We start from the raw sequence: 55,818 nt of genomic DNA, 5'->3' as shown, positions 1-55,818 counted from the left end.
CTCACGCAGGCGGACAATTTCTTCCTGTGCTTGAGCCAAAATGGTTTCCTTGGCTCTTTGAGCGCTTTCTTCAGCAGCAGCTCGAATCCGCTTGGCCTCATCCTGAGCTTGGGCCAGGTTAGCCTGCTGGTCTGCCAATTGCTCGGCAGCTTCGCGCTTGCGTCGTTCAGCTTCTTCGATTGCAGTCTTGATCGTTTCGCGCCGGGTCCCCAGAATATTTCCCAAGAAGCCTCGACCCGCGTAGATCAACAAACCAAAGATGATCAAAAGGTTGATCAAATTGGTGCTGAGAATATCCGTATTGAGGGCAAAGCCTCCCTCTTCCGCTCCTTCCACTGCTGCTTCTGTTGCCAGCAGCAAAAAACTTTCCATACTCCCTCTACCCTAACTGCATCCCAACCAAGGCTAAGTCTGTTCCTGCAACCCAAATCTATGACCGGAAATAGCTACTGGCGGCAGACCCAAGCAGTTTTTCTAGGATCTGACGGCTGAGAACCTCAACCTGTCCCTCCAGCGACTGTAGGGCAGTCACTTTCTGCGCATCGATTTCAGACCGAGCCGCTGCCAGTTGAGCCTGTGCTTCGGCTTGAGCATCTGCGATCTGCTGAGTACGGATCCGTTGAGCCTCAGTCTGGGCATTAGTAATCGCTGCCTGAGCCGCTCGGCGGGTTTCCGCTAGCTCTTGCTCATACTTCAGCGCCAGTTGCTGAGCCTTCTCCAGCCGCTCACGGGCTTCCGTTTGATTCGTGCGAATGTACTCGTTGCGCTCATCAATGACTCGGGTCAGCGGCTTGAAGAAAACCGCATTGAGGATCACCATCAAGAGCAAAAACTGAGCCGCCATGATAGGCAAAGTGGCGTCGAAGTCGAATAGACCACCGCTCTTTTCTGCGGCTTCAGCAGCCAAAAAAATTGTCCAATGTGTCATGGTGCGTGTCCCGCAAAAAGTAAAGCGCTCAGCCAGCGTGACAGGTTCCCTATCTAGAGGCAATCAACGGAATCGCCTCCTCTAGAGAACCTGTATCGCTTGAGGCTTTAGCCTGCGAAAGGGTTAGCGAACAGCAATACCAGAGCAACCACCAGACCGTAGATGGTCAGCGCTTCCATGAACGCCAAGCTCAGCAGCAAGGTGCCCCGGATCTTACCTTCCGCCTCAGGCTGACGGGCAATACCTTCTACTGCGCGGCCTGCTGCGTTACCTTGACCGATGCCAGGGCCAACCGCGCCCAAGCCAACCGCCAGACCAGCAGCCAGAACAGAAGCAGCAGAAATAATTGGATCCATGATGTTCTTCCTTTGAATGAAACAGGCTTAGGTTTACGTTGCTTGAAGCGGACGTTGCGCGACAATTCGCACTCGACTGGGCAGTGAACCTAGATGGGCTCACTACTCATGCTCTTCCTCACCGTGGTGTTCTTCCATGGCTTCTCCGATGTAAACCGCTGCCAAGGTTGCAAAGATCAGCGCTTGGATTGCACTGGTAAACAGGCCCAAGAGCATCACCGGTAGCGGTACAAACAGAGGCACTAGAAGAACCAGCACACCCACCACCAATTCATCCGCCAAAATATTGCCGAACAGACGGAAGCTTAGGGAAAGGGGCTTGGTGAAATCTTCAATAACTTTGAAGGGAATCATAATTGGGGTGGGCTCTGCGTAACCCTTGAAGTAGCCCAGACCCTTACGGCTAAGCCCGGCGTAGAAGTAAGCCAAGCTGGTCAACAGTGCCAACGCAACTGTGGTGTTGATATCACTTGTTGGTGCTGCCAACTCACCCGAGGGTAGTTCGAGTAACTTCCAGGGCACTAAGGCACCCAGCCAGTTGGAGACGAAAATAAAGAGAAACAGTGTCCCAACAAAGGGTGTCCAGGTACGGTACTCCTTCTCGCCGATTTGATCTTTGGCAATTCCCTGAACGAATTCCAGACCATACTCCATAAAGTTCTGGAAACCAGCAGGTACGCGTTGCACACTGCGAGTTGCCAGCAGTGAGGCGATGACCAAAACCCCGATCACGATCCAGCTAACGACCAAAACTTGGCCGTGGAGTGTCAGCCCCCCAATTTGCCAGTAGAAGTGCTTGCCGACCTCCAGACTAGCCAGATGGTTTGGGATAAACAGATTTGCAAGCATTGAGAATCGCCCTACCTCGTTACGGTTTCCTAGTCGTTAAAACTCGCTGGAGTAGCCTTTCTTTAGAACCCTTACGAATCCTCTAGGCGCTTGACGCCAGAGCAAGGATCAGGAATATAATCCTAGGACTTAAGCCCTACGAGAATTCTGAATCAGGGAGACCAACAGGTAGACCAATAGCGCCCCTTTGTAGGTCAGAAAGCCAAGAAAAATCGGCAAAATCTGAAGCTGCTGCCATTGAGTTGCAGCCACCATCAACCCGACGAACAGCGCAAGACGCGAAGAACCAAGGGACTTGAGACTGCTGCTCTGTACCCCTAGGCGGTCCACATCCCTAGACAACATCCTCAAGTAAACCACACTCACGCATGCCCCAAGCAAGTAGTTCAGGGCGATGTTGAGTGAGTAGGTAAACCAAACACAGACGAAGATCACAGCCCCTAGGATCAGGGTTGTCGTCAGCAGTTGAAATTTGAGTTGCTCGTACTCAGACATGGAAGCAGCAGCCGATTCTGACTCAAAGCTAGAGTCAGGAGTTGCTTCAAGACTGAGGTCGGAACTAGAGAGTTCGGTCACGGCTGAATACTGGCCTTATGGTCTTTGACTTCCGGTACAGCACCGCTTTCTGAAATCACCGATTAGCATATCACGAGTGAGTAACAATACTTAATCAGAGAAATTTCAGTTGGCGGTGATTGGGTCTAGGGGGAGGTTGGGGTCAGCAAAATCAGCTTTTGAGCCATCAACCAGCGTACATCCTCAGGTGTCATCTCCGGTACTGCAGACAAGGCTTCAGCAACGGGTTGCCCCCCTTCAATTGCTTTTAGCCACTCATATCGCGGCTCACTGAGATCGACGACCTGGTAGTCCGGATTGAACAGGCATTTCCCAGGCCATCCATCAACACAAGGATGACGCTCAGCAATCGCTTGCAGTAAGTCGCTGTCCTCTTTCCAATCGTAACGAAGTAGAGGCGGACGGCCTAAGAAGAACTCATAGTGAGTAACCTCTGGATCTAGCAGCTCGATCAAGCGGTAGCGTTGGCGGCTACTCAAGTACCTAGCTCGGTCAATCAAGGTCGGTTCTTGACCAAGCAAGCGGCTCAAATCCCAATAGGCGGGGTTGGAAAAGCCTACAAACTCCAAACCGGAGGCATCAATCAGGTTAAACAGAGTATCGACGTTGTAGTCAATCTCCTGGGGATGCAAATACATATCAGCGAAGCATTCATCTCGCTGATTTTCTAGGGACCAGCGCTCCTGTTCGCGGCGACGCAGGCGATTATTTTCGGGTAGAGCTGCAAACACCTGGCGGCCAAGGCTGACTCCATCTTCGAAGTCGCCCCGTTGCTCGCCTTGTAGCAGCGCCAGTGCCTGCTGCATCAGAGTGATTTCCCAACGGCCCAGTTCGGCGTAGACAAAGATGTGCAGAATGCCACCGGGATTAAGCTGAGCTGCTATAGCTTGAAGCCCCGCTACCGGATTCGGTAAATGGTGCAAAACACCGACGCAGTTGATCAGGTCGTAGGTTTCACCGAGACTGGCGACATCGTAGAGACTGAGGGTGTGAAAGTGAGCATTTTGAGCACCAGAACGACGGCAGCGTTCGCGAGCAATGGCTACCGCTTCTGGGCTCAGATCAATGCCCGTCACGCTGGCTTGAGGATTTAAATGGGCTAGGTACTCGGTGCTGACGCCCGTGCCGCAGCCTGCATCCAAAATCTTGACTGTCCGTTGCTCAGGGGCACGGCCTGTGCAGAAGGCATAAGCGGCAGGCCAGCTCCAGCGCCAGTTGTAACCCGGAGGTGCTTCGTCAAGCAAGGGTTCAGGCGGGAACGGATAGGTGTTGTAGAGTCTTTGCACCGCTGTTGTGATTTCCTGAGCGGTAGCAGCATCCTGAGGCGTTGTCATCCCAAACCTGAGTTCCTGGGCAATTACCCAGCATACTGAAGAAGCGGCCTTTCCTAGGCGCTTTAGGCCAGACCATTGCTAGCTTTTAGATTGCTAAACATTGCCGAATGTTAAGGTCCTCAAACGACTGGTTTAGGCCCTGGCGTAACAAAAGTTATCTTTGTTCTCAGTTGCTCTGCTCTAGGCCGTATGGTTACCTGATAGGTGAAGGGCTGAAAACTCTTTTGAAAAGCTGGTTCAGAGACCCACACCATTCGTGTCGTGATTGGGGCTAACGGTCCTGAGGGCAGTGCAAGGAGTACAACGTTTTAATGAGTCTGGGGACCGGTACCCGGTCTATTCAGCGTCAGTGGTGCTCTTCTTCAGCCCAGAGCACCCTGCCGGGTTTTCCGGATTTTATGCAGCGCGGAGTAATCGAAGGGAGCCTTTAAATCAATGAGTGTTAAGGCAAGTGGTGGCAGCGTTGTCGCACGCCCGCAACTTTATCAAACCGTACCCGTTGCCAAGCTTTCTTTGGCGGAACAGCAGGACCGCTTCCTGAGCCGGGGAGAACTTGATGAGCTGTCAACCTACCTAGCTTCCGGCAGCAAGCGTCTGGAAATCGCCTCTGTTCTTACCCAAAACGCTGAGATCATCGTGTCTCGGGCGGCGAACCGCATTTTCACAGGCGGCTCACCCATGGCTTATCTGGAGAAGCCTAAGGAGGAACAGCTAGTAACTGGCGCTTCAGGTAGCTCCGTTGATATGAGACGGGCTATGGAGCTGGGCACAGTCACCTATGTAGAGACGCGAGGCGGTTTTCTCGAAAACCTGCGCTCTCTATTCAACTCTGCGACTACCACTGCCCCTGCTGGTTTCCGCCCAATCAATGTGTCGCGCTACGGTCCCACCCGTATGCAGAAGTCGCTGCGGGACCTTGACTGGTTCCTGCGCTACACCACCTACGCCATCGTCGCAGGTGACCCCAATATCCTGTCCGTAAACGTGCGTGGATTGCGGGAAATTATTGAAAACGCTTGCTCCTCCGATGCCACAATCGTGGCGCTGGATGAAATGAAGCGGGCAGCCGTTAGCTACTTTGCCAAGCAGGATCAGGAAGCGGCTGACATTGTTGCTCAGTACATGGATGTGGTGATCAACGAGTTCAAAGCTCCCACCCCCTCCGACAAAGTACGGCAGCGTAGCTCTACCGATCAGCAGGGTTTACAACTGCCCCAGATCTACTTCAACTCGTCAGAGCGTCGCCCCAAGTACGTGATGAAGCCGGGGCTATCGGCTACCGAGAAGAACGACATTGTGAAGGCGGCCTATCGGCAAGTCTTTGAGCGCGATATTACCCGTGCTTATAGCTTAGGCATCTCAGATCTGGAATCTAAGGTCAAGAACAACCAGATTTCGATGAAGGAGTTCATCCGTCGTCTGGGCAAATCGCCTCTGTACCGCAAGAACTTCTTTGAGCCCTTCATCAATTCCCGTGCGCTGGAGCTGGCCTTCCGTCACTTCCTCGGTCGGGCTCCCAGCTCGCGAGAAGAGGTGCAGAAATACTTCTCCATCGTCTCCACTAAAGGCTTAGCCGGCCTAGTAGATGCTTTAGTTGATTCAACCGAGTACAGCGATTACTTCGGTGAAGAAACCGTGCCTTATCTGCGCGGTTTGGGTCAAGAAGCTCAAGAGTGCCGCAACTGGGGTCCTCAGTTTGACCTGTTTAACTACTCGGCTCCCTTCCGCAAGGTGCCGCAGTTCATCACGCTGTTTGCGGATTACACCCAACCACTCCCAGACCAGCATCCCTACGGCGCAGGCAACGACCCCCTGGAGATTCAGTTCGGCGCGATCTTCCCCAAAGAAACCAAGAATCCCAGCGCTCGTCCTGCACCCTTTGGCAAAGATACCCGCCGCATCCTGATCCGCAATGGCGCAGGTATTGACAACCAGCTCAGCAAGCCAGCGGCTCGGGCTGAAAATCCTGGTTCTCTGGGACCAAAGGTGTTCAAGCTCACCCAAACGCCTCGCATAGGTAACAGGAAGGGTGGCACCAGCCAGAGCGTTCGCTTCAGTGAAAGCTCGACTCAGGCTGTAATTCGCGCTGCCTACTTCCAAGTGTTTGGGCGTGATGTTTATGAGGGGCAACGCCTCAAGGTTGCAGAAATCAAGCTGGAGAACGGCGAGATTTCAGTGCGGGAATTCATCAAGCAACTCGCCAAATCCAACCTGTTCCGTTCGCTCTACTGGACTAACTTGTACGTCACCAAGTCGGTGGAGTATATCCATCGTCGCCTCCTAGGACGTCCTACTTACGGTCGCCAAGAAATCAACAGCTACTTCGATGTCTGCGCTAAGAAGGGCTTCTACGCCTTGATTGATGCCATCATCGATAGCCCTGAGTACAACGAAGCCTTTGGCGAAGATACAGTCCCCTACGAGCGTTACGTGACTCCGGCAGGTCTGGCTCTACGGTCTAACCGTGTGGGCAGCATCGCCGAGAAAGGCACCAGGGTTGATGTAGAGGAAACCCCTCGCTTCGTCGAGCTGGGTAAAGTCAGTGAAGCGCGGACAGAGCCGGACATCCAGTTCCGCACTGGTCAAGGGGTCAGTAAAGAGCGGGAACAAACCAAGGTCTTTAAGCTCACGACTCTGGAACCCACTCAGGTTAATACCCTGGTTCGGGCTGCCTACCGGCAGATCTTCGAGCGGGATATGGATGCCTATGTGGCTCGCACCCAATTCAGCGCTTACGAAAGCAAGCTGAAGAACGGCGAAATCACGGTTAAGGAGTTCATCGAAGGTGTTGGTACCTCGGACCTCTACACCAAAGAGTTCTACGCGCCCTTCCCGAACACTAAGGTGATCGAGCTAGGAACTAAGCACTTCTTGGGTCGTGCACCGAAAGACCAGCCAGAAATCCGCAAGTACAACCAGATTCTGGCAACTCAAGGCATTAAGGCTTTCGTCGGTGCCCTAGTCAATAGTGCTGAGTACGCTGAGGTCTTCGGTGAGGATGTTGTGCCCTATCGGCGCTTCCCAACCCTGCCAGCAGCGAACTTCCCCAACAGCGAAACCCTCAACAACCGTCTGACCAAGCAGGATAACTCTCTGGTCGTGCCGAGCTTCAAACCGGTGAAGCCACGCATGGATGCCACCAAGATGCCACTCATGGGCAAGGCAATGGCAGACCTAGCGACTGCAGCTACACAGCCTGACCCAACTCAACCCAAGTTCATCGAACTGGGACGCTCTTTCCTCAATGGCAAGGGCCAATCTGTGGAGATTGGTGTCGGTACATCGCGACGTAAGCCCGCCCGCATCTACCGCTTCACCATTGGGCAAGGTCGCTCCGAAACTGAGCAGGTCATTAATGCTCTGTACTGCCAGGTACTGGATGTGTTCAGCGGCAAGGTGCCCTCGGAGTTCCGTATCTCTGATGTGGAAAGCAAGCTGAAGAATGGCGAGATTACGGTCCGTGAATTCGTCAAACGTTTGGCTAGTTCGGACCAGTATCGCCGTCGTTTCTACACGCCCTATCCCAACACCAAGGTAATTGAGCTTCTGTTTAAGCACCTGTTGGGCCGAGCCCCTGCAACTCAAGGTGAAATTCGCCAGTACAACAAATTGCTGGCCGATCAAGGGCTCCAGGCAGCGGTAGAATCTCTGGTTGACAGTGCTGAATACGCTCGTTACTTCGGCGAGGATGTAGTGCCTTACAAGCGCTTCCCCTCACTTCCCGCAGGCAACTATCTGGGCAGTGTTCAAGTCGATCGAGACTTGATTAAACAGCCTTGGTCTGACCTTTCTCCGTCTTTCTTAGGGGGCCGTTATAGCCGCTAAACCTAGCTGCTAAACTCGGCTGTCAAAGCTAGCTTTAAAAGGCGATATTGGTGAGGATATCCACCTCACCAAGTCGCCTTTTTGTAGTGCAATTCTAAATCTGAGGCGTTTTATTAAAAACTATGAAGAACATCAAGAGATGTTCTTCAAATGCCTCAAAATACTTTCGGAAGGCCGGTGTGCTCTTTGACTTTGACAAGCTCAGGGTTTTGGGGCAAGGAACCGACTTCCGGAACTAATAGCCGGTTTTAAATAGCACGGTTATTCCTTTCACAGATCGGAGGATCATCCATGAGTGTTGTCACGAAATCCATCGTGAATGCAGACGCCGAGGCCCGTTACCTGAGCCCTGGTGAGCTGGATCGGATTAAGAGCTTTGTTCTGTCTGGTGAGCGCCGCGTTCGCATTGCCCAGACCCTCACCGAGTCTCGTGAGCGCATCGTTAAGCAAGCCGGCGACCAACTCTTCCAGAGCCGTCCCGACATCGTCTCTCCCGGTGGCAATGCCTACGGCGAAGAGATGACTGCTACCTGCCTGCGTGACCTCGACTACTACCTCCGCCTGATCACCTACGGTGTGGTCTCTGGTGATGTCACCCCCATCGAAGAGATTGGCATCGTTGGCGTTCGGGAAATGTACAACTCCCTAGGCACCCCCATCCCGGCGGTTGCTCGGGGCATCGGCGCTATGAAGAGCGTTGCTCAGTCTCTGCTGTCTGGTGAAGACGCTTCTGAAGCAGGCTACTACTTCGACTACGTAATTGGCGCAATGCAGTAAGCCTGAGCTTGCTGTCTGACATTCAAGAATCATTACGGGGAAACAACTCATGCAAGACGCAATCACTGCGGTTATTAACTCCTCCGACGTACAGGGCAAATATCTGGATGTCGGCGCACTAGAGAAACTGAAGGGCTACTTCAACACTGGCTCTCTGCGCGTTCAAGCTGCTGGCACGATCAGCGCTAATGCTGCTGCCATCGTCAAGGAAGCTGTTGCTAAGTCTCTGCTGTACTCTGACATCACCCGTCCCGGTGGCAACATGTACACCACCCGTCGCTATGCTGCTTGCATCCGCGACCTCGACTACTACCTGCGCTACGCTACCTACGCCATGCTGGCTGGCGACCCCTCCATCCTGGATGAGCGTGTGCTCAACGGCTTGAAGGAAACCTACAACTCCCTGGGCGTGCCCATTGCGGCTACTGTGCAAGCTATCCAAGCCATGAAGGAAGTCACCGCTTCTTTGGTTGGCTCTGATGCTGGCAAAGAAATGGGCGTCTACTTCGACTACATCAGCTCTGGCTTGAGCTAAGCCTGCGCGATGTGAGGTTGGGAAGTCAATGGGTTGATGTTAGCCCCTTGCAGACTGGAGACTTCTTAGAAAACTTGGTTTTCGAACTCTGGTTTTGATGGTCTAACATTCGTCCTTTGACTTCCAACCTTCACACCTTCCTTTATAAAGCAGCCGTTTATGATCAACGGTTCTTGAAGGTAAAAATACTTAAGCTCTCTATCTATTGCACCCAGGAGCAGCCGACCCATGAGAATGTTCAAAGTCACCGCCTGTGTTCCCAGCCAAACTCGCATCCGGACACAACGCGAACTGCAAAATACTTATTTCACCAAACTAGTTCCCTACGAAAACTGGTTCCGTGAACAGCAACGCATCATGAAAATGGGTGGCAAAATCGTCAAGGTTGAATTAGCCACTGGCAAACCTGGTACTAACACGGGACTGCTGTAAGTTTGGCCCAGAAAGTCACTCTTTGAATGTGCAGTTGGGAGGTCGTAAAGGCCTCTTTTTTATTGGCTTTTATTGGTTTTTGAAGCTGAGTTGAGTGTGCCGTAAACGCAAGCGCAAAGTAAAGCTAGCGTCGAGGTCCTCCAATCCAGCCCTTACGCCAGAAATAAAAGGTCATTCCGCCGCCGATAGCTGCCATCACCGCGAGTACCGCTGGATAGCCCCAGTACCAGTTCAATTCGGGCATATTGAGGGGCGAACGCTCTGTGTTGAAGTTCATGCCGTAGATGCCAGCAATGAAGGTTAGGGGAATGAAGATCACAGAAATGATTGTCAGAACCTTCATCACCTCATTGGTCTGGTTGCTGAGTGAGGACAAATAGACATCCATCAGGCTAGAGGCTACCTCTCGGTAGGTCTCAATGATGTCAATGATTTGCACCGTGTGGTCGTAGCACTCGCGTAAGTAAACGCGCACCGAGTCGCCAATCAACGGGCAGTCTTCCCGCAAAATCTCGTTGATGGCGTCTCGCATCGGCCATGCTGCTCGGCGTAGAGTCAACAATTCACGCTTGACGCGGTTAATTCGTTGCAAAGAAGGCTGCTTAGGCCGCTCGACAATCTCAATTTCCAGGTCTTCCAGGCGTTCGCCGTAGTCCTCAATTACCGGAAAAAAACCCTCAATGGTGGCATCTAGCAGGGCATAGGCCAAGAAGTCTGCCCCATGAGCATGCAGCAAGCTGTTGCGGCGGCGAATGCGCTCGCGGACTGGTTCAAAGCAGTCGTGTTCAGGTTCTTCCTGAAAGGTCACGACATAGCCAGGGCCGATCACCAAGCTAATCTGCTCTAGGTCAAAGCCAGCATCAGCGGCGGAAGCCATTTTGGGCGTGACGTTGCGAGTAATGATCAACTGATGCGTGTTGAAGTTCTCCGCCCGAGGTCGTTGGGGCACATTCACAACCTGGGCCAGTAGGAGCGGATGCAAGTTCAGCACCTGGGCGATGGACTGGAGCACCTCGGCTTTCCCTAGCCCCTGCACATCAATCCAGGTGACTGTCTCAGGTTTGCTGAGGTAAGCCTTAAGGTCTTCCGGATCCTCCACAATGAACTTGCGAGCGTTGTCCTTGGAATACTGGATGACCTGAATCCGGGTAGGCACTGCATCAGGCTGGATGACCAGAGCATCAGGCGAGCGGCTTGAGAAAGGGTGGTGGTTGGAGGCGGACTGAGAGGATGGGGGCCAGGCTTCCACAAGTCTTTCCTAATTGGCTGTTCTTTATCATGATCATGCCCTAGCGCTAGTGCTACCAAGCCCTAAGAAGCCCTGCAGCAGCAAGCAAAACAGGCGAAAGCCCTCGGTAGGGCTTCTAAGAACTCTCCCAGCTTTAGGGATGCTTACAAGGAATGCAGTCCTGCTACTCCTGCGCCTTGTCTGAATAGCTAACCTCAATAATTAACCTTAATAGTTAACCTCAATGGCTGGTCTTATGACCAACCGGAACTGCTTCAGACAGCCAACCCTTGCGCTTGAAGAACCACAACATACCGCCTGCGATGCCTAGCATAACCAGCCAGATTAGAGGATAACCCCAGGGCGATTTCAACTCAGGCATGTATTCAAAGTTCATGCCATAGACCCCAGCAATAAAAGTGAGGGGTAGAAAGATTGTCGAAAAAACGGTGAGAACCCGCATGTTTTCATTCATGCGATTGCTCACCGAGGAGAGGTAAACGTCCATCATGCTAGAGGCAAGTTCTCGGTAGGTTTCAACCATGTCAATCACCTGCACCGTGTGGTCATAGCAGTCGCGCAGATAAACCCGTACCTCATCTCGAATAAGGGGAGAGTCTTCGCGAATGAGCATATTAATAGCGTCCCGTTGCGGCCAGATCGACCGACGCAGCATCAACAATTCGCGCTTAATATCGTGAATCTTTTCCAATGTCTGACGGCTGGGGCTGCGGACGACTTCCTCCTCTAGTTCTTCTAACCGCTCGCCGTACTCCTCCAAAACTGGAAAAAAGCCATCAATCACCGAGTCAATCAGGCAGTAGGCCAGGTAGTCTGCTCCCTGCCGACGAATAGCTCCCTTGTTACGGCGGATGCGCTCGCGCAGAGGTTCAAAACAGTCATATTCCGGTTCCTCCTGCACCGTCAGCACGTAGTTTGGACCTAAAACAATGCTGACCTGCTCACTGAAGAAACCTTCACTTTCCTCTTCAGAAGTGACCATGCGGCAAATAATGATCTGTTGGTCATCGTAGTCTTCGACCTTGGGCCGTTGGGGGACATTCACCACGTCCTCCAGCACTAGAGGATGCAACTCAAATACCTGGCCTAAACGCTGCAAAATGTCTTCGCTGCCCAAGCCCTGCACATCGACCCAACTCACTGACTCTGTTTCTAGATAGGGCGTACATTCTTCAGGTGTACTGAGCTGGAGACGGGTAGCTCGCTGCTCGTTGTAGTCAATGAGCACAATGGTTGGCGGCGATGCATCTTCGTCAATATCTAGCGTGCCTGGCGGGCTGCCCGGTTCACTGTAGGCATAGGCGTCAACATATTCCTCTTCGTCTTCGTCCTCGTCTTCTTGCTTGCCAAGCTCAGCGGCGTTGGGTGCTAATTTGGAGCGATTATCCAGCATGACAGTAAACCGGAAGAGAGCCATAACGCCATCAGGCTATCGTGTTCCACTCGGATACGCCTAACCTCCGATTGAGACCCTGTATGAGACTTTTCAGATGGACTGGTATGCTCCGAGAAGAACTGCAACCAATCTCAGGCTCATGCTGAAATTCCTGAAAGACATCGCAGCGATTGCAGCCAGTGTTGTTACGGTCTTGGCCTTTGTCCTAACCTTTGCCTCCACTAGACCTAACACCTCGAATCCTGACCAGAATCAGTCGTCTGACCGGGTGTCAAACCCAGATGCCAGCCCGGGTGTACCAGTGGCTGAGGCCTCAGCCTCACCTGAAGCGCCAGCGGAAACTCAGTCCTGGAATCCGCTCGAAGTTCTGCAGCAGCCGAGTGAGGAATTCTCTGACATCGGTATCCGCTTCAAGGCCAATGAGGGCAGCCATTATCCTAAGGTCCGAGAGATTAGCGCTGGCTCACCGGCAGAGCAGGCTGGTTTGCAGGTAGGGGATGTCATTCTCTCAATCGACGATGAGCCAACCGTCGCTCTCAATAACAAAGATATTGTGGAGCGCCTAAAGGCAAATCAGGTGAGGCTACGCGTGGCAAGGGAGGGCAATGGCTCACAGGAGATCACGGTGGCACGCTAGCTGCTGCGCCGGGTGCAAGCATCACTCAGGCCCAGGTCTATCTTGAGATAGAAGCCTGGTAGAGGTGAACCTATCCCCTGGGAGGGGATGTTAACCTAGTCAGGGTTCAGACTCACAGAGTGCAAGGATAGTCCCGTGGTTGCTACGCCCGAACGATTGCAACAGGAAAGCCCTCAGGGTGCATCAAACTCGGCTGCTGATCGGGTAGCCGTCCTGCTGATGGGCTATGGCGAGGTCGAGAGTTATGACGACTTTGCCAACTACAACGAGCAGGCTTTAAATTTACTAACTGCCAAGTTTGCGCCGGTGCCAACCTGGGTCTATCCGCCGCTGGCTAAGCTATTGGCAATGTTTGATCTGCACGAGTGGAGCCACCAGCACGGCCAATTTATCTCGCCCCACAATGCCATCTTCGAGCAGCAACGGGCTGGAATTGAGGCTAGCCTGCAAGAACGCTGGGGCGAACGGGTCAAAGTTTTCAAGGCGTTTAACTTCTGCGCACCCTTTTTGCCAGAGCAGGTTCTCGCTGAAATCAAAGCTCAAGGTTTTGATCGCCTGCTGATCTATCCCCTGTTGGTGGTGGACTCGATCTTCACCAGCGGCATTGCAGTGGAGCAGGTCAACAAAGGCTTGGCCCAACTTAGCGATGGTGGTGAGCATTGGGTCAAGGGCACCCGCTATATCCCCTCCTTCTACAACGAGCCTGATTACATTGATCTGCTTGCTCGCTTGGTCGAAGACAAAATCAAGAAAGATCTGGCCGTCGCCCACTTGCCCTCTCAAACCGGCATTGTGCTGATGAACCACGGCTGCCCGCATAAGGCCAAGGGTTTCGTCTCGGGTATTGAAGAGAGTCAAGCGCTCTATGACCGGGTCCGCGAAAGGCTGATGCACAAATATCCGCTGATTTCGGTGGGCTGGCTCAACCACGACACGCCCCTGATTGAGTGGACCCAACCTAATGCTGACTTGGCAGGTCGTAACCTGATCGAGTTGGGGGCAACTGCCTTAGTGTTCATGCCCATCGGCTTTGCGACCGAGAACCATGAGACCCTGCTGGATGTTGACCACATCATCGAGCGTCTGCGCGGCAAGCACCCTGAAGTGACTTATGTGCGCATGGAATGCGTCAATGATCATCCGGAGTTTCTGAAGATGGCAGCCGCTTGGGCTGACCCTCAGATTGAGGCGTTGCTGTCTGAACAAGCCTTGGCAGTCAACCCTACTCTGGCTCATAGTCACACTCATAGTGCTCACGGCAGTACTCATGACCATGCTCATCACGAGCACCACGGTCACAATCATGGTCACAGCGATGCTCATGGGCATAGTCATGGCCATAACCATGACCACGGTCATCATCATTAATTCGTAGTCCGGAAAAAACATCTGCCCTAGCCCTTAACCCTACCCTGGGGTGAAGGGCGTTTTTCATTTGCCCGTACCTTAGGTAGACGGCAAGTTTTTGGAGCCAACTAAAATGAGAAATAGAGTAATTAATCTCCAGCCAGAAATGCATTCGTGGCGTGACCGATTGAACAAAGTAACAGGGCAAACTCGCTTCGCAGTTTGTCGCATATTTGTACACTTGGCTGGCGACGAAATTGCGCCACTTTTGGGTGTGTTGAATCAAGCTGCTCGGGAAGCAGTTGATGCAGATGGTGATCTAGATGTGTTAGAAGACGGGCTTGCAGATATTTGCCAGAGCCTGCTGCGGTACGACCCTTATTGGCGCTCAGCAGCTAATGAAGGCAACGTTTTTTGGGATGAAGGTGAGGCAGGGGACTACGTTGAAGAGTTATTTACTGACTCTGCACAACGCTATTTGACCGAGCCGGACTTAGAGGAGCCAATTCCCGATGCTGACGAGTTGTTGTCCCTACCAGTGACGCGAAATCTGGTAGTGATGTTGACGGTTGCTTATGAGGGTGAAGCACCTGAATTAGAGACTGATCTAGCGAGTGCTAGTGCGCTGCATTCTGCCCTAAAAGCCATTATCAGTTTTCGTGGGCGAGAAGCCCTAAGAGCCATTCAGGTCCATTTTTCACCTGCACAAATTGGTGAGGACCTGAGCTCCGATCAGCTGTTGTACAACTTTCCAGAATTGGTGCCGCTTTAAGCCGCATTGCTTGAATTCGTATTTAGTTTGAGTGTTACTCAGATGTCTCCTATGTCTCGCCAGTCTCGCCAATTGATCATTCTCCTGATGGCGCTCAGCCTAGGCTGGACAACGCTAGCCTGCGGAGCGCCGTCAGTTGGAAACCAAAACCAGGACCGCACCGTTAGTGCTCGGCCCGCTCAGAATTCAGGCCAAGGCCAAGCTGCGCAAGCTGCGCCGGAACTTAGTCAGCTGCCTAACGGCAAATACGGTGTCCAGCAGGTGACCTACAACGACGTCGATGGTCAATACAGCCTGGTTCTGCTCGACACGCCCGCAGGCACGCCGCCAATCGTTCGAACCAATGCCCTCCAGATGGCACGTCTGACCGATGCTGAGGTGTCGAGCGGTCAAAAGGGCTATCTGAACATCGAGAACGGTCAGCCCTCGCTGCACATTCCTGAAGATTTCCGCATCGAGTATATCCACAACGTTACTGAAACCCAGACGGATCCTCAGTCCGGCCAAGCTCAAACTGTGGTTGTGCGTCAGGAACCTAGCTTTTGGACTCCATTCGCAGGGGCTATAGCGGGTCAACTAGTTGGTAATTTGCTCTTCTCCCCTCGCTACTATGTGCCACCGGTCTATCAGCCGGGCGGCGCACTAATAGGCATTGGTGGTTACGGCAACACATACGGCCAAGCGGTTCAGCGCTACCAAAGTCGCTATCAGGCTCCCCCTCTAGCGACCCGAGCCCGTCGAACTAATTTCCGCGCCTCGCAACCCAGTATCCGCAACTCAGGCGGCCTAAGAACTAGAACCGCGCGTGAGCGGGAGCGAGCCACTGGCTCAGGGTTTGGCTCTAGTGACTTGCGTCGTTCTAATAACCGTACTCGGGTAAGGTCGTCTGACCGTACTGGCTTCGGTAGCGGACGGGCCCGCTCGTCGGGCGGTTTTGGCAGCAGAAGCCGGGGCTTCAGCCGACGCCGCTAGACTTCTCGCCATTAAACCTCTCGTTAAACCCTCTACACCGCATCCGGTCTAATGCCCAATGCCTGGAGCTGTTCTGCCAGGCGCTGGGCACGCTGCCGTTCTTGGGCCAGGAGCGCTTCGGCTTGTTCGGCCCGTTGCCGCTCGCGTTCCATTTGATGTTGGGTCAATTCTTGCTTTTGGCGCTCTTGCTCGGCGCGTTCCTCACGGGTTGGCAAAAGAATGCCGTCCTGGTCCCACCAGCGCAACCAAGGCAGGTCCACATAACGCAGCCAGGGCAACTCTGCCTGTTGGTACCAGCCATGCCAGAGACCCAACTCCACACCGAGCTGGGTAATTGGATAATGGCCGCGATTGTTGATTGGCAAAGGTTCGTAGCAACCTTCGATCAGGTGGTACATCTCTAGGTCTGAGTGGGTCGGGTCGTAAATCCCATAGAAAGGAACGCGAATCGCCTGCTCGTAGATCCAGTATTTACCAACGAATGGAGTTGGGTCTCGCTCTGCCCGTCCGTCACCTACCACAAACTCCAGCACCAACCAGGGGGCGACCAGTTCTTGCCAGAGCACATAGGTCTGCCGTTGCAGCCCGTTTAAGTTGGGTAAAACATTAGGAACATAGAACCAACCTGGGCTGATGACTGCTTCGGGAGGTTCACTCCAACGCCAATGGATGCCGCAGTTTTGACCAATGTAGTAGGTACTGTCTCGATGATGTCGATTCAGAACAGGTTCGATGGTCTCGGTCAGGAGAATGCACTGAGAAGAGTCCTGGAGGTTATTCACGAAGCTGCTATCGGGTTCCGGTAGCGGAGGGTCGTGGTCAGCTACAGTCAAGGATCGGTCGAGACATGACGATGCCCACTATTCTGAGCAGTCAGGTCTGAGCAGTCAGGTCTGAGCGTTTAGATGTGAGTGGTCAGGCGTGAGCGGTTCTGTTCAATCGCTGCTCTCTGAGAGCAAGACACTCTAAATCCTAAGCTAACTTTTTATGACATCGCCTTCTGCAACGGAAGTTCAAGCACTGTTTAACCGCATTGCGCCAGTCTACGACCAGCTCAACACCATCCTCAGTCTGGGACAGCACCGCATCTGGAAGAAAATGGCGGTCAAGTGGAGCCAGGTTGAGCCAGGAAACATCGCCCTCGATCTCTGCTGTGGCAGTGGCGATCTGGCTGAGATGCTAGCGCAGCGGGTAGGCCCAATGGGTCGAGTGTACGGTGTGGACTTCTCGTGCAATCTGCTGGAGGTTGCCCGTGAGCGGCTGGCGGGCTCACCTGTCGGTCAGCGCATCCAGTGGCAACAGGGAGACGCTTTGGCTTTGGAGTTTCCAGATCAGTATTTTGATGCGGCGACTTTGGGCTACGGCCTGCGCAATGTCGGGAATATTCCTCGCTGTCTCAGTGAACTGCATCGGGTTTTGAAACCTCAGGCCTACGCTGCTATTCTCGATTTGCACCGTCCCAGCAGCGAGGTTGTGCGCGGTTTCCAACAGTGGTATTTGGACACGGTAGTTGTACCGGCGGCGGCTCGGCTAGGCTTCACGGAGGAATATGCCTATCTAGCGCCCAGTCTGGAACGCTTCCCCACGGGACCCGAGCAAGAGGCGCTAGCAAAAGAGGCAGGCTTCAGGCGGGCGACTCACTACACGCTGGCCGTGGGCATGATGGGCTGCCTGGTGGTGCAGGCGTAAGCTGGCGTTTTGAGTGTTGTGCAGGGGGGCAGGTCTCAGATTGATTGCTTAGTGCTTAGGTGCTCAGGTGCTTGGGTGTTTAGTGCTCAGGTTGATTGGCACTCAGATTCGCTTGGGCGTTGCGCCGCAGCATCTCAGGCTTGATCCGGCGTAGAGCAGAGCCTTGGAAGCGCTCGTCCCACTGCTCAGGGGTAATCTGAGCCAGTTCGCTCAAACTGGGGGCCAGATTCTGAGCGTAAGGCTGAAAGTCAGGAACATCTGTGGGCTTAGCGAAGCGTTGGTTCCAGGGACAGACATCCTGGCAGATATCGCAGCCTGCCACCCAGTTGTGCATTTTGTCTGCAATCTCGCTGGGCAGTTCAGGCGCTCGGTTCTCGATCGTGTGGTAGGCAATGCAGCGGCGCGCATCCACCGTGAAGGGCTGCACAATCGCGTTGGTGGGGCAGGCGTCGAGACAACGAGTGCAGCTGCCGCAGTGCTCAGTGTGGGGCTGATCCGATTCCAGTTCCAGGGTCGTCAGAACTTCACCCAGAAACAGCCAGGAGCCATAGTCGCGGCTAATCACATTGCCGTGCTTCCCAACCCAACCAATACCCGCTCGTTGGGCCCAGGCTTTGTCCTGAACCGGGCCAGTGTCAGCATAGAAGCGGGTTTTGATGTCTTCGGCTTGCGCTTCTAACCAGGTTGATAGAGCTTTGAGCCGTTTGGAGAGCACGCGGTGGTAGTCGCGGCCCCAGCCGTAGCGCGAGATTTTGGCATGGTTGGGATCCTGCGAGTGCTCATGCGGTGTGTAGTAATTCAGCGCTACACAAATCAGAGATTTGACGCCCGGTAATACCTGGATAATCTCTTGGCGGCGTGGGTCACTCATCCAGGCCATGTCTGCCTGCTGGCCAGCAGCCAGCCAAGCTTGCAATTGCGCAAGGCCCGGTTGCTCGCTGTTAACTGTGGCGATGCCCACGCGGTGAAAGCCTAGCTCTTGGGCTTTCTGCTTGATCTGAAGGGCCGAGGGCCGGTTCATAGCCAATTCAAAAAGCTATTCAAAAAGCCAATCTAAAAAGCTAATCCAAAAAGCCAGGCCACAAACTCTGGGCAGCTAGCTTGAAGTTCTTAGAGATAAGCAGTTGCAAGCTGAGCAGCATGCCTTCTTCAATCATGTCTCAGAATTATGTCTCAGGTTTTGTAAATGGCCACTGCTGCTTGGTAACCCATTAGCAGCCAGTTAGTTGAGAGAGCACACGAAGGACTGCCCCTACAAGTTTGAGGTTTCTAATTGCAACCCCCCTGCTTTAGCCGCCGTGATGGTGAATCAGATACCAGCGGCCTGCTAGTTGCTCAAAAATATTGGTGGCGCTGGTGCGGAAGCGGCCCGACCGACCCTCGACCGACTGCTGGATATTTTCGACTAGGGTGACGAGCGCAATATTCTCGTAGACCTCCAGCATCACGTCTTCCAGGTCAATCTTGATGTCGTCTGTGTTGCGGAAAATCTGCTCCCAAGACTGTCGCACTGCAGGCCAACCGCGCAGCGTCGAAGTCCGGCCTGGATGAATACAACGCACCGAGCTGCCTTTGGACCAAATCTCGGTCATGGCTTCGATATCTTTCTCAGCAAAAGCCCGGTAGAACGATTGGTTGGCCTGTAATACGGCAGCTTCGGTGCTTAGATCCATCACAGAGCGCTAAAAGAGGGTGAGAAACGGTTAGGGAATCTGGCGCACGACGGGCTGGCCATCCTTGATTTCGCCTACTAGGACGATAGTAGCTAAACCAATGAACAAGCCATTTTCGAGCACGCCAGGAATGTTGTTGATTGTCTTCTCCAACTCAGCAGGGTCGGAAAGGTTCTCAAATGTTACATCTAACACCATGTTGCCTTGGTCAGTAATCACTGGCCCGTCTTTTCTAATGCCCATGCGCAAGTCCGGCTTACCGCCCAGGGCTATAAGGGCACGAGTCACTGGTGCGACTGCCATTGGTAAAACTTCGACTGGCAAGGCAAAAGTAGAGCCCAGCCGGTCCACCAATTTTGATTGGTCCACAACGACGATGAACTCTTTGGCAAGGGCATCGACAACTTTTTCACGAGTGTGAGCAGCGCCGCCGCCTTTGATCAAATTCAGTTGCGGATCGACTTCGTCAGCGCCGTCAATGGCCAGGTCAATCGAGTCAACATCATCCAGCGTAATCAGCGGAATGCCATGCTGTTTTGCCAACACCGATGCTTGAAACGAAGTGGGAATCCCTCGGACGTTGGTGAGGCTACCGGAGCGCAGCCGTTCACCGATGGTGGCAATGGCAAAGGCGGTGGTGGAGCCGGTTCCTAGCCCAAGCACAGTATTTGATTGCACCCGCTCAGCAGCAGCTTGGCCCACTAATTGTTTGAGCAGCTTAGTTTGGTCGGCAGCTTCGGTCATAAAGGTTCTCGCATTCCCACTCGCGGATTCCAGAGCCAGTTTATGACGAATTTCCGGCGTTATCGTCACAAATACTCACGGACAGGCTTTATAGGCTTTATAGGAGATGCGCATAAAGCTGGGTACACCGTGCGCGACCTGTTAACTGCAATCGATGACAAGCTAGAGCTGTGCGGGGTTAGGGTTGCGAATCAAAAGACTACGGTGCATTTTGCCCCTCAGTACGGTGTGAGCGGTGAGATTAAACGTGAGGTCAATGAACCTGAAGACCTGTACTCGCTATTTGAGTGCTGCCCTGAATCGTGGCGAAGAACCTGATGTTCTATTCCAGACCCTAACTGAGGAGTTATATCAGGCGCTAAAGGTTGACCGCTGCACGTTGTGGTGTTTGGAAGCAGAGCAATGGCTGTTGCGTTGGGAGGCCCACAACCCAGAATGCTCGCCTCCCTGGCGAGGTTTTAGCTGTCACTTGCACCAACTAAAGCCTTGGCCGGGCTATGCCCGGTTGCTTCAGGGTCAGGTGCTCCATGTGAGCGACCAGATGGGCGACCGGCATTTGCTGAAAGGAGACCAACTCCAGGGCCATCGGCAGCAGGCTCAAAAGTTGAAGTTGCCGCTTGATCTGGAGTATCGGGGCTATCTGCTAGTTCCCATTTTTGCAAAAGGGCAACTTGTTGGGTTGCTGGGGTTGTTTCAAGTTGCCCAACCGCTCCACTGCACGCGGGCGCAAATTAGCAACTTTAAACAGTTAGCTGAATTAGCGGGTATTGCCTTTATTCAAGCTGAGAGCCAACGGGTTTTGAGCCAGGCGCAGGCAGAAGTTGAACAGGAGCAGAGCCAACAGCTGCAACTCCAGACAGCACTGCGGCAGGAGCAAACAGAGCGTCAGAGGCTGGAAGATACGCTGCGAGAAAGTGAGGCGCGCCTACTTACTCTGGTTGAGAACTTGCCATTTGATTGCTGGGTTTGCGATGTCAAGGGTCGGTATCTTCTGCAAAATGCGTCTGACTTGGAGCACTGGGGCGATTTGACTGGAGGCTCTGAAAAGGAAGGCAAACCGTCAGAAACTCCCGTCCAATGGCAAAACAATCACCGTCGAGCGATGGCCGGAGAAGTGGTGTGGGATGAAGCAGTTTATCCAGTTCGTGGTGAACTGCGGACCTTCTTCAGCATCCTCGCTCCAGTTCGCCAAGGCGATGAGATTCGAGGAATTTTGGGAGTCAGTATCGATATCACTGAGCGCAAGCAAGCGGAGGAAGCTCTGCTGCAAGCGAAGCTGACCCAAGCGATTAATCAGCAATTAAAGCAAGAGATTGTTGACCGTGAACAAGCCGAGGAAGCCCTACGCCAGAGTGAAGCTCGCTATCGGGCCATTGTGGAAGATCAGAGTGAGCTGATCTGCCGTTACTTGCCTAACACCACGCTGACGTTTGTCAACGGATCTTACTGCCGTTACTTTGGTCAGCCTCGTGAGAGTTTGCTGGGACAGAGTTTCCTGCAATTTGTACCTGAGCAGGGGCGTGCGGGACTTTTGGCCTACATTGCCAGCTTCAATCCCCAACGGCCTGTATCAACCTATGAGCACGAGGTTCTGGGAGCAGATGGCAAGCTTTACTGCCAGCAGTGGATTGACCGGGCAATTTTTGACGAACAGGGGCACCTACTCGAAATTCAAAGTGTGGGGCGCGATATTAGTGCAGCAAAGCAGCTCGAAGCAGAGCGGCGGCAGGCGGCAGAGGCTCTGCGCCAGAGTGAAGCTCGCTATCGGGCCATTGTTGAAGAGCAGACTGAAATGATCTGTCGCTACTTGCCTGATACCACGCTGACCTTTGTCAATGAAGTCTACTGCCGTTACTTTGATCGGTCTTCTGAGAGTTTGCTCGGACAGAGTTTCTTGCAATTCATTCCCGAGCAGGAGCATGCTGCCGTCCGGGCTTATGTTGCAACGCTCAGTTCGGGGCAGCCTGCCTCAACCTACGAGCATTATGTTCTAGGAGCGGATGGCGAATTCCACTGGCAGCACTGGACGGACCGAGCAATTTTTGACGAACAGGGGCACCTGATCGAAGTTCAATGTGTGGGGCGTGATATCACTGCCGCCAAGCAGCTTGAAGCAGAACGCAAACGGACTGAGGAGCAGATGCGCTTGCTTCAAAGAGCGGTCGAGCAAAGCCTTGATGCGGTGCTGATTACTGAGGCTGAACCGCTCGATCCACCGGGTCCCCGCATTCTCTTCGTCAACTCAGCTTTTACCAAGATAACTGGCTACACGGCGGCGGAGGCATTGGGTCAGTCGCCCCGCTTCCTCCAAGGTTTGAGGACTGACCGGCGCGAACTGGACCGGCTGCGAGTGGCACTTGAAGCCTGGCAACCAGCAACGGTCGAGCTGCTCAACTATCGCAAAGATGGCAGTGAGTTCTGGGTCGAGTTGAACCTTGTTCCTATTGCTGATGCTGAGGGCTGGTATACCCACTGGTTGTCGATTCAGCGGGACATTACCGAGCGCAAGCGGACCGAAGCGCTGGAGCAAACCAACCGGGAGTTGCAGGTTACCAACGCTAATCTCAGCCGCTTGGAGAAGCTCAAGTCTCAATTGGTGGCGACGGTTAGTCACGAGATTCGCATGCCGATTACGACATTGCATACCGCTTTTGATGCGCTCAATCTGATGCTGCCGGAGCTGCCTGCCAAGGCTGAAACGGTAGTCAAACTGGCTCACGGGGAATCGCTGCGCCTGGTTCGTTTGGTCAATGACCTGCTTGATTTCTCGCAGCTCGATGCAGGCACTTATCGCTGGCAGGATGAACTGGTTGATTTGAATACGGTGTTGACCCGTTCGGTCTTGGCTACTCAAGCGCTTTATGAGCGGTTTGGTCTCAGCTTAGTCTGTTCGCTGCCGGAGCCTGGGTTGCAGATTTGGGGGGATGGCGAGCGCTTGGTCCAGGTGGTTGTGAACCTGCTAGACAATGCTGCCAAGTTCAGTCCACCTGCGGGACGAGTAGAGCTGACCCTTAGCAGTCAAGGTGCTTATGCGCTGGTAGCGGTGCGAGACCAGGGACCTGGGATTGCGCCTGAGCACCGAGAGGCTATTTTTGAGCTGTTTAACCAGTTGGGTCCCTCTAAGCAACGGCCTAAAGGGATTGGCTTGGGCCTGCACTTGTGCCGTCAAATTGTGCACCATCACGGCGGCAAGATTACGGTTGAGACTCAGCCGAATCAGGGCAGCACTTTTAAGGTTCTGCTGCCGTTGCAGAAGTATGCCAAGGGGACGGGACGGGCGTTTGATTAGCCCCCGAAATGATCTAAGGTGTATGGTACTGCTCATTTTCAGCCAATCTTTATGTCTTTCAGACCCCTTGTGAGCCTGGCTGTGGCCTTGGTGCTGGTGTTGGTGACTTGGAGCAAACCAGCGTTTGCAACGGTGCAGGTGCCTTTATCGGATATTTCTTACCATGAGTGCCCTGCGGAGGTTGCGGCGGGCACGGTGAGCAGTGGTACCTCGGTGGCTGCGAGTTGCTTCATCGTCACAGGTAAGACGACTAATAAAACTGGTAAGCCAATTACCAATGCCGATATCTTTGGCCGGATCTACGATGCCAATGGTGATTCGGTGATGCAGAACCGCACTCGCCTGGGTTCGATTGATGAGGTGCCTCCGGGCGAAGGTACGTTTGAGCTACGCATTACGGTTCCCAAGAACCAACCGACGCCTCTGCAATTGAAGCAGTTTAAGGCGGCTGGTTTTGTGGGTGCGGTGCGACGCTTGGATTACATGCAAGATGAATGAGCCATCATTAATTCACCCTAATTGACGCTGCAAATACAGCAAATCCCGGTAGGGGCGAGGTTTCCTCGCCCTTAGTTTTTTGAGGTTACGTCAATTCGCTTAATGGGTGGGATAGATGGCTCAAAGGGCGAGGAAATCTCGCCCCTACTGCGTTCGGCAGGCTGAATTAGGTAAGCGGAAGCTTGAATTGGAGGAGTGTTTTCTGATTTCGGATGAGCGTTCTTTGATTTCGCTGGTCCGTTTCAAGATTCCGGAGAAGTGTTTCAAGATTCCGGAGGAGTGTTTCAAGATTCCAGGACAGCGTTCTTTGATTTCGGAGGAGTCTTGTAAGATTTCGTTTAAAGATTTTGGGTGACTGAATCTGTAAATTCACGCACGATTTTAGGCTTGCTTGCAACTTGCTGGATCCACAATAGTAAGTAGTACCCGCAAGAGCCCGCCAGAGAAAGAGCAAGTGCCCCGACAGCCTAAATTTAGCTACACAAGCTAAGCTTTGTAATCTAGCTTAATAAGCTGCGAAAGCAAGTTTTGTTTGTATAGCCCTAACCTGTAGCTTGAAGGCGCTCTGGCTTGAGAATACTAAGGAACAACACTGATAGAACTAAATTGGCGAAAGTGTTGGTCAAAGGCAAAGGCTTCAGTCATATTGAGCTTCGTCATGACTACTTTGCTCGTGCAGTCTGTAAAACTCCATTCCTTATTTGAGAATTGACTGAAGACTTGCCAGGTTTGTTGTATGTCAGCCTCGCTCAGATAATAAATCTGAGCAAGCGTGCTTGCAAAAAACTCTTCTCCTAGAGCAAGTGCTCGTGGAGTTTGTCTTCGCGTCCTCAGCAACGTCAGTGTCTCATTCACAACGTAATCAGTAGTCAGGAGAGGTTGAGAGTTTTGACTGAGCCAGAGAGATGCGGCCTTATGGTTAGCGTCCGACTGCATGACACTGGCAAACCAGGCACTAGTGTCTACAAAAATCATGGTTCGCCATATTCACCATAGAGAACCTGGTCATGGTCTTGCCCTGAAAACTCAGTATCGTCGTTCTCAGAGGGTAGGGCTGCAATTGCTGCCAGAATTTGCGCAGGGCTCCTATCGTTTTCCTCTAGTTCTTTGACGATGACAATGACTTCAACTCTGGTTCCTTCCGCCAACTTAATTGGCTGAGTGGGACGAAGGACACCTTGTTCGTAGACTGCTTGAATCGTTGTCGTCATCGCTCGTCTCCCTGGGGTCTCAGTTTGAATATAAGGCAGCTCGGCAGGGAGTGGTATCTATGCTCCTTTGCCCTGAGCTGCCCTCTACTCATGCAATTGGATTAGTAGCCCAGGGGGTGGGCTAACTTTTCTCGCTTCTGGGTTTACTTCTGGCCTTACTTCTAGAGCAGTGTTTCAAGACTGTGTGTTTGGGGTCTTGTCTGCCTTCAGGATTCACTCAAGGTTCACTTTTTTTGTGCCATTCGCCGTCATCACCTTTTTCGTAGTCGCGCTTGACCGCACTCCAGGCCACGCGAAAGGCGCGTTCTTCTTCGGCGTATTCCTCCTCCGCGTGGTTGAACGTAGCTAGAAAGATTTCCTGCGCATGTTTGGGCAGGTGATCTTTCACAGCATCCGGCAAATCATCGAGTTCTTGATAAGGCATGGTGAATTCTCCAAGCAACGTTTGTTAATGGGTTTTCATTAGTCTTCATCGCGCTTCGACCTCTTATTCGGCCCCCTTAGAGGTCTGAGGTAATCAGCTTCTCAATCAGCTCCACAACCCCTGCACCACGAGCTGCCTCAGTCACCCAATCGCAGTGTTCTCTGAGCATGGGTAGGGCATTGGCAACTGCCACCGAGTAGCCACACAGATCTAGAAACGCCTGATCATTCTCGGCATCGCCCACGCCCACCACAGCATCAGCGGACAGCGCTAAATCCTTCAGGGCAACTTGCAAACCAGCGGCCTTGTCGAGCCCAGCAGGCAAAACCATCACTGCGTCTTTATTGAGAATTACCTGCCAGTCCAGACTCAACTCATTGAGGACTGCTTGCACAGTCGTTTCATGGGGATGCCAGGTAGCCACAATGACCCGCCCCAGCGACAGCGGCTCAACGCCTCGCTCTTGCAACTTCTGCACAAACACCTTGGGTGATGGCTCACTCAGCAGCTTCTCCTGGCGAGTCACTGGCGAGTAGAGCAGTGCCCCATTTTCAGCAATTACATAATCAAATAGATCGACTTGAGCAAAGACCCGCAACAGATCATCTAGTTGTCGCCCCGTCACCAGAATCAATTGACGTCCAGAATCACGCAGACGTCTTAGTGCTGCCAGGGTTGACTCCTCCACTTGGCCGTCAGTCGCAAGGGTGCCATCGTAATCAGAAGCCAGGGCAAGATAACGCATCAGAATTGATTTTTATCTGCCATAAGTTTGGCGTTTTTTCTGAAAATTCTGCAAAGCGCTCACGAATCTAAGGCTAAAGAAGCGCTTTAACCTCTGCCGCCTATCTTTAGAAGGATCACCTTAGCAATTGACGCCTTTTTTAAAATCAAAAAACGTAGTTGGCACGACATTCCGTAGTTGTACCCATAGGCAGACAAAGCAGGTGGGTCCCGTTAATAGGATAGGGACATAACAAGCCGTCACACTATTTGCGAGTTACTAACATGGCTACTAAATCTCCAACTCAACCTAAAACTTCTCCCGCAATCAGCAACGCTGATCAACTGACAACCACCTACGACCGCAATGCCGTTCGCTTTGGTTGGACCCCCCAAGCCGAGATCTGGAACAGCCGTTTTGCCATGCTGGGCTTCACGGCCTACCTGCTGTGGGACTTCGCAGGCTACAGCGTCGCCCGTGACATCCTGCAACTGACCGGCAATGCCCAAGCTATTCCTAGCTCCTTGGTGCTGGCTGTTGTCGTATTGTTGGGTGCGCTTGGCTTCATCATCCCCAGCATGACCCCTAATGCTGAAACCGCTGTTGACCCCTTGGATCCTGCCCACAGCCGTAACGCCTGGATTTTGGGTTGGAACTGTCAGCAAGAGCTTTGGAATGGCCGTTTCGCAATGATCGGTTTCGTTGCTTACCTCCTGTGGGATTTGGCTGGTTACAGCGTGGTCCGCGACCTGCTGCACTTGGCATAAGTCACTGCGCTTAACTTACGCAGTAAGTTAAGCGTTTAAGCCCTGCAAACCCTGTTTTGTCAGTCGCTATTTGGTAGCTAAATATACGATTGAGCTGGTAGCTCTGGGACATCCCGGAACTGCCAGCTCACCGAGTTTTAGGTGGTAAAAGTTTAGGTAGCAAAAAACGCTTCGAGAGAGACCCTCAATGCGTGACCTCGTTGAAGATCTCAAAACCAATATCGCTTCGTTTTTATTCGAGGACTCCCAGTCGCTGATCGATTCGACGGAATGGGCTTTAGATGCAGTCAAGTTCACCGCCTGGAGCCCAGAGCCAGAGGCCACGCTCACTGACCCAGCCGACATTCTGCAACTGCGGGCAGAGCTAAAACTGATTGCGGCTTTGGAAGAGATTTATGTCTATGTCTACTTCAGCCAACCGGAAAAAGGTTGCTTTGTCTGGCACTACTTAGAACTGCGACCCAGGCCTGACAGCAAGAAGATTATGGTGTTCCGGGGACAAGAGACTCAAATCTTTTGGGACGCCTCGATCCCAAAGAGCTACCGAGACCTGACTGAGTACCTGTGCAATCGGTTGGCTGGCCAGGAATTTGACTATTAGGGTTTGGCTTGAAGGTTTGGCTCGAAGGTTCGACTTGATTTGACTTGAAGTTTAGCTATGTCAAATCCGCTTCAAATTCGACCTTCATTCACTCCTGCATTCACTGAGCCAAGGCTGACGACTATGCTGGTCTGAGAGCTGTTTGAGAAAGGCTAGTAGAAAAGGCCAGTGTAGGGACGCAGGGAGCAGTGTGTGGCTGAGCGGCAGCAGGGCAAGAGACAGGGCGAGAGACAGGGCGGTTACAGGGGCCTAGCTCTGGGGTTGGTTTGGGTCGTCGCCAATGCTGTTGCAGGGGCGGTGGTTGGTGCCTTGGAAGGCGGAGGGCTCCAGTTTTTTGCAACGCTGGTCCTAACCGGCTTCGTGCTGGGTACTGCTCAGTGGTTGGTTCTGCAATTGCTTCTGCCCCGCTTGCTCCGACCGGCGATCTGGTGGATTGTGGCCACTGGCTTGGGCTGGTTTGTGGGCATTACCCTGTCGATTATGGTCAATGGTGTGCTCGACCCGCTAATCGACCGACTCACGGCGCTGGGGGGCTCGGGCGTGTTCTGGCTCAACGTGTTGACACGGCCCATCCCCACGGCATTACTAGGGGTTGGCCAATGGCTGATTCTGCGTCGTCACCTGCAACCGTCGGGCGAGTGGATCCTGGCCAGTGCGCTGGGCGGTGCAGTCCAGGGCGGCGTGGGGGCAACCGTTTGTGCTGTGGCCTGTCAACCGCTAGCGAGAGCGGCAGGCAGCAACCTAGCTGACGAACTGGCAACGGCTGTGGCTTATGGCTCAGGTTGGGCAGGCTACGGCCTAGTGACTGGGCTCTTTCTGGTCTGGCTGTGGCGCAATCACCGCTTCATTGGCTCTTAAGTACTTCTCTTACTGCTGAGTCTCACTGCTATCTCACGGCTAAGAGAAGGGCTTAGAGAAATTAGAAATCCGGGTCTAAGCAGGACGGGTTGCCTGCTTGACTGGGCGACCTTGCCAGACATTGAGGCCAAGCCCAGCCAGCACCAGAAGTGCGGCAATGCCTTTGATCGGGCTCAATTGCTCGTTGAGAACCAGTGCGGCGGAGAGTAAACCGAAGATGGGCACGAGCAGCGAGAACGGAGCCACGAGGTTGGCTTTGTAGCGCCTGAGCAACCGGCCCCAAATTGCAAAGCCGACCACAGTGGACAGGAAGGAAATATAAACTAGAGCACTGATGCCGCGCCAGCTGATGTGGGTGAGGGCACTAGAGATCTGGGCTGGCCCTTCAAAAAGCCAGGAAAGGGCAAACAGCGGCAGCGGCGGCACAATGCTGACCCAAACAATCAACCGGAAGACATCGGGTGGGTTGGCGCGTTTCATCAAAATATTCGAGACTCCCCAGAAGGCCGCGGCCAGCACAGTGAGACCGATGGCCTGGATGGGGCCACTCTGTCCAGCTTCCACTGCCAGCAACCCAATGCCAGTGAAGGCAACACCCATGCCAATCAGTTGCAACAGGCGGGGCCTCTCGCCCAACGTGACCGAAGCGAACAGAATCGTGAAAAAAGCTTGGGCCTGAAGCACCAGGGAGGCCAGACCTGCGGGCATGCCACCCCAAACCGGCAGAGCTGACATGCCAATGAACAGCAGCCCAAACTTGGCAACCCCCAAGGCGAGGCCAATGCCGATGATGTAGCGCCAAGCCACCCGTGGCGGACCGACAAAGAAAACCAGCGGTACAGCCGCCAGGGCAAAACGCAAGGCGGAAAACAGCAGTGGTGGAAAGCTGTCGAGACCGACCTTGATCACGACAAAGTTGAAGCCCCAAATGGCCATTGTCATGACCGCGAGGGCGACGTCTCTAGGCGACATAAGCAAGCGGGGAGAGAGAATTTGGGAGCAGGGGTTTACCCGTACAGAGGTTTCAGCCAGGAGGGTGCATGCAGCGATTTTGGGGTGCTTTGCTAGTGGCTGGGTCGGGGGTGGCCTTTGGCACAATGCCGATTCTGGCGCGTATAGCCTATGACGCAGGCGCCAACCCAACCACAGTCCTGTTCTTGCGCTTTGCCATTGCTGCGGTCTGCATGGTGCTGGTGATGGGGAGCCGCAATTTGGCTTGGCCGCGTGGTCGAGTGCTGCTGGGTTTAGTGCTGATGGGTGGGCTGGGCTTTGTCTTGCAATCTCTGGCTTACTTTACCGCATTGACTTTGGCATCAGCTGGCTTAGTAGCCCTGCTGCTCTACCTGTATCCAGCCATCGTGACCTTGCTCTCAGCGCTGCTGCTGAAGGAGCGCATGACCAAAACTAAAATCAGCGCCCTCACTCTGGCGTTGGTGGGTACGGCGCTGACCATTGGCCCCAATCAGGGCGGCAGCCCCTTGGGAATTGCTTTGGGAATTGCCTCTGCCCTAATCTATTCGGTCTACCTGCTAGCGGGAGACCGGCTGCTGAAACAGGTGGCTGCGGTGCCTGCTTCCAGCGTGATCATGGCCTCGGCTGCGGTCGTCTTTGGTGGCTTGGTGGCGGTGCAAGGCGCACAGTTTCCCGCTACGGCTGTGGGTTGGGCTGCAATCTTGGGAATTGCTCTGGTTTCAACTGTCCTGGCAATTGTGGCGCTTTTGGCTGGTCTGGAGCGGGTCGGGCCAACCAATGCCTCAATGCTCTCGACCTTAGAACCAGTGGTCACGGTGATGCTGGCAGCTTTGGTGCTGGCCGAGGCAATTACACCCTTGAGGTTGCTAGGTGGACTGCTGATTCTTCTGGCCGTTATGGTCCTAGCCCGAGGTGAACTTGGTGTTGAAACGGCTTAGAAGTTGCCTGCTTTGAGGATGATGTGACGCTTGGCGTCGAGACTGACCTTGCCCTGCTTCTGGAGTTTGGCCAGCACTCGGGTAATCGTGACTCGCGTGGTGCAGCAAGCGCTCGCTAGGTCCTCGTGGGTGAGGCGAACACTGAGCCGCGTGCCTTCAGCCACGGGTACACCGACTTCCCGCTTTAGCCAGATCAAAAGATGCTGCAAGCGCTCGGAGACGCGGATCTGCCCAGAGATTGCGAGCAGAGCTTCGGCTTGCTGTAGCCGCTGCTTCATCTGAGAGGCGAACCGACGCGATGCCTCGGGTGAGGCGTCGATTTCGGACTGGGACATGCTGACCAACTGCACAGAATCTGAAAGGGCAATCGCCTGATAGATCGGCAGGTAGGTCAAATCAGAGCCAAAGGGCATGCCGGGTCCGGCAAAGCCAACCAAGATTTCTTCGCCCTTGCTGGCCAGGGTGGTTAGCTTGACTAAACCTTGCTTGACCTGCCAAACCATCTGCGGCTTGATCGGGATCGCCTCGCCTTTGTGATAGGTCTGCGCCAGTTGCTCTTCGGCTTCCGGCTCCTGGATCGCTGGCGCTTGCCTGTCGTGCCAACTGGTGACATCGCGGACCAACCAGCGCAGGTCACCTGGCTGGCCCAAGGGGTTGCAGATCGCGGTTGCCGTGAGTGAGGCATTAAAGACGCGCCCATTGCCAGCGCGCAAACGGATCTGCCACACGCGTACCGGCTCGGTCCAGTCAGTGTGGAGCACTTGAGAGCGGAAGGTCCAGCTTTCGGTCTCCTGCACCAGGCTGAACAAGCGCTTGCCGACCAAGGACTGCTGCGGGATTGCTAGGATCGCGGCTGCGGCTCGGTTGGCGCTCTGGATCACGCCTTCGCTAGTTGTCTCTAAGTATCCATCCGAGGCAAATTCAAGCAGTTCTCGGTATTGCCGACGCTCGGCGTTTGCGGCTTGCCGAGCTGTTGCCAGTTCTTCGTTTTCCTTTAGCAGCTTCTCGTTCTGCTGGCACAGACCCTCGGCAACAACTTGCAATTTTTCTGAGGCAATCCCCAAGTTTCTAAAGACAAGGGGCAATCGACTGGGTTGCTGTATAGAGGTTTGGCTAGCCTGTTCGCACAGCTCAGCTAACTGTCCATGCATCAACTGAATTTGTCGATCAAAAGTTTCTAATCTCGTTCTAGCTGTCATTTGCTGATTTCCCTGACGCTTAAAAACTTTGACGCACAAAAAGGACACACAAATATGTGCCTGCCATTCTTTACCGGCAGGCTACGGACAACCTCGCACCTCAGGCCATGTTTGTTTTCGTTGACCTGTATTTCTGTATGCAGGGCGCTAAAACCCACTTTTCATCTTGGTCATGATTAAACCGTTTTTGTATGGTTAGCTTAAGGGATAGCACCCTACGCACTTAGCTGTAACTTTTTAGCTCTGTCTTTTGGCTAGTTACTGTGAACTGGGGTAGAGTTCACGCTCTCAAAACTGGCAGCTAAGTCTACAGCTAGATCGTTACTCTTCTAATTGTGTCTATAAACTCAAATTAAATCGGTACGTTAATGCACCTATGAAGCTTTTTATTAAAAAAGCTGGTTGTTTGTGTACGGTAACGTACGAATAGCAGAGCTTTTGATACCTTGTAGAGAACGTTAGCGTACATATGAGACGCTTCTAATCATGTATGGTTAGTATGTGATAATAGGGAAATGATGCCCTATTGATTGGCTGAAGTAGCTTGCTCTTTATAAGGCTTGCCTGTTGGTATTAGAATCGAATTTCCAAAACTCTCTTCGAAACAGTCAGGCCTCTTCTAAAGCCTAACTAATCGGGCAGAAATGTCTTTGTATTTTTTTAAGGTTTGTGTCCCAAACGTCTCTTTCTACTCAAAATCGCCTGCTCGCTGCTCTACCGGATGAAGACTATCAGCGACTTGCTGCTCACCTTGAGCCTACCTTGCTTCCCAGTGGTCGAATTCTCTACGAAATTGGCCAACCGATTGAGCAGGTCTACTTCTTAAATAAGGGGATGATCTCCCTGGTTCTAACCGCAGAAGATGGCTCCATGGTTGAAGCTGGGGTGGTTGGACGGGAAGGGATGGCAGGGACGCCGGTGATTTGGGAGAGTTCTACCAGTAACCATCGGGCTATCGTCCAACTTCCGGGCAACGCCTTGAGTTTGCCAACTGCCCTGCTCAAGAAGGAGTTTGAACGGGGCGAAGTTCTGCAAAACCTGCTGCTGCGCTATACGCAGGGGCTATTTACTCAAGCTTCGCAGTCGGCGGTTTGCAACGCTAAACACACGATCGAGAGACGGCTGGCCCGCTGGCTGTTGATGACCCAAGACCATGCCCAAGCGGATGTCTTTCCGCTCACGCAGGAATTCATCTCTCATATGCTTGGGGTGCGTCGCGCTGGGGTGACGGTAGCGGCAGGGGGCCTGCAACGGGCCGGGCTGATTCGCTACAGTCGGGGCAAAATCACAGTGCTAAACCGGGACAGCTTGCAAGACGCTTCTTGCGAATGTTATCGAGTTGTGAAAACTGAGTTTGAGCGCCTGTTCGGCCTTGAAGGGATTGGAGACTAAGCCGAACCCCACCGCCTACAGTTCTTCCCCTTAGCAAGGGGAGGTTAGGAGGGGTCAATGTTGAGAGCTACAAAACAGAACCCCACCGCCTGCGGCACCTCCCTTAGCAAGGGGAGGTTGGAAGGGTCGTGTAGCGATTAAAGAGTGGGTTGGGATTAGGCAGTGACCAGGACAGGAAGGAAGTGTTGAATCAATGCTTCTAGTGCCTCAAGCTGGTAGGGCTTACTGAGGTAGCCATCGAAGCCTGCCTCCAAAAGCTCTCTCCAACCGCCCATCAACTCGGTTGCAGTGACGGCAATGGTTGGGATGCTTGCTGTATAAGGGTTTTTCTTAAGCAGGGAAACCAGCTCAAAACCGCTGAGGTCGGGCAGGACAATCTCTGTAAGAATCAGCGCTGGCTGGTAAAGCCGACTCAGTTCGAAAGCGCTCCTGCCATCAGCAGCAGTGATATAAGAACAGCCCAATTGGCTCAGAACGAAGTTACAAAGAAAGCGGCTGTCTTCCTGAGAATCGACTGACAGGATCAGAGGTTGATCGCCGATGATGCACTGCTCACAGGTGGAGGTACGTTGTAGGTCCATGATCTTCTGACTAACCTCCTTGGCAATCAACGTTTTCTACAGGTTTGGAGAACGCTAACAATTCGATCAATCCGACAGTAGGGCTTTAAACTTTTGACCGGAATCTTTGAATGGGACCTCTAGTCAGAGCCTTTGACCAGTGGGTCGGGTTGAGCCTTGGAATCAAAGGCATATAAGAGCAATACTAATCAATGCAGACTATCATTTCAGTACGGCAGTGTACTCAGAAGCGCATCTTACACCTTGTCGGTTGATTCTGTACGTTCTCGCGAGAAAAGATTGGTCTGAATCACTTAGCACTACAGCAGCATAACGCAGACAAATTAGTTAAATCTGAATTGCGGGATACAGTACGGCTGCCTTGCCTATATTTTTTCTCTTACGGTTGGCTACACGACAAGTCAACTTAACAATCAAAATTGCTCTAGACATCTGTAGAAAATAATCTGCAAAAGACATTGTAAAAGCAGCTTGTGTTTAAGCGCACAGCTCAGCTTTATAGTCTGGGGATTGGGGTTTGCCTATTCACCGATTTAGCCTAGGTTCAGCGCTCCATACTGAGGCACTAACGTACCAATATCGAACTTTCTTGGTTGTTTCGCTCCGGTGCGTTAGCGTACCTTTTCATCGGTCTGCTGGGCTGTATTAAGTTGTTCAAACTTTGCTTCTCATTGAGCTTGCAACTGTTCTAGAAGCTCCCTTTTAGTTAACATTAAAATTCAGGCTTTGAAACCTCTTGCTGATTTTGTAAGTAGTCTCTTCTGACTCCGACGGACTTTCAAGAGATATCTCCTGATATCCGCTTAATCATGAGGGAGCCTTGTTATTAATACTCAAACTGGCCTTCAGAACCGTCTACTTGCTGCCTTGCCTGAGGAAGACTACCAACGTCTTGCCTCCCACTTTGAACGGGTCTCGCTCTCGCGGGGTGACGTCCTTCATGAAATTGGTAAGCCAATTGAGTATGTCTATTTTTTGCATCAGGGAGCCGTTTCTCTAGTCCTGATGCTAGAAGACGGTTCAATGGCCGAAGTCGGTTTGACTGGGCGGGAAGGGATGGTGGGTCTCTCGGTCACTTGGGGTGACCTACCCCCAAACAATCTCGCTCAAGTACAGTTGCCTGGGGACGCCTTTAGACTGAAGGCCGCGCTGCTCAAGGGGGAGTTCAATCGGGGCGGGGCTTTGCAAAGTTTGCTGCTGCGCTACACCAAAGGCCTGTTCATTCAAGTTTCGCAGTCGGCAATCTGCAACAGCAGGCACATGATCGAAGAGCGGTTAGCCCGTTGGTTGCTTATGGCTCAAGACCATGCCCAATCGTCTGAGTTTCAACTCACGCAGGAATTCATTTCACAAATGCTGGCGGTTCGTCGTGCTGGGGTGACAGTCGCGGCAGGTAACCTCCAGCAGGCCGGATTGATTCGCTACAGCCGAGGCAAAATCAACGTTCTGGATTGCGAGGGTTTAGCAGCAGCTTCTTGTGAGTGCTACCGGGTTGTCAAAACAGAATTTCAGCGCTTGTTTGCTGGGGGGGAAGCAGACTAATCGTAGTCAAGAAAGGGAGGACCGGTTGAAGCAAAGCGAATCAAAGTTTTTAGACCTTCAAAATTTAGCGCCTCAACTCTCAGCTCTCAAAATCTATAGGGTTGATTGAGGAGACAGCGAAGCTATTGACAAGATCTATCGCTAGGCTTGGATCAACCTGTAGTTGGCCTGGAGTCAGCAATTCAGCCTGGGAAATTAGTACACAAACAGCACACTTGAGCGATTGTTTCTAACTTAGTACGTTATCGTACTGTGTGCGCCGACGTACCTCACTACAATTGGAGTTATTAAACCTGCACATTTGACTCAAGTTCGCAATTTATTTCTCAGAAAATTCACCTTTTAACATCGAAGCCAGGCTCCACAACCTTCTCTTGATGTTGCCAGTTGTCTTTTTCAGCTCAACTGCATTTGGAAGGAAGGTTTTTCCTCATGTTTAGAACCGCGGAGCCTTACAAAATTAGCACCCAAAATGGTCTTCAAAACCAGATTCTCGCTGCTCTGCCAAGAGAGGAGTACGAGCGGCTTACGACCCACTTGCAACTCGTCTCGCTCATCCAAGGTCAGTCCCTCTATTCACTTAGCGAGCCAATCGAATATGTCTATTTTCCGAACCACGGCGTTATTTCGCTGGTTCTGACCCTAGCAGACGGCTCAATGGGTGAGGTTGGTTTGGTTGGACGAGAGGGAATGGTCGGTCTACCCGTCATCTGGGGGAACTTGCCTCCTACCAGCCAAGCTCAGGTCCAGCTGCCTGGGGATGCCTTCAGACTAAAGGCGTCGGTACTCAGGGCAGAGTTCGGTCGTGGCACTGCTTTGCAAGGCCTGCTGCTGCGCTACACCAAAGCGCTGTTCACCCAGATTTCTCAGTCAGTCGTCTGCAACGCTAAACACACGATTGAAGAGCGGCTGGCTCGTTGGTTGCTGATGAGCCGAGACCGGGTTCAATCGGATGAGTTTCCGCTCACGCAAGAATTCATCTCCTACATGCTGGGAGTGCGTCGCGCTGGGGTGACGGTGGCGGCGGGTAGCTTGCAACGGGCAGGGATAATTCGCTACAGCCGAGGCAAAATCGCAATCCAGGATCGTGAGAGCTTAGAGGCCGTTTCCTGCGAGTGTTACCGAACTATCAAAACAGAGTTTGAGCAGTTGTTTGAGGCTATGGAAGCGGATAGCCCGCTCTAGGTGCAAGGCGTCGTCTAGAAGACCATTGAGATCTAAACAGGTCTTTTATACTGTCTTGATCAAGATTGCTTGATCAAATTTGCCTTGACCGAATTGCCTTAAGCGATCAAAGGGTGTTCCATGCCTGATCTCGCTACGCTGATCGTGTTTTGCTTGGCTGTTCTGGCTCTGCTCGCCACTCCAGGCCCGGATATGCTCTATGTCATTGCTCGCAGTGCTGGACAGGGACGCATGGCGGGTATGGTTTCGGTGTTAGGGCTTTGTGCCGGTGACTTAGTGCATATTTTTGCGGCTGCCGTGGGTCTATCGACCTTGCTCATGACCTCCGCCCTGGCCTACAAAATCATCAAATATGTGGGAGCTGCTTATCTGGTTTACCTGGGCCTGCGCATGTTGATCAGCCGCGAAGAACGAGCTGAATTTCAGGCCTCAAGTGGCGACAACTTCCTCAAAATCTTTGCCCAAGGCGCCCTTTCCAGTATGCTCAATCCCAAAGTGGCGCTGTTCTTTTTGTCTTTTTTGCCCCAGTTTATTGACCCTGCCAAAGGCCAGGTGCTGGGGCAAATTATCGCCCTGAGTTTTGCCTGGTTGCTGATCAGTCTTCTAGCCTACACCTCGTTGGCAATGGTCGCCGGAACCTTCAGCCATTGGCTACGCGGTCGCTCTAGTTTTGCCCGCTTCCAAAAGTGGTTGACCGGCAGCATTTTGGTTGGCTTAGGCTTTCGTCTAGCCCTACCCGAACAACGTTAGACCCCTGCGAGTTAATTCCTGGCAAAAGCTTGACGTAATCCCTTCACTACCTGTAACCTTTTTGACCAAGTAGCTAAACACGGACGCCACCTAGAACCTTATCCAAGCTCTAGGTGACTGACCCCCGTAGTTGCTGTTCGCAACTCGGTGGCTAGTGGGCAGTTTATCACTGCTGCTGTCAACCCTTAGTCCGATGGGGTGGGTGGTTTGGTTACGGGACGGGGCAATTCCATGCACGTTGATGGGTTGCCCTGCTACTTCACCCAATTCCAAGTTTTCTGGAGACACTGGCCATGCGTTTAACGCAGGTACTTCAGCCGCAGCTTTGCATTTCTCTCGCGCAAATTGCCAAGTTTCTAGGCATTGCCGAAAACCTAATTTGCCGGTACGAACATTGGCCTCACCAACTGTTTGTGCATCGCAGCGACCGAGGCGGACAATTCGTGAGTTATCGTGCCTTTGGCGAATGGGTCGAAGCCTGCGCCCAAAGCATCCAAGCCTGCGCCAATTTGCACGTGCTCGATTGCTTAGGCGAAATCATTCGTCGAGAGTGTCAGCGCTTTACCTATCCCCAATCCGTCATCGAATATTGGCGTCAATTGTGGCGACAACAGCACTACCAATTGCGAATTGCCGCAGCTTCTTCACTACCCCATCGCCTACCGCATCTCCCCCTGCCAAGGGGAAGTTGAGATGGGTGAAATCTGTAGCGATAAATAAGCGAGTGGGTACAACGCCTCCAGCTAGACTGCTTGCAATTACAGATTGCGACTTGGGCAGAGATGCAAACGGTAGGATAGAGCAGCAATTGTTAAACTGCGCTTGAGACTCTCATGAGCCGCCGCCCGCTGGATATCGGTATGACCTTGCTGTACGTGGGCGTGTTTTGTCTCGCCCTGATGCTGGTGCTCTGGTTCCTGAGGGGCGTCGGTCTACTAACTATCCTGCCTGGAGGCATCTTGCTGTTGCTGCTGGTCCTGGGCTTGGGCACCGGCGTGACCGGAGCTGTCAAAGTTCTCAAGCGGTATTAGGTCGTGGCTCCTCTGACGCTGCAACGCCTGGTAATTGCGCCAGAGCAAATCCAGGGCAATTGCATTCGGCTCACCGCGCCCCAACAGCACTATTTGGGCAATGTGCTGCGCTTGGCAACCGGGGCTCAATTCATTGCTATGGATGGCCAGGGGCATTGGTGGCGGGCTCAGCTAGAGGCCAACGCCGCAATGGCTCAGTTGCTCGAAGCTCTGGCACAGCAGGCCGAGTTACCCGTGAAGGTCAGCGTCGCAGTTGCCTTGCCCAAGGGCAGTGGCTTCGATGAAGTCGTGCGGCAACTCACCGAGTTGGGTGCCAGCCAAATCTGGCCGCTGCGCTCAGAACGCACCTTGATGCAACCCGGCAGTGGACGTTTGGAGCGGTGGCGGCGCATTGCCCAGGAAGCCGCAGAGCAGGCCGAGCGCACCGTTGTCCCGGAGCTAGCGGAGCCGCTGTCGTTCTCAGAACTGCTCCAAGCCACCCAGCCCCTGGAGCAAAAATACATCTGCGTCACTCGCAGCCAGCCCCCGAGCCTCTGGAGCCAGCTCCAGTGGGGTGAAACTCTGCTGCTGACCGGCCCTGAAGGCGGCTGGACCGAATCCGAGCAGCAACAGGCTCTAGCCGCTGGTTTTCAACCCGTTTCGCTGGGTTCCCGCATTTTGCGAGCAGTGACGGCTCCCGTGGTGGCTCTGGGCCTGGTGGCTGCTTTCTTAGAGGAAGGCAGTCTTACAAGTTAAGAAGTATAAACTTAGGAAAGCCCACCCCCTCGCCCCACCGCGCGCTTCCGATGGCTGAACAAACCCAGACCCGCTACGCGCTGACTTGGACGAATCACGTCGCTGAAGTCCCCCGCGACCGCTGGAATGCCCTGGCTGAACCCCTCAAAACACCGTTTTTGGAGTGGGAATGGCTGTGGAACGCTGAGCAGTCCGGCAGTGCCACTGCTCGCAAAGGTTGGTTGCCCAATCACCTGTTGGTTTGGCGAGATGGCGCTCTAGTCGCTGCTGCTCCGCTGTATATCAAAGGCCACAGCTATGGCGAGTTCGTCTTTGACCACCAGTGGGCAGATCTAGCCCATCGTCTTGGCGTTCACTACTACCCCAAACTGCTGGGGATGTCTCCCTTTACGCCAGCTACCGGTTACCGTTTTCTGATCGATCCAGATGAAGACGAAACCGCACTCACTCACTTAATGCTGCGCGAAATCGACCGTTTTTGCGAACGCAATAGTCTATCGGGCTGCAACTTTTTGTTTGTAGATCCGGACTGGCGACCGATTGTTGAAGACTATGGCTATCTCGCCTGGCAACACCACAGCTATCAATGGCAAAACCGCGATTATCAAACCTTTGATGATTATTTAGGCGAGTTCAATGCCAACCAACGACGCAATATCAAGCGCGAACGTAAGGCAGTGACTCAGGCCGAACTGAATGTGAAAGTGTACGCCGGAGAGGAAATTCCTCACCGTCTGTTTCCCCTGATGTACAACTTTTACAGCAGCACCTGTGACAAGTTCATGTGGGGCAGCAAATATTTAACCAAGCGTTTCTTTGAACTGCTGCACGATAACTACCGCCATCGAGTAGTTTTCATTGCCGCAGAATCAGCAGGACGCGAAGACCATCCAATCGGTATGTCCTTCTGCATTCGCAAAGGCGATCAGCTTTATGGGCGCTATTGGGGTGCCGACCAGGATATCGATTGTTTACACTTCGAAGCCTGTTATTACTCGCCTATTGAATATGCTATTCAGCAAGGCATTCGTGATTTTGACCCCGGTGCAGGCGGACAACATAAAAAGCGTCGCGGTTTCCCCGCTGTCGGCAACACCAGTTTGCACCGCATCTACCATCCTCGCCTGGTGCAGATCTTGAAGCCCTACATCAAGGACGTCAATCAGATGGAAGCTCAGGAAATGGAAGCCATCAACGCAGAACTTCCTTTCAAGCAAAAGTGAGAGTTCTATAATAGCCTCAACAACATTTCTAGCCTGCGGGGAAACTGCTAGATGGCCGTTAAAGTGGGTCAAAAAGCGCCAGACTTTACTCTGCCCAGTGATCGGGGCGAGATTACCCTCAGCCGCTACGAAGGCAAAACCAACGTGCTGCTGGCCTTTTATCCCGGTGACTTCACACCCGTTTGCACCAGTGAGATGCAATGCTTTGGCACGGACTGGCGGCAGTTCCGCGAACTGGGCACTGAAATACTCGGTATCAGCAGTGACCCAATCGAAAAACACCAAGAATTTACCAAGCAACTCAAGCTGGAATTTCCTCTCTTAAGTGATCGCGATCAAAAAGTGAGCAAGCTCTACGGTGTGGCTGGTTTCCTTGGAACTAGTCGAGCCTATTTCATTCTCGATCGAGAAGGTATTGTGCAGTACGCCCATGCTGAAATTCTGCCAATCTTCAAGCGTGAAAATAGCGAGTTGTTGAGTATTTTGCGCCGCTTAAAGTAGAAGTGGATATTGCCTACTATCCCTGCCTACTATTTCTATCGCAAGCTATTTACAGCAGGCTATTCACAACGGGCTTAACCCCTGATCCAAAAGCCCCTACCTCAAATTAGAAGGTAGGGGCTTTTGGTAGAAGCTTAATCGCTATAGGCCAAACAAGCACTAAACAAGCAGACGCTACGGTCTGGGAGCTGCCGGTTGAGCTGGTTGGGCTGGTTGGGCTGGTTGAGCCGCCGGTTGAGCTGGCTGGGCTGGTCTAGCGGGCTGAGCTGGCTGCTGTTGAGCCGGTTGCTGCTGTTGTTGACGTTGCCGGAGTTGCTGCTCTAGCTGACGTTGCGAAGGTAGCCCCTGAATCGGTTGTTGTGGCTGACGTGCCTGTGGTGCCCGGAAGGGAGACTCCACAAACCCTAGTTCCAAAAGCTGTTGGTAAGCCTGCTGACCCAATTCGCGGGTCGGCTGTTGGCTGCGAATAATCTGAATCAGCAGCGGTACCGATAGCTCAGGACGGTTCTGGGCGCGGTGGACCAAAGCCAGTTGATAGGTCGCTTGGTCACGCTGTTGGGCTGTTTGCAGCGCTTTCTGGCGTAGGCCTTCGCTGATGCGATTGTCAATGCCAGCAAAGCTAGTGCCCAACTCTTGATAAAAGTTGGAGAGCTGATTGAAAACCTGACGAGCGTCTTGGAGCTTAGTCGCTGCCACTCCATAATTCTGAGAATTGATGGCAGAATCAGCGTCAGTCATCAAGCGCTCTGCACCTTGCAAGCTCAGAATGCTGTTTTGCTGAGTCAGCGTTCGCAGATCGCTCGGATCATCAAGTTGGTCAGGAGATTGTTGATTGGCCGGTCGGGAAGGGGGAGGCTGCTGAGCCCAAGCTGCGACAGGCAGCATGACACAGGCAGTAGCCGCAAGTGCGGGCAACAGAGTCAGTCGCAGGTGGCGCAGCATCCAAAAAGTTACCACAAGTGTAAAGGTCAGGGAGCAAACAGGCCATAGGCCTTAGGTATATTATCATTGCCTGACTGCTAGCCCTTTGCCCAGGTTCCCGTCCACAAGCCCTTAACTTAAGACATTGTTTTAAGACACCAGCCATCAACCAGACATCCATCAGAGACGCCAAACCTATGCCTTTTCGCTACCCAATCGGGCGCTCACCGGTCTACGCACGGCGAGGAATGGTCTGCTCTAGCCAGGTTCTAGCCTCAACTGCGGGGTTACAGATTTTGTGGCAGGGGGGCAATGCGGTTGATGCTGCGATTGCAACCGCTGCCGTGCAGACTGTGATTGAACCAGGGTCTACAGGGTTGGGCGGCGATGGTTTCGCTCTGGTCTGGTGGGCCAAGGACCAGCAGCTCTACGGGCTCAATGGCAGTGGTCGCGCCCCCGCCGGCCTAAGCATTGACCAGATCGGTGCAGACCAAATGCCAGAGCGAGGTCCACTCAGCGTCACTGTCCCAGGTGTGGTGGACTGCTGGTGGCAATTGCATCAGCGTTTTGGGCGGCTGAGCTGGGACCAAATTTTGCAACCTGCCATCGACTTTGCCGCCACAGGCTTTCCAGTTCAGCCCATCGCAGCGGCGGCTTGGAGAGCAGAAGCGCCACTGTTAGCCAAGGATCCAGATGCCGCAGCCTGCTACCTGCCCGCTCCCCAAGCCAGTGAAATTGCCGAACTGCCCCGGCTAGCTCAAACCTTGAGAGTCGTAGCGGCTCAAGGCCGGGATGGCTTTTATCAAGGGGCGGTGGCAGCAGAAATTGCCCGAGCCTGTGCTGTCGTCGGTTGTCCTTTAAATGAGTCCGATCTGGCAGCCCACACTAGCGACTGGATCGAGCCACTCTCAACCACCTACCGCGATGTCACCCTCTATGAGTTGCCGCCCAACGGTCATGGTTTGGTGGCCTTGCAAATGCTCAACTTCCTAGAAGGCGAGAACCTGAGCCGCTTCGAGCACAACAGTGCTGACTACCTGCACCGCTTAATCGAAGCGAAAAAGCTAGCCTATGCCGACCGTGACGCGTTCTATGGCGACTTGGACTTCAGCCAGGTTCCTTTGACCCAACTGGTCTCAAAAGCCTACGCTCAAGAGCGCTGGCGATTGTTTAAACCGGAACGCGCCCTCCCCGAACCGGTGCCACCGGGAACCCCCTCGCGCGGCGATACAGTTTACCTCTGTGCTGTTGATTCAGAAGGCAATGCAGTTTCCCTCATCAACAGCCTGTTCGATGATTTTGGCTCTGGATTAGTAGCAGGCGAAACAGGTGTCGTCCTGCAAAATCGCGGCTCCATGTTCTCGTTGGAGCCAGGGCATCCCAATAGTTTGGCGCCTCGCAAACGGCCTTTGCACACGATTATTCCAGCCATGGCGTTCCGAGATGGCAAACCCTGGCTAGTGTTTGGGGTGATGGGTGGCCATTTGCAACCCCACGGCCAAGTGCAAGTCTTGCTTAACCAATTGGAATTCGGCATGGACGCGCAGCAAGCTGGCGAAGCTCCACGCTTCTTCCATGAGATTCTGCCTGGGGGCAACCGAGTTTCCCTAGAACCCGGCATCGGTGCAACGGTTGCCGAGCAACTGGCAGCTTTGGGCCATGCAATCGGCAGCCGTGACCGCACCTTTGGCGGCTACCAAGCCATTGCCATCGACTCAGAAACCGGCGTGCTGACCGGAGGTTCTGATCCACGCAAAGACGGCTCTGCAGTTGGCTTCTAGAGGCTGGAGCTAGCGCCAACTACTATTCTCAACTGGCTTCAAACTAGTAGCTTGAAACTATTGACGCAAGCTCTCGTAATCTGCCGTTCCCAAGGGCAGAGGGTCAGTCTTCTTAAGACTGGCAAGTGACTTGCAAATGCGCTGCTCCAAACTGTCAAGGGACGAAACTTGGGCCATGGCAATCGCCATCGTCACTCTTTGCTCAAGGCGAAGCTCAGGGAACCTGGTTTTCAGCCATTGCTCGTGCCGCTCCACGTACAGGTGGGTGTTCTTAATCTCACTGAAATTCTCTTGGCTCACGAAGGAACTGCTCCTAGGGGCTGAAGGACTTCCGCGTCTAGTATGCCTGCTCAATTCAGCCGTGACCAGTTAACAATCAGGATAGCGATCATGAGCGGGTAGAAGTCTTGTGAAGAACCTGCTTCAAGAACTGATTGAAGTCAATTGGGGGGCGGGTTGCTACCGGGGCTGGGTAGGGCTCGCTCATACAAGTTGCGATCCTCGCCGCTTTCATAAACGCATTCAATGCGCGGGCTCTTATCTAAATCGCCGGTATAAGCAAACGTGTTCATGTTGGCTTTGCAGCGGCGCACGTCATCGTTATTGATTAGGTTGCGCTGCTGAATGATGTTCCAGTTTTCAGAACGGATTACACAACCGGGCTCCATCACAGCCTGAGCTACATAAACTGAGAACGGGTTCCAAGTGACATAAATGCGATTATTCATTACCATCGCACTACGCCCATACTGAATGCAAAACTCTTTATTGGGCGCGTTGTTATCGATGTAGTTACCATCGGCAACGTTCTTGTTGGGGCTAACCGTATTGAAGGCAATACCAATGCCAATCCCCAGAATTAGGATCGCGCCACCAGCTGCCAGGGTGGTGTAAGGGTTTTTGCCGCCACCGCCACCGCCGCCACTGCTGGGGCTACTGGTGCGGCTACGACGGTCGGCTGGCTCTCGAGCGGGGGATCTGCGCGTCATGGGAAGAAATCTGGGGAGCAAACTCTTCTCCAGTATGCCGTGAGACAGCTGGACTCGTAGTTCCTAGACAACCAAAGGCTTGACCAAGCGCTGTAATCCACCTGCCCCAGTTTGCCGCTCAAAGCGAGGCGTCGTGCTGCTTTGCACTACGCGATAGCCTAGCCCTTGGCAAAAGCGCAAGGCCTGTTGATTGTTCAAAGTGAGATCTAGGGCCACAGCACCACAACCCTCTAGTGCGGCCATAGTTTCTGCTTGGCTTAACAGGCAAGTGCCAATCCCCTGCCCCTGCAGCTCTGGTTTCACTGCTACGCACAGAACATAGTAATCCTGGACTGGCACTGGCTGCTTCACCCGGTTGAGGTCGGTGAGATTGAGCAGCATACCTGGCACCTTCCAGACCGGCACAATACCAGGCATCACCTGATGGACCCGGTTCTCTGCTTCGGTTTTGAGTGCGCCGCTGTAGCTCACCAGCAAGCCCACTACCTCACCCTCAACCTCTGCAACTTGAGCATGGCTGTAACTAAAGGCATGATCGGGCTTCGCAAAAGCTTTGGTCAAAATCTCCAGAGTTTTTTCTGCAGACGAAGCGAAGGTGTAGGTAAATAACTCAGGTCCCGCTGCAAATAAAAGTTGCGTTGCTGCGACAGCATCCGCAGCCGTACAGGGACGAACCTGAAGACTGGAACGGACGGATGAGGAAATCATAGTGAGACTAAACCTACTAAGGGCGCACAGAAGAACGCCATCAGTAGTCTAACGGATTTATTAGGCCAGACAGACAAAACCCTGCTTAAACCCCCATTATAAGGTGTAGAGGTTAAGAGGAAATTGGGTCAGAAATCAGCTTGGGCGGCAGAGTAGCTAGTCCCGTAAAAGTAGGCAGAACAGCGGTCGGCGCAGGCCCAGGAACACAGCCATTGGGGCAGGGCGGCGACAGCCAACCCAGCAAGAACGAGAGCAATTGCAGCAGATATTCGTTCCAGGCTCGGGTTGAGAGCGCTAGCGCATCAGCATCTGGCAAAAAGTCTCTAGGACTAAAGCGACGCTGGACCTCAGTTGTGTTGGGCTGGCTGACAAAGAAATCAACCGGAGCAGGATAGACCTGGAAGCCCACATTGCGGAAAGTCCCCGCCGCTCGGGGCATTTGCAGGGCCGTCGTTACCAGCAGAATGCGACTGCCTAAGCCTCGGTCCGTCAATAAACCTCGAATGCGCTCAGCCGTGCGCCGCAGGGTTGAGCTTTCGGCATCCTGGACAATGCGGTCAGCCGGAACGCCGAAGGTGCTCAAAAAGGTGGCCATATCTGTCGCCTCGGGGTCAACGCCCGGTGCCACCTGTCCCGTAATCTGAGCACAGCCTGGTGGGCAGCCCAAGCGCCCTTGCAAGCCAACGCGGGGGCCACTGCTAACCACTACGGCACCATCGCCTCGAACTTGCCCACCCTGGTAGAGCTGACTAGCGTAAATGAGCAGGTCGCCCGACTCTGTAACCTCAGGAATGCGCATGGGACGAGGCGGCAAGGGTGGTCGGGTCGGGTTGCCAACCACCACAATGGCATCGGCTGCCGCTCCACCGTTGAGAGGACTGGTGGGTTCTTGCAATAGTTGCCGCGCAGCTTCCTGCTCCAAGCTGCCCGCCATCCGCTCCGCCAGAATCGGATTACTAAATAGGTACAACAGCACCAGAGCAATTGGCAGCAGTGAGCCTAACTTGCCCTGACGCAGTGACGAGAGCAGCAACAGAAAAATCAGACCAATGGGCGTAAAGGGAAAGGCCAGAATTTCCCAAATGGCTCGTGCTGCTGGCGTCTCCACAAAGAAGAGACTCAAACCGGTCGCTGCTGCTGCAACCAGTAAGAGCGCCCCCAAAACCGTTAGAAAGAAGGGCGAGATAATCCCCGATAAGAATCGATAGGCTAGCCACAGCAGCAGAATCCATAACAAGATAAACAGCAGGAAATTTAAGAACATATCAATCCCTCACACTGCTGGCTGGCCCATGTCTCAGAGCAATTGTGTCACAGCCCCCCACAAGTGGCGGAAATTTTGCTAGTTTCCTGAGATCTCTGCACTAGTAACAGAGAAAAATAGGGCAATTGCAGGTCGGCGTGCTGACTTAGATCTGAGTACAAGACCTGCTCCTGACCGGTGGCCCACAGGACAATATGACTTTGGCGCAATAGGTCATGCTGCCGCAAGATCTGCCAAACCTGTGGGTAAACCGAACTCACTTTTAACAACACCACAACCTCAGCCCATCTCAAGGCTTGCTCAAGTTCGCTTAAGCTGTGCAGGGTTGGCAGAACCGCTAGTTTTTGCGTGCCAATAGTTAAGGGAAGTCCCAGTTCCGCTGCTGCTCCTAAGGGGGAACAAACTCCCGGCACTGCTTGAGCCAGCAAACCAGGACAACGTTCCCGCAAGGCGGCAACGAGATAGGTAAAGGTGCTGTAGAAGCTGACATCGCCTTCGGAAACGAACGCGACATCCTGACCCTGTTGCAGGTAAGGCTCTATCGTCGCCGCTGCCGCTGCCCAAGCGGCCTGCAACTTGGCTTCATCCTGGACCAGCGCAAAGAAGAGGGGCACCTGCTGCTGTTCCGGTCGCAGCCAGGGAGTCACAATGCGCTGGGCAATACCCGGTTGTCCCTGTCGCCCAGCCGGAAATGCAACCACCGGCACTTGCTGCAAGAGCTTGAGAGCTTTGACGGTAATTAAATCAGGATCGCCAGGACCAGCACTAATGCCATAGAGCTTTCCTGGCTTCCCAACCGCCATCGAAGGCGGAGAGTCAGACAATAAATTCATGAACTGTAACGTTGCGCGCCAATGCCCATACCGACTGTAATTCTTCCTGGCTATTTAGCAGGAGCAGAAGAATATCAAGCACTGGAGCAGGCAATCCGCGAACAGCACGGTCCTGCCGCTATCGTGCCCCTACGCTGGTGGGATTGGCTGGTCACCGTCGGGGGCAGACCGGTCACTCCAGTCTTAGAACTCCTAGAGCAGACCGTTGACCAAGCATTGGCGGTCAACCAGGCCCAGCAGGTGAACCTGGTGGCCCACTCGGCAGGCGGCTGGATCGCACGGATGTACTTGGGGGAGCAAGCCTATTGCGGTCGAGTTTGGGGACGACATCCCAAAGTGGCGACCTTGATCACGCTGGGCACGCCGCATCGTAGCCTGGAGCGCTGGACACGCACCAACCTAGATTTTGTCAATGACAACTATCCAGGTGCCTTTCACCCTCAGGTCCGCTATGTCTGCATTGCTGGCAAGGCAGTCGAAGGCAAACCTGGCTGGCACGATAATTGGCTGGCCTACCAGAGTTATAAACTCACAGCAGGCAAGGGCGAAACTTGGGGAGATGCAATTACTCCCATCGCAGCTGCCCACCTAGAAGGTGCGGAGAACATTACTTTGCCGGATGTTCTGCATTCTCCCCGAGGTGGACGCTACTGGTATGGCTCTCCTGATGCCCTCCAGCAGTGGTTGCCTTATTTGCAATAGCTGTCCACCCAAATTCGCTGGTTACTTCTAAGTTTGACTAGTCAGTTTGACTGGACCCGTTTGACTGGGCTTGCAAAGCTCAAAAGCTCAGTGAAGAACCTACAAAAAAACCAGTAACAAAAGTTACTGGTTTTTTACTGATGAGCAATGGCTTGAAGCCGCTCAAGTTCTACCGCTGCCCGCGTTAGGTGATGCATGATCGTGGCGACCCGAGGGCGATGCGCCGTATTGATCATGACTGCTAAATGCTCACGGATGGCTTGAATGCTCTGACGGTCTTCCTGAAGATGCTCGAAGCTCGGTGGTAACTGACGCTCGTTGTTAGACATGGTGCAGGTGTCTTCCTGATGCAGAGGTTGAAGCGGTCAAGAATACTACTCGTTCTTTCAAAGGCAGGACAGCTATTTCCGCACGCCTTGCGAACAAATCGTAGTTTTCTTCAAAACATTTGCCAAGGCGAAACAACCCTTTGTCCATAACGGGTAATGCCCCTTGCACCTTAATCATTTTTTAGGATTAGACGACCAACCTGCCCAAAGGTTGAACACTCAGCAGGGCCGTGCATGATAAGAAGAAAATCCCCCCGTCAATCCAGTCCTGCCTAAAGGTTATTCCCTTGCAAACTCAAACCCGTTCCCGCAACCAACCTCTTTGGTCTAAAGCGCTCGCTCAGCCAGCCATTGAGTTTGGTCCTACACAGTTAGCGCCACTAGCAGGTCAGATTCCGCCTGGCTTGCGGGGCAGCCTCTACCGTAATGGACCTGGTCGCTTAGAGCGGGGCGGTCAACGCGTGGCTCATTGGTTTGATGGCGACGGTGGTATTCTTGCGGTTCACTTTGGCGATACAGCAGCCACTGGTCTCTATCGCTATGTGCAAACCCAAGGTTATCGGGAGGAAGACCAAGCCGGGCATTACCTTTACGGTGGTTATGGACAACTGGCCTCTGGCCCCTTGTGGAACCGTTGGCTACGCCCACTGAAAAACGCGGCTAACACTTCAGTGCTGGCCCTGCCGGACCGGTTGCTAGCGTTATGGGAGGGCGGCAATCCCCACAGGCTTGATCTAGAAGACCTCAGCACGAAGGGTCTAGATGATCTAGAAGCCTCGCTTGAAGGTAACCAGGCCTACTCCGCTCACCCCAAACGTGATCCTCAGACTGGTGAATTCTGGAACTTCGGAGTTGCTTATCAGGGAGCTACTTCTACCCTCAATCTCTATCACAGCGATGCAACGGGCCGAGTCATTCACAAAGGCAAAGTTTCGATAGAAGGAGCACCTCTGATTCATGACTTCGCTCTATGTGGACGCTTTTTAGTGTTCTGCGTACCGCCAGTCATGATGCAATGGGCAGGGCTGCCTCTACTACTCGGCTTACAGAGTTACAGTCAGACCTTGCAGTGGCAAGCTGACCAACCAACGCGCATTCTGATCATTGACCGTGACACTCTGCAACTGGTGGCTCAGGCTGAGTCTGAACCCTGGTATCAATGGCACTTCAGCAATGGTTATGAGGCTGAAAATGGCACGCTAGTCGTCGATTTGTTGCGCTACCCCGATTTCAAAACTAACGAGCACTTGCGAGAAGTGGCTGAGGGCGAAACGCATACCGAAGCTACAGCTCAGCTTTGGCGACTGCATCTCGATCTACAAACAGGCAAAGTTTTGGACCGCTATGCGTTACTAGATCGTCCCTGCGAGTTTGCGGTTGTGCCTCCAGCTCAAGTGGGTCAGCAGGCAGAGTACACCTATCTCAATCTCCATCCAGCGGGTGCAAATCCTGCTCAAGAATTGTTTGGTGCCGTTGGCCGAGTTGACCTGAAAACTGGAGACTTACAGACTGCTGTTTGTGGGGCAGGTTTGTACCCAATGGAGCCAATTTATGCGCCCGATGCTCTCAATCCCAATCAAGGCTGGATCATCACCGTCGTCTTTGATGGCAATCAGAGCCAAAGTGAGGTTTGGATTTATGCAGCTGATGCCCTAGCTCAGGGGCCTGCCTGTCGCTTAGCCCTGCCGCAGATCATTCCTTTAGGTTTTCACGGCACTTGGCGACCTCGCTGAAAAACGGTTGAGACTTTATTAAGTCTCAGCCAGACATCGCCGAGAGTCTTGCCTAGGCGCTTGGCGATGTTTGCTTCTCGACAATATAGGAAAAGGGCAAGTTTTCATCATCGACTTTGCTATGAAGGCACAGCTAGATGGTAAAGCTGCAAAGCAATATTTAGATGTACAAAGCTAAGGAGTTCACGGCAACTTTTGACGTTAGCAAGCAAGGTGGTAATGTTGGTCAGTTCAAGGGCTAGTGAGGGTTAATCGTTGGCGAGGAAACAGCTTATACCTGTCAGCAAAGCTAGTAAAAGCCCTGGCTCAGTGCTTATTGCTGTTGCCAGGAGGACTGCTAAGGTGTTGCTGGGCCGAGCACCCATAATCCTTGCTTTCGCCTGTTAGTTACAGATTGGGGTCGGGCACTCTGGGGAGAAGAGCCTAGGCCGTTATAGGAGATTCTAATTCCCTAAGCCGAGGCTGTGAGCATTTAACGACTACTTATTATTGGGTTGCCCCATGAACGATTCCAAACCAGCTGCCAAACTTGCGCCTGTTGCCAAAGATGCTGTGGTCAAGCTCGCACAGGATGTGCCACTCGCTCATGGTACGACCCTTGCTTCAGGTCAATACCTGTTGATTGAGGAGTTTGTTAATTCAGTGACAGTGCGCCTTCGCGAATCTGTTTATCCTAAAGAGCTAATTCATCAAGGAATTCCAGTAACCGTTCTAGAACCGGGTAAGCTCTGGAAGCAGGGTTCCATTCGTCTTCGCCTTAGTTTGGCAGTTGAGTTTGTACCTGAGCAGTCAGAGAACTTGGCAGCCGCAGTTCCTGCCAGCCCTCCTAAAGCAGCTCCGAGTGCTAACGCTGCCAAAGCAGTTGCAAACCCCAAAACAACGAAACAAGAAAACGGCTCTTTTCTGGATGAAATTCAGAGCTTTGAGATGGAATTGGGAGGCTCAAAAAATAGCAGCCAAAGTCATAGTGCTCACCCTTAGAGCCCAATCTCTTAGTCAGCTTTGTTCTAGCCAATTTTGTTTGCAGAACTGAGCTTGGATAATCAAACTCGAATATTTTTGCACTAGCCGCAAGCACTATTGCCAATTTAGATGAAGCAGATAGCGAAGCCTACGGGCGCAAGTCTGTCAGATTCTGGCGCAATAGTGCTTGCTTCAGTAGGTGAAATTGCGTTCCCTCAATTCTGAAGAAGGACGGAACTTTCCTGCGATACACTGGAGACCCCTTTGAGAATAGGGAAACCCAGTGCAGCGCCCGGAGCTTAGGCATGATTGAGCATGACGTGGTAATCGTCGGTGGAGGCTTAGCGGGTTCGCGAGCGGCCCTGGAAATTGCCCGCTCCAACCCGAACTTGAGTATTGCCCTAGTTGCGAAAACTCATCCCATTCGCTCCCATTCGGTGGCTGCTCAAGGGGGGATTGCAGCCAGTCTAAAAAATGTGGATCCCGAAGATTCCTGGGAAGCCCACGCCTTTGACACGGTGAAAGGGTCCGATTATTTGGCGGACCAGGATGCTGTAGAGATTCTGGCGCAGCAGGCTCCAGAAGTGATTATCGATCTGGAGCATATGGGCGTGTTGTTCTCACGCCTGCCGGATGGACGGATTGCGCAGCGGGCATTTGGTGGACATTCCCACAATCGCACCTGTTATGCAGCTGACAAGACAGGGCATGCCATCTTGCATGAGCTGATCTGCAATCTCAGGCATTATGGCGTGAAGATCTACGACGAATGGTACGTCCTGCGCTTGATTGTGGAAGACAACGAAGCCAAGGGCGTGGTCATGTACCACTTCGAGGATGGACGCTTAGAGGTAGTGCGCACCAAAGCCGTGCTGTTTGCCACTGGTGGCTATGGACGTGTCTACAACACCACCTCAAACGATTACGCCTGCACAGGGGATGGCCTATCAATGACCGCATTGGCCGGTTTGCCATTGCAGGATATGGAATTTGTGCAGTTCCACCCGACTGGTCTCTATCCGGTTGGTGTCCTAATTTCGGAGGCGGTACGTGGAGAGGGCGCCTATCTTCTCAATGCCGAGGGCGAGCGTTTCATGGCGAAGTATGCGCCTAGCCGCATGGAACTGGCTCCTCGTGACATTACCTCGCGGGCGATTGTGACTGAGGTGCGTGAGGGCAGAGGCATTCATAGCGACGGCAGTGCTGGCGGACCTTTCGTGCATTTAGATGTGCGCCACCTGGGTCGCGAGAAGATTATGAACCGCATTCCCTTTGCTTGGGAGGAAGCGCATCGGTTGTGTGGCATTGATGCCGTAGAGCAGCCGATTCCGGTACGGCCCACGGTTCACTACTGCATGGGTGGCATTCCAGTCAACACTAACTGCCAGGTGCGGAATGGTCCTGACGGTTTGGTTGGTGGCTTTTATGCGGCTGGAGAAACCTCTTGCGTCTCGGTGCATGGAGCCAATCGGTTGGGGAGCAATGCTTTACTCGAATGCGTCGTCTACGGACGGCGAGCGGGAGCCACCATTGCCCGTGATATTCAAGAACGCAAACTCCCAGAGGTCGATGAGCGACGATATCTTGAGGAGGCTAGAAGCCAGATCCAGGCTCTCCTAGACCAGAAGGGCGAGTACCGCATCAACGAGATCCGCACTGAGTTTCAAGATTGCATGACTCAGTATTGTGGCGTATTCCGCAACGAAGCAGTAATGAGCGAGGGCTTAAGCAAGCTACGGGTCATCCAGGAGAAATACAAACAGATCCGCCTAGATGATCAAGGCACGCTCTGGAACACTGAGATTACGGAGGCTCTGGAGCTGCGCAACATCATGGTCGTCGGTGAGATTATTCTGGCAGGCGCACTGGCGCGTCGGGAAAGCCGGGGTGCTCACTCGCGGCAGGATTGTGCGGAGCGCGATGATAGTAATTTCCTGCAACACACCCTGGCTTATTTCTCACCCGCTGGAGTTGATATTCGCTATCGGCCTGTAACTATCACTCGCTTTCAACCCCAGGAGCGCAAATACTAGGCTCAGGCAGCTAGCCCTGGACGAGTGGTGCCAGGGCCTGGGCTAAGTCTTCAATCAGATCGTCGGCATGTTCGAGGCCGACCGACACTCGCAGCAGGTTCTGTGGTGTTTGGCTGGTTGGCCCTTCGATTGAGGCGCGGTGCTCAAGCAGGCTCTCAACGGCTCCTAGGCTGGTGGCGCGGGTGAATAGCTTCACTCGGGCTGCAACTGCGAAGGCTGGCTCCCGCCCACCTTGTACTTGAAAAGACAGCATGCCCCCAAACAGGCTCATCTGCTGACTGGCAACTTCATAGCCTGGATGAGACTGAAGTCCTGGGTAGTGAACGGCGGCTACGATTGGGTGCTGGCTCAAGAAAGTGGCGAGCTTGAGTGCATTTTCAGTATGGGCGCGCAGGCGTAAGGGCAGGGTCCGAACGCCTCGTAACACCAACCAGCAATCGAAAGGAGAGGGAACAGCTCCGCCGGTTTGCTGTACTTGCCGAATGCGCTGGAAAAACTCGTTGTCCTGTCGGGTGACCACAACGCCGCCCAAGACGTCACTGTGACCGCCCAAGTATTTGGTTGTGGAATGGACGATGAGGTCAGCCCCTAAATCGAAGGGCCGTTGGGCAATGGGGGCCCAGGTATTGTCGCAGGCGCACAAGGCACCAACTTGGTGAGCAAGCTCAGCCAACCTGGCAATGTCTGAAATCTTAAGCAACGGGTTGGAGGGAGTTTCGAGCCAAAGCAGTTTGGTGTTGGCCTGCACAGCTTGTTGCACAGCTTGCAAGTCGCTCATATCAACGAAAGTGATTTGCAAACCCCAACGCGCAAACGTGTTTTTCAAAAGATGAGCGGTGCCGTAATAGGCATCATTGGGCGCGAGCACATGGTCGCCAGGGGCAAGACTTTGAAAAATACTCATAGTGGCTGCCGAGCCTGAAGCAAAGGCTGCTGCTGCGCTACCCCCTTCGAGCGCGCTCAAGCAATCTTCTAGGGCCTGACGGTTGGGGTTATCACTGCGAGTGTAGTTGTAACCGTGGGGATAGCTGCCGTCAGCCTCCCGTTCGAAGGTGGTTGATAGGTAGATCGGTGAGGCCACAGCTCCAGTTGCTGGGTCGATCTGATGACCGGCATGTACAGCCAGGGTTTCGATTCTCATCAGGCTTGTTGCTCCACGGTTAGGGGTTCAGAACCTCCTGATTCTGCATCAATCCGTTTTCTGCTTCCAGGTTGAAGTTCTAGCGAGTGAAAGCTGTGTCGTTTTTATCGAGAAATTTTACCAGGTAAGATGCCGAATTCTCACTGCTTTAGCCTGAGCCTTTGAGCCTTAAATTCTTTGAAGTAGCCTCCGGATTGATGCTTGGTTTTTAGAATTTTGCAGTAGCTTCTGCTAACAACTCGATAGGCTATTTCTCCGTGCTCAGCAAAACACTCGCCCTAACCCAGCAATTTGAGGGTCGTTATTTACGCGATTCCGAGTTGGATAGTTTGGCTCGCTATGCGAGGGAGCTAGAGATTCGAACTCAGACTTATCAAAGACTCCAAGTAGTCGAGGCTGAGGTGATAGCTGTCCTGGAGTCAACGATACAAAAACGAGATCCGAGCTTGTTTCTATATGGTCGGGAAGATGCGACCCAGAAATGGAGACGAGATACACGTTTGACCTACCGGTTGATTGCTAAAGCAGTGCTACTCGACGATGCCGAAGGCCTTGAGAGTTTTCTCCTCTGGATGCAAACGGTGATGCGGGCCTTTCGAGCTCAGCGGTGCTGTGATGCAACCTATGCTCTGCTGGAGGCTGTTTTGCTCCAGCAGTTGCGTGAAACGGAGTTGGCATTGGTGGCACCCTTCGTCCGTTCGGTACGGCAGACCTTGGGGGCTGGTAGCTACGGCTTGGCCGTCTCAAACCAGGGCTTAGCTCAGATAGACGGGTCTGACACCCCTCAAAAGCAACTCATTCACAGCTAGCCTGCAAGCTGACCGTCACCTTCAGACTCATTCTGTATCCGAGCAACCGCAATTTGCCTACGCTAATTTGTTTAGGATGAGTTCAGATTTGACTGTGCAGTTGCAGAGTAGATCTGACGAAACTTGGCGATTAACGGCGGATTGATCCGGAGAGCTTCCCCGCTGCTTGTATTTGAGCCATCAGCCTCTGAAAAGGGCACACTGCTCTGAAGAATGTAATGAGCTCGGCTCTGTGCTCAGGCCAAAAGCCAAAACTTTAGTTAGGTGCGACCCTAAGCAAGAGATTGAGCCAATCGCCACCTGACGGAGGGAGTAGGTTCTGTCTGATGCTCAGTGATCTCCTGCTAGCTGCCAATTCATTTATTGCAATCTGCTACTTCACGATTGCATTGCTGATTTTCCGCGCCCTCCTGCATGGGCAACGGCATCTCCGCACCAACCCCCTGGTTTTGGCAACTGCGGCCATCTTTTTCACCTGTGCTCTGGGCCATGCGGGCCATGTTTTGATGATAGCGAGCAGTAGGCACTCGGGTTCTTCAACCCTGTTGGGTTTTCAGGCAGGGGTTGACCTACTGACGGCTATCGTGGCTGGAACCTATCTTGCTTTGCGCCGCAGCTACACGCTTCTCGTGGACGGGCCTCTGTTACTGGCTCAAACCCAGACTCAGCTGGGCAGAGCCAATACCCAACTCGCTCAATTAAATCTAGGCTTGGAGGCCTTGGTCGCAGAGCGGACCATCGCACTGTCGCAGACCAATCAGAAGTTAGAGCGTGAGGTTAGGGAGCACCAACTCACTGAGAAAAATCTGCGCTTGCTAGAGTCAGCAGTTGTCAACATCAACGACGCGATTCTGATTACAGAAGCTGAGCCTGTTGAGTTGCCTGGTCCTCGTATCCTCTACGCTAACCAGGCTTTCACTCGGATGACTGGCTATAGCCTTGAGGAGGTGATTGGCAAAACGCCACGTATCCTACAAGGCGTCAAGACAAATCGGGCTCAGCTCGATAGGGTTCGAACAGCCCTGGCAAATCAGGAACCGGTTCGGGTTGAGGTCATTAACTATTGCAAAGACGGCTCTGAATTCTGGGTAGAGCTTAAC

Annotated in this window: 59 protein-coding genes (2 of these 59 only partly in view); 32 read left to right on the top strand and 27 right to left on the bottom strand. The window is 53.2% G+C overall.

Translation table 11 applies throughout. From position 1 onward, the window contains the following. From H6F94_RS06990 to H6F94_RS06965, 6 genes are all read right to left on the bottom strand, one after another. Window positions 1-372: the 5' portion of a F0F1 ATP synthase subunit B gene (locus H6F94_RS06990; protein ID WP_190801497.1), read on the bottom strand. The gene continues 174 nt to the left of window position 1, outside the view; only the first 372 of its 546 coding nucleotides appear in the window; it begins with the start codon at window positions 370-372; the stop codon falls past the left edge of the window. 58 nt (window positions 373-430) lie between these two features. Next, window positions 431-928 carry a F0F1 ATP synthase subunit B' gene (locus H6F94_RS06985; RefSeq protein WP_190801496.1) on the bottom strand — a complete coding sequence of 166 codons (498 nt, stop codon included), beginning with the start codon at window positions 926-928 and terminating at the stop codon, window positions 431-433. 107 nt (window positions 929-1,035) lie between these two features. Then, the gene (gene atpE / locus H6F94_RS06980) at window positions 1,036-1,284 is read right to left on the bottom strand and encodes an ATP synthase F0 subunit C (protein ID WP_190801495.1); all 249 of its coding nucleotides are present in this window, start codon (window positions 1,282-1,284) and stop codon (window positions 1,036-1,038) included. 102 nt (window positions 1,285-1,386) lie between these two features. Further along, complete coding sequence (gene atpB / locus H6F94_RS06975; RefSeq protein ID WP_190801494.1) at window positions 1,387-2,133, bottom strand: F0F1 ATP synthase subunit A; 747 nt, start codon at window positions 2,131-2,133, stop codon at window positions 1,387-1,389. 129 nt (window positions 2,134-2,262) lie between these two features. Continuing rightward, window positions 2,263-2,709, bottom strand: coding sequence for an ATP synthase subunit I (locus H6F94_RS06970; protein WP_313949236.1), 447 nt, complete (start codon window positions 2,707-2,709; stop codon window positions 2,263-2,265). 125 nt (window positions 2,710-2,834) lie between these two features. Beyond that, window positions 2,835-4,043: a class I SAM-dependent methyltransferase gene (locus H6F94_RS06965; protein WP_190801493.1), complete on the bottom strand. Its 1,209-nt coding sequence runs from the start codon at window positions 4,041-4,043 to the stop codon at window positions 2,835-2,837. A gap of 435 nt (window positions 4,044-4,478) precedes the next feature. Between H6F94_RS06965 and H6F94_RS06960 the strand changes: the two genes are divergently transcribed. The 4 genes from H6F94_RS06960 to H6F94_RS06945 all read left to right on the top strand — a co-directional run bounded on the left by H6F94_RS06960 (window position 4,479) and on the right by H6F94_RS06945 (window position 9,612). Further along, on the top strand, window positions 4,479-7,868 hold the full coding sequence (locus tag H6F94_RS06960; RefSeq protein WP_190801492.1) for a phycobilisome rod-core linker polypeptide: 3,390 nt from the start codon (window positions 4,479-4,481) through the stop codon (window positions 7,866-7,868). A 291-nt stretch (window positions 7,869-8,159) separates the two neighbouring features. After that, window positions 8,160-8,645, top strand: a complete 486-nt coding sequence (gene apcA / locus H6F94_RS06955) for an allophycocyanin subunit alpha (RefSeq protein WP_190801491.1) — start codon at window positions 8,160-8,162, stop codon at window positions 8,643-8,645. A gap of 49 nt (window positions 8,646-8,694) precedes the next feature. Next, entirely contained in the window at window positions 8,695-9,180 is a 486-nt protein-coding gene (gene apcB, locus H6F94_RS06950; protein ID WP_190801490.1) for an allophycocyanin subunit beta, read from the top strand. Window positions 9,181-9,408: 228 nt separating this feature from the next. Beyond that, on the top strand, window positions 9,409-9,612 hold the full coding sequence (locus H6F94_RS06945) for a phycobilisome linker polypeptide (RefSeq protein ID WP_190801489.1): 204 nt from the start codon (window positions 9,409-9,411) through the stop codon (window positions 9,610-9,612). Between the two features lie 124 nt (window positions 9,613-9,736). Here the strand turns inward: H6F94_RS06945 and corA (H6F94_RS06940) are convergent, their stop codons facing one another. After that, the gene (gene corA, locus H6F94_RS06940) at window positions 9,737-10,861 is read right to left on the bottom strand and encodes a magnesium/cobalt transporter CorA (RefSeq protein WP_190801488.1); all 1,125 of its coding nucleotides are present in this window, start codon (window positions 10,859-10,861) and stop codon (window positions 9,737-9,739) included. 220 nt (window positions 10,862-11,081) lie between these two features. Next, complete coding sequence (gene corA / locus H6F94_RS06935; protein WP_190801487.1) at window positions 11,082-12,254, bottom strand: magnesium/cobalt transporter CorA; 1,173 nt, start codon at window positions 12,252-12,254, stop codon at window positions 11,082-11,084. 142 nt (window positions 12,255-12,396) lie between these two features. On the opposite strand from corA (H6F94_RS06935), the gene H6F94_RS06930 reads away from it, so the two are divergent. From H6F94_RS06930 to H6F94_RS06915, 4 genes are all read left to right on the top strand, one after another. Beyond that, a complete protein-coding gene (locus tag H6F94_RS06930) occupies window positions 12,397-12,894 on the top strand; it encodes a S41 family peptidase (protein WP_190801486.1) in 498 nt (165 codons plus the stop codon). Between the two features lie 135 nt (window positions 12,895-13,029). Then, window positions 13,030-14,262, top strand: a complete 1,233-nt coding sequence (locus H6F94_RS06925) for a ferrochelatase (protein WP_190801485.1) — start codon at window positions 13,030-13,032, stop codon at window positions 14,260-14,262. Window positions 14,263-14,374: 112 nt separating this feature from the next. Beyond that, a complete protein-coding gene (locus H6F94_RS06920; protein ID WP_242041037.1) occupies window positions 14,375-15,013 on the top strand; it encodes a DUF1517 domain-containing protein in 639 nt (212 codons plus the stop codon). Between the two features lie 42 nt (window positions 15,014-15,055). After that, window positions 15,056-15,985, top strand: a complete 930-nt coding sequence (locus H6F94_RS06915) for a hypothetical protein (protein WP_242041036.1) — start codon at window positions 15,056-15,058, stop codon at window positions 15,983-15,985. A 32-nt stretch (window positions 15,986-16,017) separates the two neighbouring features. Here H6F94_RS06915 and H6F94_RS06910 read toward each other — a convergent pair whose 3' ends face one another. Beyond that, window positions 16,018-16,818: a Uma2 family endonuclease gene (locus tag H6F94_RS06910; protein WP_190801484.1), complete on the bottom strand. Its 801-nt coding sequence runs from the start codon at window positions 16,816-16,818 to the stop codon at window positions 16,018-16,020. Window positions 16,819-16,972: 154 nt separating this feature from the next. On the opposite strand from H6F94_RS06910, the gene ubiE reads away from it, so the two are divergent. Then, a complete protein-coding gene (gene ubiE, locus H6F94_RS06905) occupies window positions 16,973-17,674 on the top strand; it encodes a bifunctional demethylmenaquinone methyltransferase/2-methoxy-6-polyprenyl-1,4-benzoquinol methylase UbiE (RefSeq protein ID WP_190801483.1) in 702 nt (233 codons plus the stop codon). Between the two features lie 79 nt (window positions 17,675-17,753). Here ubiE and queG read toward each other — a convergent pair whose 3' ends face one another. From queG to rpiA, 3 genes are all read right to left on the bottom strand, one after another. After that, window positions 17,754-18,695: a tRNA epoxyqueuosine(34) reductase QueG gene (gene queG / locus H6F94_RS06900; RefSeq protein WP_190801482.1), complete on the bottom strand. Its 942-nt coding sequence runs from the start codon at window positions 18,693-18,695 to the stop codon at window positions 17,754-17,756. A 268-nt stretch (window positions 18,696-18,963) separates the two neighbouring features. Beyond that, window positions 18,964-19,347, bottom strand: a complete 384-nt coding sequence (locus tag H6F94_RS06895) for a nuclear transport factor 2 family protein (RefSeq protein WP_190801481.1) — start codon at window positions 19,345-19,347, stop codon at window positions 18,964-18,966. Between the two features lie 30 nt (window positions 19,348-19,377). Then, on the bottom strand, window positions 19,378-20,091 hold the full coding sequence (gene rpiA / locus H6F94_RS06890) for a ribose-5-phosphate isomerase RpiA (RefSeq protein WP_190801480.1): 714 nt from the start codon (window positions 20,089-20,091) through the stop codon (window positions 19,378-19,380). Window positions 20,092-20,133: 42 nt separating this feature from the next. Between rpiA and H6F94_RS06885 the strand changes: the two genes are divergently transcribed. From H6F94_RS06885 to H6F94_RS06875, 3 genes are read left to right on the top strand one after another with little or no spacing between them, the layout of a single operon-like run. After that, the gene (locus tag H6F94_RS06885) at window positions 20,134-20,409 is read left to right on the top strand and encodes a hypothetical protein (protein ID WP_190801479.1); all 276 of its coding nucleotides are present in this window, start codon (window positions 20,134-20,136) and stop codon (window positions 20,407-20,409) included. After that, window positions 20,348-23,380: a PAS domain S-box protein gene (locus H6F94_RS06880; RefSeq protein ID WP_190801478.1), complete on the top strand. Its 3,033-nt coding sequence runs from the start codon at window positions 20,348-20,350 to the stop codon at window positions 23,378-23,380. The genes H6F94_RS06885 and H6F94_RS06880 overlap by 62 nt, the downstream gene beginning before the upstream one ends. A gap of 51 nt (window positions 23,381-23,431) precedes the next feature. Beyond that, window positions 23,432-23,878, top strand: a complete 447-nt coding sequence (locus tag H6F94_RS06875) for an FxLYD domain-containing protein (RefSeq protein WP_190801477.1) — start codon at window positions 23,432-23,434, stop codon at window positions 23,876-23,878. A 579-nt stretch (window positions 23,879-24,457) separates the two neighbouring features. On the opposite strand, the gene H6F94_RS33525 is transcribed toward H6F94_RS06875, so the two are convergent. The 4 genes from H6F94_RS33525 to H6F94_RS06855 all read right to left on the bottom strand — a co-directional run bounded on the left by H6F94_RS33525 (window position 24,458) and on the right by H6F94_RS06855 (window position 26,258). Continuing rightward, window positions 24,458-24,853, bottom strand: coding sequence for a type II toxin-antitoxin system VapC family toxin (locus H6F94_RS33525; RefSeq protein ID WP_190801476.1), 396 nt, complete (start codon window positions 24,851-24,853; stop codon window positions 24,458-24,460). Continuing rightward, complete coding sequence (locus tag H6F94_RS06865) at window positions 24,850-25,089, bottom strand: antitoxin family protein (RefSeq protein ID WP_190801475.1); 240 nt, start codon at window positions 25,087-25,089, stop codon at window positions 24,850-24,852. Before H6F94_RS06865 ends, H6F94_RS33525 begins: the two co-directional genes overlap by 4 nt. 217 nt (window positions 25,090-25,306) lie before the next feature. Next, the gene (locus tag H6F94_RS06860; RefSeq protein WP_190801474.1) at window positions 25,307-25,513 is read right to left on the bottom strand and encodes a ChaB family protein; all 207 of its coding nucleotides are present in this window, start codon (window positions 25,511-25,513) and stop codon (window positions 25,307-25,309) included. Between the two features lie 76 nt (window positions 25,514-25,589). After that, entirely contained in the window at window positions 25,590-26,258 is a 669-nt protein-coding gene (locus H6F94_RS06855) for an HAD family hydrolase (RefSeq protein WP_190801473.1), read from the bottom strand. Window positions 26,259-26,521: 263 nt separating this feature from the next. Between H6F94_RS06855 and H6F94_RS06850 the strand changes: the two genes are divergently transcribed. The 3 genes from H6F94_RS06850 to H6F94_RS06840 all read left to right on the top strand — a co-directional run bounded on the left by H6F94_RS06850 (window position 26,522) and on the right by H6F94_RS06840 (window position 28,463). After that, on the top strand, window positions 26,522-27,004 hold the full coding sequence (locus H6F94_RS06850) for a chlorophyll a/b-binding protein (RefSeq protein WP_190801472.1): 483 nt from the start codon (window positions 26,522-26,524) through the stop codon (window positions 27,002-27,004). A 187-nt stretch (window positions 27,005-27,191) separates the two neighbouring features. After that, window positions 27,192-27,605, top strand: coding sequence for a hypothetical protein (locus tag H6F94_RS06845; protein ID WP_190801471.1), 414 nt, complete (start codon window positions 27,192-27,194; stop codon window positions 27,603-27,605). A gap of 192 nt (window positions 27,606-27,797) precedes the next feature. Continuing rightward, complete coding sequence (locus H6F94_RS06840; protein ID WP_199320254.1) at window positions 27,798-28,463, top strand: hypothetical protein; 666 nt, start codon at window positions 27,798-27,800, stop codon at window positions 28,461-28,463. Window positions 28,464-28,538: 75 nt separating this feature from the next. Here the strand turns inward: H6F94_RS06840 and H6F94_RS06835 are convergent, their stop codons facing one another. Then, window positions 28,539-29,435: an EamA family transporter gene (locus tag H6F94_RS06835; protein ID WP_190801470.1), complete on the bottom strand. Its 897-nt coding sequence runs from the start codon at window positions 29,433-29,435 to the stop codon at window positions 28,539-28,541. A gap of 68 nt (window positions 29,436-29,503) precedes the next feature. Between H6F94_RS06835 and H6F94_RS06830 the strand changes: the two genes are divergently transcribed. After that, window positions 29,504-30,373 (top strand): DMT family transporter, encoded by an 870-nt coding sequence (locus H6F94_RS06830; RefSeq protein ID WP_190801469.1) that lies wholly within the window; start codon window positions 29,504-29,506, stop codon window positions 30,371-30,373. Here H6F94_RS06830 and H6F94_RS06825 read toward each other — a convergent pair. Then, complete coding sequence (locus H6F94_RS06825) at window positions 30,370-31,572, bottom strand: Crp/Fnr family transcriptional regulator (protein WP_190801468.1); 1,203 nt, start codon at window positions 31,570-31,572, stop codon at window positions 30,370-30,372. The genes H6F94_RS06830 and H6F94_RS06825 overlap by 4 nt on opposite strands. 669 nt (window positions 31,573-32,241) lie before the next feature. On the opposite strand from H6F94_RS06825, the gene H6F94_RS06820 reads away from it, so the two are divergent. Continuing rightward, entirely contained in the window at window positions 32,242-32,964 is a 723-nt protein-coding gene (locus tag H6F94_RS06820) for a Crp/Fnr family transcriptional regulator (RefSeq protein WP_190801467.1), read from the top strand. Between the two features lie 155 nt (window positions 32,965-33,119). Here the strand turns inward: H6F94_RS06820 and H6F94_RS06815 are convergent, their stop codons facing one another. Beyond that, window positions 33,120-33,545 (bottom strand): response regulator, encoded by a 426-nt coding sequence (locus H6F94_RS06815; RefSeq protein ID WP_190801466.1) that lies wholly within the window; start codon window positions 33,543-33,545, stop codon window positions 33,120-33,122. 867 nt (window positions 33,546-34,412) lie between these two features. Between H6F94_RS06815 and H6F94_RS06810 the strand changes: the two genes are divergently transcribed. From H6F94_RS06810 to H6F94_RS06775, 8 genes are all read left to right on the top strand, one after another. Continuing rightward, window positions 34,413-35,087 carry a Crp/Fnr family transcriptional regulator gene (locus H6F94_RS06810; RefSeq protein WP_199320253.1) on the top strand — a complete coding sequence of 225 codons (675 nt, stop codon included), beginning with the start codon at window positions 34,413-34,415 and terminating at the stop codon, window positions 35,085-35,087. Between the two features lie 432 nt (window positions 35,088-35,519). Beyond that, complete coding sequence (locus tag H6F94_RS06805; protein ID WP_190801465.1) at window positions 35,520-36,272, top strand: Crp/Fnr family transcriptional regulator; 753 nt, start codon at window positions 35,520-35,522, stop codon at window positions 36,270-36,272. A 120-nt stretch (window positions 36,273-36,392) separates the two neighbouring features. Beyond that, window positions 36,393-37,022: a LysE family translocator gene (locus H6F94_RS06800; protein WP_190801464.1), complete on the top strand. Its 630-nt coding sequence runs from the start codon at window positions 36,393-36,395 to the stop codon at window positions 37,020-37,022. Window positions 37,023-37,315: 293 nt separating this feature from the next. Further along, window positions 37,316-37,714: a hypothetical protein gene (locus H6F94_RS06795; protein WP_190801463.1), complete on the top strand. Its 399-nt coding sequence runs from the start codon at window positions 37,316-37,318 to the stop codon at window positions 37,712-37,714. A gap of 141 nt (window positions 37,715-37,855) precedes the next feature. Further along, window positions 37,856-38,053 (top strand): hypothetical protein, encoded by a 198-nt coding sequence (locus H6F94_RS06790; protein WP_190801835.1) that lies wholly within the window; start codon window positions 37,856-37,858, stop codon window positions 38,051-38,053. A 3-nt stretch (window positions 38,054-38,056) separates the two neighbouring features. Next, window positions 38,057-38,788, top strand: a complete 732-nt coding sequence (locus H6F94_RS06785; RefSeq protein WP_313949235.1) for a 16S rRNA (uracil(1498)-N(3))-methyltransferase — start codon at window positions 38,057-38,059, stop codon at window positions 38,786-38,788. Window positions 38,789-38,838: 50 nt separating this feature from the next. Continuing rightward, on the top strand, window positions 38,839-40,011 hold the full coding sequence (locus H6F94_RS06780) for a GNAT family N-acetyltransferase (RefSeq protein WP_190801462.1): 1,173 nt from the start codon (window positions 38,839-38,841) through the stop codon (window positions 40,009-40,011). Window positions 40,012-40,062: 51 nt separating this feature from the next. Further along, window positions 40,063-40,512, top strand: a complete 450-nt coding sequence (locus tag H6F94_RS06775) for a peroxiredoxin (RefSeq protein WP_190801461.1) — start codon at window positions 40,063-40,065, stop codon at window positions 40,510-40,512. Between the two features lie 174 nt (window positions 40,513-40,686). Here the strand turns inward: H6F94_RS06775 and H6F94_RS06770 are convergent, their stop codons facing one another. Beyond that, window positions 40,687-41,454, bottom strand: a complete 768-nt coding sequence (locus H6F94_RS06770; RefSeq protein WP_242041035.1) for a hypothetical protein — start codon at window positions 41,452-41,454, stop codon at window positions 40,687-40,689. Window positions 41,455-41,630: 176 nt separating this feature from the next. Here H6F94_RS06770 and ggt point away from each other — a divergent pair, with 176 nt between their 5' ends. After that, entirely contained in the window at window positions 41,631-43,214 is a 1,584-nt protein-coding gene (ggt, locus tag H6F94_RS06765) for a gamma-glutamyltransferase (RefSeq protein ID WP_190801460.1), read from the top strand. Window positions 43,215-43,271: 57 nt separating this feature from the next. On the opposite strand, the gene H6F94_RS06760 is transcribed toward ggt, so the two are convergent. The 5 genes from H6F94_RS06760 to H6F94_RS06740 form a co-directional block, all read right to left on the bottom strand. Beyond that, window positions 43,272-43,514, bottom strand: coding sequence for a hypothetical protein (locus H6F94_RS06760; protein WP_190801459.1), 243 nt, complete (start codon window positions 43,512-43,514; stop codon window positions 43,272-43,274). Window positions 43,515-43,654: 140 nt separating this feature from the next. Then, window positions 43,655-44,203: a DUF3172 domain-containing protein gene (locus H6F94_RS06755; protein WP_190801458.1), complete on the bottom strand. Its 549-nt coding sequence runs from the start codon at window positions 44,201-44,203 to the stop codon at window positions 43,655-43,657. A gap of 63 nt (window positions 44,204-44,266) precedes the next feature. Continuing rightward, the gene (locus H6F94_RS06750) at window positions 44,267-44,911 is read right to left on the bottom strand and encodes a GNAT family N-acetyltransferase (RefSeq protein WP_190801457.1); all 645 of its coding nucleotides are present in this window, start codon (window positions 44,909-44,911) and stop codon (window positions 44,267-44,269) included. 112 nt (window positions 44,912-45,023) lie between these two features. Continuing rightward, window positions 45,024-46,175 carry a YdcF family protein gene (locus tag H6F94_RS06745; RefSeq protein WP_190801456.1) on the bottom strand — a complete coding sequence of 384 codons (1,152 nt, stop codon included), beginning with the start codon at window positions 46,173-46,175 and terminating at the stop codon, window positions 45,024-45,026. Between the two features lie 47 nt (window positions 46,176-46,222). Next, a complete protein-coding gene (locus H6F94_RS06740; RefSeq protein ID WP_242041034.1) occupies window positions 46,223-47,008 on the bottom strand; it encodes a precorrin-2 C(20)-methyltransferase in 786 nt (261 codons plus the stop codon). Between the two features lie 21 nt (window positions 47,009-47,029). Here H6F94_RS06740 and H6F94_RS06735 point away from each other — a divergent pair, with 21 nt between their 5' ends. Then, the gene (locus H6F94_RS06735) at window positions 47,030-47,710 is read left to right on the top strand and encodes an esterase/lipase family protein (protein ID WP_190801455.1); all 681 of its coding nucleotides are present in this window, start codon (window positions 47,030-47,032) and stop codon (window positions 47,708-47,710) included. A gap of 134 nt (window positions 47,711-47,844) precedes the next feature. On the opposite strand, the gene H6F94_RS06730 is transcribed toward H6F94_RS06735, so the two are convergent. Next, window positions 47,845-48,039, bottom strand: a complete 195-nt coding sequence (locus H6F94_RS06730) for a hypothetical protein (RefSeq protein ID WP_190801454.1) — start codon at window positions 48,037-48,039, stop codon at window positions 47,845-47,847. Between the two features lie 287 nt (window positions 48,040-48,326). Here H6F94_RS06730 and H6F94_RS06725 point away from each other — a divergent pair, with 287 nt between their 5' ends. The 3 genes from H6F94_RS06725 to H6F94_RS06715 all read left to right on the top strand — a co-directional run bounded on the left by H6F94_RS06725 (window position 48,327) and on the right by H6F94_RS06715 (window position 52,768). Next, window positions 48,327-49,772, top strand: a complete 1,446-nt coding sequence (locus H6F94_RS06725) for a carotenoid oxygenase family protein (RefSeq protein ID WP_190801453.1) — start codon at window positions 48,327-48,329, stop codon at window positions 49,770-49,772. 501 nt (window positions 49,773-50,273) lie between these two features. Next, the gene (locus H6F94_RS06720) at window positions 50,274-50,753 is read left to right on the top strand and encodes a KGK domain-containing protein (protein ID WP_190801452.1); all 480 of its coding nucleotides are present in this window, start codon (window positions 50,274-50,276) and stop codon (window positions 50,751-50,753) included. Between the two features lie 287 nt (window positions 50,754-51,040). Beyond that, window positions 51,041-52,768, top strand: a complete 1,728-nt coding sequence (locus H6F94_RS06715) for a succinate dehydrogenase/fumarate reductase flavoprotein subunit (RefSeq protein WP_190801451.1) — start codon at window positions 51,041-51,043, stop codon at window positions 52,766-52,768. A 10-nt stretch (window positions 52,769-52,778) separates the two neighbouring features. Here H6F94_RS06715 and H6F94_RS06710 read toward each other — a convergent pair whose 3' ends face one another. Beyond that, the gene (locus tag H6F94_RS06710; RefSeq protein WP_190801450.1) at window positions 52,779-53,909 is read right to left on the bottom strand and encodes a trans-sulfuration enzyme family protein; all 1,131 of its coding nucleotides are present in this window, start codon (window positions 53,907-53,909) and stop codon (window positions 52,779-52,781) included. A gap of 257 nt (window positions 53,910-54,166) precedes the next feature. On the opposite strand from H6F94_RS06710, the gene H6F94_RS06705 reads away from it, so the two are divergent. After that, window positions 54,167-54,718, top strand: a complete 552-nt coding sequence (locus tag H6F94_RS06705; protein WP_190801449.1) for a bilin-binding protein — start codon at window positions 54,167-54,169, stop codon at window positions 54,716-54,718. Between the two features lie 326 nt (window positions 54,719-55,044). After that, window positions 55,045-55,818 carry the 5' portion of a PAS domain S-box protein gene (locus H6F94_RS06700; RefSeq protein WP_190801448.1) on the top strand. 3,507 nt of this gene lie beyond the right edge of the window, so the window shows 774 of its 4,281 coding nt (coding positions 1-774); it begins with the start codon at window positions 55,045-55,047; the stop codon falls past the right edge of the window.

It is taken from the genome of Leptolyngbya sp. FACHB-261 (genome assembly GCF_014696065.1).
Taxonomy (GTDB): domain Bacteria; phylum Cyanobacteriota; class Cyanobacteriia; order FACHB-261; family FACHB-261; genus FACHB-261.
The sequence above is the reverse complement of the archived record's forward strand: the minus strand, read 5'-3'. Positions and strand labels throughout refer to the sequence as shown.

Coding starts and splice junctions, on each gene's coding strand:
- H6F94_RS06915 (WP_242041036.1), top strand. CDS start 15,056: ATGTCTCCTATGTCTCGCCAGTCTCGCCAATTGATCATTCTCCTGATG.
- H6F94_RS06965 (WP_190801493.1), bottom strand. CDS start 4,043: ATGACAACGCCTCAGGATGCTGCTACCGCTCAGGAAATCACAACAGCG.
- H6F94_RS06720 (WP_190801452.1), top strand. CDS start 50,274: ATGAACGATTCCAAACCAGCTGCCAAACTTGCGCCTGTTGCCAAAGAT.
- atpB (WP_190801494.1), bottom strand. CDS start 2,133: ATGCTTGCAAATCTGTTTATCCCAAACCATCTGGCTAGTCTGGAGGTC.
- H6F94_RS06855 (WP_190801473.1), bottom strand. CDS start 26,258: ATGCGTTATCTTGCCCTGGCTTCTGATTACGATGGCACCCTTGCGACT.
- atpE (WP_190801495.1), bottom strand. CDS start 1,284: ATGGATCCAATTATTTCTGCTGCTTCTGTTCTGGCTGCTGGTCTGGCG.
- H6F94_RS06860 (WP_190801474.1), bottom strand. CDS start 25,513: ATGCCTTATCAAGAACTCGATGATTTGCCGGATGCTGTGAAAGATCAC.
- H6F94_RS06945 (WP_190801489.1), top strand. CDS start 9,409: ATGAGAATGTTCAAAGTCACCGCCTGTGTTCCCAGCCAAACTCGCATC.
- H6F94_RS06750 (WP_190801457.1), bottom strand. CDS start 44,911: ATGATTTCCTCATCCGTCCGTTCCAGTCTTCAGGTTCGTCCCTGTACG.
- H6F94_RS06920 (WP_242041037.1), top strand. CDS start 14,375: ATGAGAAATAGAGTAATTAATCTCCAGCCAGAAATGCATTCGTGGCGT.
- H6F94_RS33525 (WP_190801476.1), bottom strand. CDS start 24,853: ATGATTTTTGTAGACACTAGTGCCTGGTTTGCCAGTGTCATGCAGTCG.
- H6F94_RS06895 (WP_190801481.1), bottom strand. CDS start 19,347: ATGGATCTAAGCACCGAAGCTGCCGTATTACAGGCCAACCAATCGTTC.
- H6F94_RS06830 (WP_190801469.1), top strand. CDS start 29,504: ATGCAGCGATTTTGGGGTGCTTTGCTAGTGGCTGGGTCGGGGGTGGCC.
- H6F94_RS06710 (WP_190801450.1), bottom strand. CDS start 53,909: ATGAGAATCGAAACCCTGGCTGTACATGCCGGTCATCAGATCGACCCA.
- H6F94_RS06880 (WP_190801478.1), top strand. CDS start 20,348: ATGAACCTGAAGACCTGTACTCGCTATTTGAGTGCTGCCCTGAATCGT.
- queG (WP_190801482.1), bottom strand. CDS start 18,695: ATGAACCGGCCCTCGGCCCTTCAGATCAAGCAGAAAGCCCAAGAGCTA.
- rpiA (WP_190801480.1), bottom strand. CDS start 20,091: ATGACCGAAGCTGCCGACCAAACTAAGCTGCTCAAACAATTAGTGGGC.
- H6F94_RS06985 (WP_190801496.1), bottom strand. CDS start 928: ATGACACATTGGACAATTTTTTTGGCTGCTGAAGCCGCAGAAAAGAGC.
- H6F94_RS06825 (WP_190801468.1), bottom strand. CDS start 31,572: ATGACAGCTAGAACGAGATTAGAAACTTTTGATCGACAAATTCAGTTG.
- H6F94_RS06780 (WP_190801462.1), top strand. CDS start 38,839: ATGGCTGAACAAACCCAGACCCGCTACGCGCTGACTTGGACGAATCAC.
- H6F94_RS06885 (WP_190801479.1), top strand. CDS start 20,134: ATGACGAATTTCCGGCGTTATCGTCACAAATACTCACGGACAGGCTTT.
- H6F94_RS06865 (WP_190801475.1), bottom strand. CDS start 25,089: ATGACGACAACGATTCAAGCAGTCTACGAACAAGGTGTCCTTCGTCCC.
- H6F94_RS06800 (WP_190801464.1), top strand. CDS start 36,393: ATGCCTGATCTCGCTACGCTGATCGTGTTTTGCTTGGCTGTTCTGGCT.
- corA (WP_190801487.1), bottom strand. CDS start 12,254: ATGCTGGATAATCGCTCCAAATTAGCACCCAACGCCGCTGAGCTTGGC.
- H6F94_RS06960 (WP_190801492.1), top strand. CDS start 4,479: ATGAGTGTTAAGGCAAGTGGTGGCAGCGTTGTCGCACGCCCGCAACTT.
- H6F94_RS06930 (WP_190801486.1), top strand. CDS start 12,397: ATGCTGAAATTCCTGAAAGACATCGCAGCGATTGCAGCCAGTGTTGTT.
- H6F94_RS06805 (WP_190801465.1), top strand. CDS start 35,520: ATGTTTAGAACCGCGGAGCCTTACAAAATTAGCACCCAAAATGGTCTT.
- H6F94_RS06770 (WP_242041035.1), bottom strand. CDS start 41,454: ATGCTGCGCCACCTGCGACTGACTCTGTTGCCCGCACTTGCGGCTACT.
- H6F94_RS06735 (WP_190801455.1), top strand. CDS start 47,030: ATGCCCATACCGACTGTAATTCTTCCTGGCTATTTAGCAGGAGCAGAA.
- H6F94_RS06850 (WP_190801472.1), top strand. CDS start 26,522: ATGGCTACTAAATCTCCAACTCAACCTAAAACTTCTCCCGCAATCAGC.
- apcA (WP_190801491.1), top strand. CDS start 8,160: ATGAGTGTTGTCACGAAATCCATCGTGAATGCAGACGCCGAGGCCCGT.
- H6F94_RS06775 (WP_190801461.1), top strand. CDS start 40,063: ATGGCCGTTAAAGTGGGTCAAAAAGCGCCAGACTTTACTCTGCCCAGT.
- apcB (WP_190801490.1), top strand. CDS start 8,695: ATGCAAGACGCAATCACTGCGGTTATTAACTCCTCCGACGTACAGGGC.
- H6F94_RS06815 (WP_190801466.1), bottom strand. CDS start 33,545: ATGGACCTACAACGTACCTCCACCTGTGAGCAGTGCATCATCGGCGAT.
- H6F94_RS06740 (WP_242041034.1), bottom strand. CDS start 47,008: ATGAATTTATTGTCTGACTCTCCGCCTTCGATGGCGGTTGGGAAGCCA.
- H6F94_RS06790 (WP_190801835.1), top strand. CDS start 37,856: ATGAGCCGCCGCCCGCTGGATATCGGTATGACCTTGCTGTACGTGGGC.
- ubiE (WP_190801483.1), top strand. CDS start 16,973: ATGACATCGCCTTCTGCAACGGAAGTTCAAGCACTGTTTAACCGCATT.
- ggt (WP_190801460.1), top strand. CDS start 41,631: ATGCCTTTTCGCTACCCAATCGGGCGCTCACCGGTCTACGCACGGCGA.
- H6F94_RS06755 (WP_190801458.1), bottom strand. CDS start 44,203: ATGACGCGCAGATCCCCCGCTCGAGAGCCAGCCGACCGTCGTAGCCGC.
- H6F94_RS06845 (WP_190801471.1), top strand. CDS start 27,192: ATGCGTGACCTCGTTGAAGATCTCAAAACCAATATCGCTTCGTTTTTA.
- H6F94_RS06715 (WP_190801451.1), top strand. CDS start 51,041: ATGATTGAGCATGACGTGGTAATCGTCGGTGGAGGCTTAGCGGGTTCG.
- H6F94_RS06745 (WP_190801456.1), bottom strand. CDS start 46,175: ATGTTCTTAAATTTCCTGCTGTTTATCTTGTTATGGATTCTGCTGCTG.
- H6F94_RS06730 (WP_190801454.1), bottom strand. CDS start 48,039: ATGTCTAACAACGAGCGTCAGTTACCACCGAGCTTCGAGCATCTTCAG.
- H6F94_RS06835 (WP_190801470.1), bottom strand. CDS start 29,435: ATGTCGCCTAGAGACGTCGCCCTCGCGGTCATGACAATGGCCATTTGG.
- H6F94_RS06875 (WP_190801477.1), top strand. CDS start 23,432: ATGTCTTTCAGACCCCTTGTGAGCCTGGCTGTGGCCTTGGTGCTGGTG.
- H6F94_RS06795 (WP_190801463.1), top strand. CDS start 37,316: ATGCGTTTAACGCAGGTACTTCAGCCGCAGCTTTGCATTTCTCTCGCG.